50 protein-coding genes (2 of these 50 running past the window's edge) are annotated in these 57671 nt (G+C 51.3%); 32 read left to right on the top strand and 18 right to left on the bottom strand.

What is annotated here, in order from left to right; translation table 11 throughout:
* The 6 genes from M1D70_RS30890 to M1D70_RS30865 all read left to right on the top strand — a co-directional run.
* A protein-coding gene (locus M1D70_RS30890) for a carbohydrate ABC transporter permease (RefSeq protein WP_009590967.1) crosses the window boundary here: on the top strand, positions 1-382 show its end. 566 nt of this gene lie to the left of the window's left edge; the window shows 382 of its 948 coding nt (coding positions 567-948); its start codon lies off the left edge, out of view; it ends in the stop codon at positions 380-382.
* Positions 383-500: 118 nt separating this feature from the next.
* Positions 501-2024: an ABC transporter substrate-binding protein gene (locus M1D70_RS30885; protein WP_456288786.1), complete on the top strand. Its 1524-nt coding sequence runs from the start codon at positions 501-503 to the stop codon at positions 2022-2024.
* A 129-nt stretch (positions 2025-2153) separates the two neighbouring features.
* A complete protein-coding gene (locus tag M1D70_RS30880; RefSeq protein ID WP_456288785.1) occupies positions 2154-4934 on the top strand; it encodes an endo-beta-N-acetylglucosaminidase in 2781 nt (926 codons plus the stop codon).
* Positions 4935-5384: 450 nt separating this feature from the next.
* A complete protein-coding gene (locus M1D70_RS30875) occupies positions 5385-8435 on the top strand; it encodes an ATP-binding protein (protein WP_456288784.1) in 3051 nt (1016 codons plus the stop codon).
* 34 nt (positions 8436-8469) lie between these two features.
* On the top strand, positions 8470-8595 hold the full coding sequence (locus M1D70_RS30870) for a hypothetical protein (protein ID WP_009590970.1): 126 nt from the start codon (positions 8470-8472) through the stop codon (positions 8593-8595).
* On the top strand, positions 8592-9101 hold the full coding sequence (locus M1D70_RS30865) for a hypothetical protein (protein WP_009590979.1): 510 nt from the start codon (positions 8592-8594) through the stop codon (positions 9099-9101). Before M1D70_RS30870 ends, M1D70_RS30865 begins: the two co-directional genes overlap by 4 nt.
* 131 nt (positions 9102-9232) lie before the next feature.
* Here the strand turns inward: M1D70_RS30865 and M1D70_RS30860 are convergent, their stop codons facing one another.
* From M1D70_RS30860 to M1D70_RS30840, 5 genes are all read right to left on the bottom strand, one after another.
* The gene (locus tag M1D70_RS30860) at positions 9233-10741 is read right to left on the bottom strand and encodes an alpha/beta hydrolase family protein (RefSeq protein ID WP_009590966.1); all 1509 of its coding nucleotides are present in this window, start codon (positions 10739-10741) and stop codon (positions 9233-9235) included.
* A 173-nt stretch (positions 10742-10914) separates the two neighbouring features.
* A complete protein-coding gene (locus M1D70_RS30855; RefSeq protein WP_456288783.1) occupies positions 10915-11457 on the bottom strand; it encodes a hypothetical protein in 543 nt (180 codons plus the stop codon).
* Between the two features lie 34 nt (positions 11458-11491).
* A complete protein-coding gene (locus M1D70_RS30850) occupies positions 11492-12097 on the bottom strand; it encodes a response regulator (protein ID WP_456288782.1) in 606 nt (201 codons plus the stop codon).
* A complete protein-coding gene (locus M1D70_RS30845) occupies positions 12094-13215 on the bottom strand; it encodes a sensor histidine kinase (RefSeq protein WP_456288781.1) in 1122 nt (373 codons plus the stop codon). Before M1D70_RS30845 ends, M1D70_RS30850 begins: the two co-directional genes overlap by 4 nt.
* 18 nt (positions 13216-13233) lie before the next feature.
* Positions 13234-14370 (bottom strand): DUF418 domain-containing protein, encoded by a 1137-nt coding sequence (locus tag M1D70_RS30840; protein ID WP_456288780.1) that lies wholly within the window; start codon positions 14368-14370, stop codon positions 13234-13236.
* 198 nt (positions 14371-14568) lie between these two features.
* Between M1D70_RS30840 and M1D70_RS30835 the strand changes: the two genes are divergently transcribed.
* The 3 genes from M1D70_RS30835 to M1D70_RS30825 all read left to right on the top strand — a co-directional run bounded on the left by M1D70_RS30835 (position 14569) and on the right by M1D70_RS30825 (position 17135).
* Positions 14569-15306, top strand: coding sequence for a hypothetical protein (locus tag M1D70_RS30835; RefSeq protein ID WP_456288779.1), 738 nt, complete (start codon positions 14569-14571; stop codon positions 15304-15306).
* Between the two features lie 64 nt (positions 15307-15370).
* Positions 15371-15937 carry a hypothetical protein gene (locus M1D70_RS30830; protein ID WP_456288778.1) on the top strand — a complete coding sequence of 189 codons (567 nt, stop codon included), beginning with the start codon at positions 15371-15373 and terminating at the stop codon, positions 15935-15937.
* Positions 15938-16055: 118 nt separating this feature from the next.
* Positions 16056-17135 (top strand): ankyrin repeat domain-containing protein, encoded by a 1080-nt coding sequence (locus M1D70_RS30825; protein ID WP_456288777.1) that lies wholly within the window; start codon positions 16056-16058, stop codon positions 17133-17135.
* Positions 17136-17149: 14 nt separating this feature from the next.
* On the opposite strand, the gene M1D70_RS30820 is transcribed toward M1D70_RS30825, so the two are convergent.
* Positions 17150-17524 (bottom strand): hypothetical protein, encoded by a 375-nt coding sequence (locus tag M1D70_RS30820; RefSeq protein WP_456288776.1) that lies wholly within the window; start codon positions 17522-17524, stop codon positions 17150-17152.
* A 216-nt stretch (positions 17525-17740) separates the two neighbouring features.
* On the opposite strand from M1D70_RS30820, the gene M1D70_RS30815 reads away from it, so the two are divergent.
* Together M1D70_RS30815 and M1D70_RS30810 are read left to right on the top strand one after the other, a co-directional pair.
* On the top strand, positions 17741-18376 hold the full coding sequence (locus M1D70_RS30815; RefSeq protein WP_456288775.1) for a hypothetical protein: 636 nt from the start codon (positions 17741-17743) through the stop codon (positions 18374-18376).
* Positions 18377-18724: 348 nt separating this feature from the next.
* On the top strand, positions 18725-20824 hold the full coding sequence (locus M1D70_RS30810) for a cytoplasmic protein (protein ID WP_456288774.1): 2100 nt from the start codon (positions 18725-18727) through the stop codon (positions 20822-20824).
* Between the two features lie 84 nt (positions 20825-20908).
* On the opposite strand, the gene M1D70_RS30805 is transcribed toward M1D70_RS30810, so the two are convergent.
* Positions 20909-21343, bottom strand: a complete 435-nt coding sequence (locus M1D70_RS30805) for a VOC family protein (protein WP_036659610.1) — start codon at positions 21341-21343, stop codon at positions 20909-20911.
* A 345-nt stretch (positions 21344-21688) separates the two neighbouring features.
* Here M1D70_RS30805 and M1D70_RS30800 point away from each other — a divergent pair, with 345 nt between their 5' ends.
* The 5 genes from M1D70_RS30800 (at position 21689) to M1D70_RS30780 (ending at position 30016) form a co-directional block, all read left to right on the top strand.
* A complete protein-coding gene (locus M1D70_RS30800; RefSeq protein WP_456288773.1) occupies positions 21689-24991 on the top strand; it encodes an Ig-like domain-containing protein in 3303 nt (1100 codons plus the stop codon).
* Between the two features lie 184 nt (positions 24992-25175).
* A complete protein-coding gene (locus tag M1D70_RS30795) occupies positions 25176-26048 on the top strand; it encodes an SMI1/KNR4 family protein (RefSeq protein ID WP_456288772.1) in 873 nt (290 codons plus the stop codon).
* A 218-nt stretch (positions 26049-26266) separates the two neighbouring features.
* A complete protein-coding gene (locus M1D70_RS30790) occupies positions 26267-27007 on the top strand; it encodes a Bax inhibitor-1/YccA family protein (RefSeq protein WP_009591137.1) in 741 nt (246 codons plus the stop codon).
* A gap of 176 nt (positions 27008-27183) precedes the next feature.
* Positions 27184-28662 carry a protein adenylyltransferase SelO gene (locus M1D70_RS30785; protein WP_456288771.1) on the top strand — a complete coding sequence of 493 codons (1479 nt, stop codon included), beginning with the start codon at positions 27184-27186 and terminating at the stop codon, positions 28660-28662.
* A 364-nt stretch (positions 28663-29026) separates the two neighbouring features.
* Entirely contained in the window at positions 29027-30016 is a 990-nt protein-coding gene (locus M1D70_RS30780; RefSeq protein WP_456288770.1) for a phosphotransferase, read from the top strand.
* A 49-nt stretch (positions 30017-30065) separates the two neighbouring features.
* Here M1D70_RS30780 and M1D70_RS30775 read toward each other — a convergent pair whose 3' ends face one another.
* Together M1D70_RS30775 and M1D70_RS30770 are read right to left on the bottom strand one after the other, a co-directional pair.
* Positions 30066-30914 (bottom strand): SDR family NAD(P)-dependent oxidoreductase, encoded by an 849-nt coding sequence (locus tag M1D70_RS30775; protein WP_456288769.1) that lies wholly within the window; start codon positions 30912-30914, stop codon positions 30066-30068.
* Positions 30915-30925: 11 nt separating this feature from the next.
* Entirely contained in the window at positions 30926-31327 is a 402-nt protein-coding gene (locus tag M1D70_RS30770; RefSeq protein WP_456288768.1) for a MerR family transcriptional regulator, read from the bottom strand.
* Positions 31328-31579: 252 nt separating this feature from the next.
* On the opposite strand from M1D70_RS30770, the gene M1D70_RS30765 reads away from it, so the two are divergent.
* Together M1D70_RS30765 and M1D70_RS30760 are read left to right on the top strand one after the other, a co-directional pair.
* Positions 31580-32716 carry a VanZ family protein gene (locus M1D70_RS30765; RefSeq protein WP_456288767.1) on the top strand — a complete coding sequence of 379 codons (1137 nt, stop codon included), beginning with the start codon at positions 31580-31582 and terminating at the stop codon, positions 32714-32716.
* Between the two features lie 125 nt (positions 32717-32841).
* Positions 32842-33369, top strand: a complete 528-nt coding sequence (locus tag M1D70_RS30760) for a DinB family protein (RefSeq protein ID WP_304145063.1) — start codon at positions 32842-32844, stop codon at positions 33367-33369.
* Positions 33370-33564: 195 nt separating this feature from the next.
* Here M1D70_RS30760 and M1D70_RS30755 read toward each other — a convergent pair whose 3' ends face one another.
* The 3 genes from M1D70_RS30755 to M1D70_RS30745 are packed head-to-tail and all read right to left on the bottom strand — an operon-like array spanning position 33565 to position 37208.
* A complete protein-coding gene (locus M1D70_RS30755; RefSeq protein ID WP_009591188.1) occupies positions 33565-34728 on the bottom strand; it encodes a glycoside hydrolase family 18 protein in 1164 nt (387 codons plus the stop codon).
* Positions 34729-34734: 6 nt separating this feature from the next.
* Positions 34735-35826: an acyltransferase gene (locus tag M1D70_RS30750; protein ID WP_456288766.1), complete on the bottom strand. Its 1092-nt coding sequence runs from the start codon at positions 35824-35826 to the stop codon at positions 34735-34737.
* A 29-nt stretch (positions 35827-35855) separates the two neighbouring features.
* Positions 35856-37208 carry a glycosyltransferase family 2 protein gene (locus tag M1D70_RS30745; RefSeq protein ID WP_456288765.1) on the bottom strand — a complete coding sequence of 451 codons (1353 nt, stop codon included), beginning with the start codon at positions 37206-37208 and terminating at the stop codon, positions 35856-35858.
* Positions 37209-37681: 473 nt separating this feature from the next.
* On the opposite strand from M1D70_RS30745, the gene M1D70_RS30740 reads away from it, so the two are divergent.
* Positions 37682-38497, top strand: coding sequence for an alpha/beta fold hydrolase (locus M1D70_RS30740; protein ID WP_456288764.1), 816 nt, complete (start codon positions 37682-37684; stop codon positions 38495-38497).
* Between the two features lie 35 nt (positions 38498-38532).
* A complete protein-coding gene (locus M1D70_RS30735; RefSeq protein ID WP_456288763.1) occupies positions 38533-39528 on the top strand; it encodes a sensor domain-containing diguanylate cyclase in 996 nt (331 codons plus the stop codon).
* A gap of 116 nt (positions 39529-39644) precedes the next feature.
* Here M1D70_RS30735 and M1D70_RS30730 read toward each other — a convergent pair whose 3' ends face one another.
* A complete protein-coding gene (locus M1D70_RS30730; protein ID WP_456288762.1) occupies positions 39645-40559 on the bottom strand; it encodes a phosphatidate cytidylyltransferase in 915 nt (304 codons plus the stop codon).
* Positions 40560-40666: 107 nt separating this feature from the next.
* On the opposite strand from M1D70_RS30730, the gene M1D70_RS30725 reads away from it, so the two are divergent.
* From M1D70_RS30725 to M1D70_RS30690, 8 genes are all read left to right on the top strand, one after another.
* Positions 40667-41203, top strand: a complete 537-nt coding sequence (locus tag M1D70_RS30725; RefSeq protein WP_009591201.1) for a hypothetical protein — start codon at positions 40667-40669, stop codon at positions 41201-41203.
* A gap of 333 nt (positions 41204-41536) precedes the next feature.
* Positions 41537-42286 carry a class I SAM-dependent methyltransferase gene (locus M1D70_RS30720; protein ID WP_456288761.1) on the top strand — a complete coding sequence of 250 codons (750 nt, stop codon included), beginning with the start codon at positions 41537-41539 and terminating at the stop codon, positions 42284-42286.
* Between the two features lie 23 nt (positions 42287-42309).
* Positions 42310-43257 (top strand): helix-turn-helix transcriptional regulator, encoded by a 948-nt coding sequence (locus M1D70_RS30715; protein WP_456288760.1) that lies wholly within the window; start codon positions 42310-42312, stop codon positions 43255-43257.
* Between the two features lie 61 nt (positions 43258-43318).
* Positions 43319-43858 (top strand): DinB family protein, encoded by a 540-nt coding sequence (locus M1D70_RS30710; protein WP_456288759.1) that lies wholly within the window; start codon positions 43319-43321, stop codon positions 43856-43858.
* A gap of 105 nt (positions 43859-43963) precedes the next feature.
* Positions 43964-44464, top strand: coding sequence for a cupin domain-containing protein (locus M1D70_RS30705; RefSeq protein WP_009591225.1), 501 nt, complete (start codon positions 43964-43966; stop codon positions 44462-44464).
* Between the two features lie 273 nt (positions 44465-44737).
* Positions 44738-45754, top strand: coding sequence for an SDR family oxidoreductase (locus M1D70_RS30700; protein WP_009591229.1), 1017 nt, complete (start codon positions 44738-44740; stop codon positions 45752-45754).
* A gap of 196 nt (positions 45755-45950) precedes the next feature.
* Positions 45951-46292: a zinc ribbon domain-containing protein YjdM gene (locus M1D70_RS30695; protein ID WP_009591139.1), complete on the top strand. Its 342-nt coding sequence runs from the start codon at positions 45951-45953 to the stop codon at positions 46290-46292.
* 200 nt (positions 46293-46492) lie between these two features.
* Positions 46493-47206, top strand: coding sequence for a TSUP family transporter (locus M1D70_RS30690; protein ID WP_433941837.1), 714 nt, complete (start codon positions 46493-46495; stop codon positions 47204-47206).
* Between the two features lie 26 nt (positions 47207-47232).
* On the opposite strand, the gene M1D70_RS30685 is transcribed toward M1D70_RS30690, so the two are convergent.
* From M1D70_RS30685 to M1D70_RS30670, 4 genes are all read right to left on the bottom strand, one after another.
* Positions 47233-48339 carry a glycosyl hydrolase family 8 gene (locus tag M1D70_RS30685; protein WP_456288758.1) on the bottom strand — a complete coding sequence of 369 codons (1107 nt, stop codon included), beginning with the start codon at positions 48337-48339 and terminating at the stop codon, positions 47233-47235.
* A gap of 183 nt (positions 48340-48522) precedes the next feature.
* Entirely contained in the window at positions 48523-49803 is a 1281-nt protein-coding gene (locus tag M1D70_RS30680) for a polysaccharide deacetylase family protein (protein WP_456288757.1), read from the bottom strand.
* A gap of 41 nt (positions 49804-49844) precedes the next feature.
* Positions 49845-50585 (bottom strand): hypothetical protein, encoded by a 741-nt coding sequence (locus M1D70_RS30675; RefSeq protein WP_456288756.1) that lies wholly within the window; start codon positions 50583-50585, stop codon positions 49845-49847.
* Positions 50586-50810: 225 nt separating this feature from the next.
* Entirely contained in the window at positions 50811-51797 is a 987-nt protein-coding gene (locus tag M1D70_RS30670) for a glycerophosphodiester phosphodiesterase family protein (RefSeq protein WP_433941833.1), read from the bottom strand.
* A 200-nt stretch (positions 51798-51997) separates the two neighbouring features.
* On the opposite strand from M1D70_RS30670, the gene M1D70_RS30665 reads away from it, so the two are divergent.
* Positions 51998-52690, top strand: a complete 693-nt coding sequence (locus tag M1D70_RS30665; RefSeq protein WP_141397989.1) for an FHA domain-containing protein — start codon at positions 51998-52000, stop codon at positions 52688-52690.
* Positions 52691-52889: 199 nt separating this feature from the next.
* The gene (locus M1D70_RS30660) at positions 52890-54512 is read left to right on the top strand and encodes a glycoside hydrolase family 9 protein (protein ID WP_456288755.1); all 1623 of its coding nucleotides are present in this window, start codon (positions 52890-52892) and stop codon (positions 54510-54512) included.
* Positions 54513-54585: 73 nt separating this feature from the next.
* On the opposite strand, the gene M1D70_RS30655 is transcribed toward M1D70_RS30660, so the two are convergent.
* Complete coding sequence (locus tag M1D70_RS30655; protein WP_456288754.1) at positions 54586-55044, bottom strand: hypothetical protein; 459 nt, start codon at positions 55042-55044, stop codon at positions 54586-54588.
* Between the two features lie 368 nt (positions 55045-55412).
* Here M1D70_RS30655 and M1D70_RS30650 point away from each other — a divergent pair, with 368 nt between their 5' ends.
* Both M1D70_RS30650 and M1D70_RS30645 read left to right on the top strand, forming a co-directional pair.
* Positions 55413-56846, top strand: coding sequence for a PTS mannitol transporter subunit IICB (locus tag M1D70_RS30650; protein WP_009591133.1), 1434 nt, complete (start codon positions 55413-55415; stop codon positions 56844-56846).
* Between the two features lie 72 nt (positions 56847-56918).
* Positions 56919-57671, top strand: partial view of a BglG family transcription antiterminator gene (locus M1D70_RS30645; protein ID WP_456288753.1) — the 5' portion only. Its footprint extends 1317 nt past the window's final position; only the first 753 of its 2070 coding nucleotides appear in the window; its start codon is at positions 56919-56921; its stop codon lies beyond the right edge, outside the window.

The raw sequence follows: 57671 nt of genomic DNA, 5'->3' as shown, positions 1-57671 counted from the left end.
CGAGTCCGCCAAAATCGATGGCGCCGGCGAATTTCTGACCTTTATCCGTATCGTCCTGCCGGTCTCGCTGCCGGGGATCGCCACCATCGGCTTGTTCAGCTCATTGGGCTACTGGAACGACTGGTTTAACGCCTTGCTCTATTATAACAATCCGCAGGCAACGCCACCGCTGCAGTTCATGCTCATGCAGATCGAGAAGAACATGGACTTCCTGACGAAGAATGCGCAGAATATCGGCTCGTTCGATGTGGCCGCCGGCCTGCCGACGGAGACGGTAAGGATGGCGATGGTCGTATTGGCCACGCTGCCGATCGTCATGGCGTATCCGTTCTTCCAGCGGTATTTTGTCCAGGGTCTGACCGTAGGCTCGGTCAAAGGATAATTTCATAAGGTTGAACCCGCAAAAGCACACTGCCGGAGAAATCCGGCTTTCATGTCTCGGGTGTGTAAGCGGTATCAATATAGCAATAAACCATTAAGTGACACAGGGGGAAAAACTCATGTTTAAGAAGAAGATTTCTTTACTGTCCCTTGCTCTCGTGCTTCTGCTGACCGTTGTACTGTCGGCCTGCGGCAGCAAGGAAGGCGGCAGTAAGCCAAGTGAACCAGCGAAGGAAGAGGCGGCTGTTCAAAGCGACGGCACCATTGATGCCTCCAAACTGGATCCGGTCAAACTGAAAATGTACATGATCGGGCCAAATCAGAAAGACCTGCCTATGGTTCAAGAGGAAATCAATAAATATTTGACGGAAAAAATCAATGCAACGATCGAAATCAGCATGATCGACTGGGGCGATTACAGCCAGCGGATGCAGGTGATTACGAGCTCCGGCGAGAATTACGACATCGCCTTCACCAGCTCGTGGGCGTTCGATTACCTTCCAAATGCGGCAAAAGGCGCATTTAAGCCGCTGAACGACCTGCTCGATCAGTACGGAAAAGGCATTAAGGAAGTACTGGATCCCCGTTTCCTGGAAGGAACGAAGGTTAACGGCGTCAACTATGGCATCCCGGCCAACAAGGAACTGGCACAGCAGTTTGTATGGCGCTTCAACAAAAAGTATCTGGATAAGTACAACCTGGACATTTCCAAGGTGACCACGCTTGAAGATCTGGAACCGCTTCTCAAAACGATTAAAGAGAACGAGCCTGCGGAAATTACGCCGCTTGCCGTACCGAAAGGCTTTAAACCGTACATGCCGTTTGACTACCCGCTCGGCGATGAAATTCCGATCGGCATGTATCTGGACACCGAGGACTTTAAATTCGTGAATTTGCTGGATTCGCCTGAATTGAAATCGGCGCTTGAGACCATGCGCAAATACTATAAAGCGGGCTATGTGCGTGAGGACATTGCAACGCTGGACGGCATCGACAACATCAAAACCGGCAAATGGCTCGTGGACCGCGAAATTACGCAGCCATACGCAGAGCTTGGCTGGTCCAGAAACGCGGGCTATGACATCGTGACCAGACCGATGCATGATCCTGTCATTTACACCAGCTCCGCAGCAGGTTCGATGATGGCCATTTCTTCTTACTCCAAAAATTCGGAGCGGGCGATGATGTTCCTGAACCTGCTGAACACGGACGCGAAACTCCGGAACATGATTCAATACGGCTTGGAAGGAACGCACTACAAGAAGCTTGAAGAGCCGTATATCGAGGATATGCCTGCTATGCAGGAGAACTACGCGATGCCTGGTTTCGCGCTCGGCAACATGTTCCTGACGTACCTTCACGAAGGTGAACCGAAGGACAAATGGGAAGCATTCGAGAAATTTAATACCTCTGCTGTAGTAGCGCCTACGTTCGGCTTTAATTTCGACACGGCTCCGGTCAAAACGGAAGTCGCGGCCATCACGAACGTAGCCAAGGAATTTATTCCGGCGCTGTACACCGGCTCCGTCGATCCTGAAGAATATCTGCCAAAAGCTAAACAAAAGTTCCAGGATGCCGGCATCGACAAAGTGATCGCCGAAGCTCAAAAGCAATTCGATGAGTGGAAGGCTCAAAACAAGTAATCCGTAAAGGGTATGAAGGGTAGAAGCGGCTGTTCCTTACGGCCGCTTCTCTCTATCCTTTCTTTCTTCACCGACAAAGGCTCCAATGTGCGCAAGCGAAATGATCTTCGAATAATAGGAGGTTTTCCCATGAAACGAATCAAACCGGATTATTACGCAAGTACCCAGTGGAAGCGCAGAATGGCGGCCTGGATGAGCACGGCGTTGCTTGCCGCATCCCTGACGGGCTTTGCCGGAGAAGCCGAAGCGGCCCAGCCGCATTCGTCGTATTGGTATCCGAACACGCTGCTGGAATGGTCACCGACCAAGGACAAGGATGCCCGTTTTAACCGGGGAACGGTGAAGCTGGAGGATGAGCGCATCCAAGGAAGCAAAGTAAACGGCAATGCCAAGGAAGAAGTGAAGGTGCTATCGATCGCTTCCATGTATCCGAGCACAAGCGGAGCTCCTTCCCAAGGCTCGGAGAAGTTCCATACCTATACGTTCAGCAATTGGCAGTATATCGACAAGCTGGTCATGTGGGGCGGCTCCGCAGGCGAAGGATTAATCGTTCCGCCAAGCAGCGACGTCATCGATGCGGCTCACAAGAATGGGGTTCCTGTTTTTGGAACCGTTTTCTTGCCGCAAACCGAGCACGGAGGCAAAATCCAGTGGCTGCATGATCTGTTAAAGCAGCGGGAGGACGGTTCTTTCCCGGTTGCGGATAAGCTGATCGAGGTAGCGACGTACTACGGCTTCGACGGCTGGTTCATCAATCAGGAAACGCAGGGCGGAACGCCGGAAGATGCCGCGAAGATGGCTGAGTTTCTGACTTACCTGCAGCAGAACCAAGCGCCCGGCATGGAAGTGATCTGGTACGATTCCATGATCGAGGAGGGACCGGTGAAGTGGCAGGGGGCTTTGACGGATAAGAACGAAATGTTCTTCCAACAGGGAAATCAGAGGGTTTCCGACAATATGTTCATCGATTTCCGCTGGCAGTTCAAAGACGAGAAGAACGGCCAATACGATTACATTACGCCGTTCTTGAACTCCCCGGCCAAAGCGGCGGAGCTTGGGCGCAGTCCGTATGATCTATATGCCGGGATCGACGTGGAGGCGAAGGGCTACGAAGGCAGGTTCAATTGGCCGGTTCTGTTCCCGGACGGGAAGAAAGCCACGACCTCTCTGGGCATTTACCGCCCGGATTGGGCGTACAACAGCTCCGAAACCCATGAGGAGTACATGAATAAGGAGCAGATTTTCTGGGTGGGACCCGGAATGAATCCGGCGAACACGTCACAACCCGAAGGGACCGATCCGCTTGCGTGGAGAGGGATTGCCCATGATGTCGTTGCAAAAACCGTGCTGACCGACTCCGAATTCGTCACCCATTTCAATACGGGCAACGGCCATTTGTTTGCGGTGGACGGCAAAGTGATGCGAAGCCGCGATTGGAGCAACCGGAGCCTGCAGGATATTTTGCCGACCTGGCGATGGATCACGGAGACTAACGGCCAAGGCGAGGCCCTGAAACCGGAATTTGATTTCGGCAAGTCCTATTACGGCGGCAGCTCGCTTCAAGTGGCGGGTGCCGTAAGCAAAGGTTCCTCCACCCATCTCAAGCTGTACAAGGCGAATATCCCGGTGGAAGCGACCACGGAAGTATCGCTCGTGTATGCCGACAATGCCAAGGACGCCAAGGTGAAGATCGGCTTGGCATTCTCCGATGCGCCGGATCGGTACGAATTTTTCGAGCCTGGCAAGTGGACCGTCATGGGCGCGAATCAGGATTGGAAGCAGGGAAGCGTCAAGCTGAACAAGTATAAAGGCCGCACGATTGCCGGAATCTCGCTTCAATTCGAGTCCGCGGCGGATCAGGCGGATTATCGGGCCAACATCGGCCGCCTGGCGGTTACGCAGGTGAACGACAAGGCGAAGAAACCGCACGCGGTGACCGATTTGAAGATAATCGAGAATGATTTCCGCGATGGAATTTATGGTGATGCGCGCTTGTCGTGGGAAGCGCCGAAACAGAATGAAGACGTTCTGTACTATCAGGTTTACCGCGTCCATCCGGACGGCAAGTACGAACTGATGGGCATGACGGGAAATACCGTTTATTACGTACCGGAAATGAAGCGTTCGCTTAAGGAGGAGGCAACCAAAATGGTTGTGATTCCGGTAAACCGCCACTACCAGCAAGGAAAAGCGGCATCCGCCAGCTTCGACTGGCCGGAATATCCGAAGCCGACGGCAGCCTTCAAGGCGGATAAAACCCTGATTGCGCCGGGAGAAACGGTGCAATTCACGGATCTTTCCTCGGAAGTGACGGAGTCCTGGAGCTGGAGCTTCCCTGGCGGGCAGCCGGCGTCCAGCACGGACCAGCATCCTAAAGTGACCTATCCCGAGGAAGGAACGTACGAGGTCACGCTGACCGCTAAAAATAGCGTTGGCGAGGATCGGATCCAGAAGAAGCTCATTACGGTAACCCGGGAAGCCGAGAACGGCGTCGGCAACCTCGCTCTTGGCAAAAGCGCGTCCGCATCCAGCTTCGTGAACGAGAAGGAAGCGCCGCCATTTGCAGTGGACGGCAATGCCGCCACCAAATGGTGTGCCGTCGGAGACGGGCCGCACTGGCTGACGGTAGACTTGGGAGCCGAGCACAAGGTCAGCGAATTCGTGATCAAGCACGCGGAAGCCGGAGGCGAGCCTGCCGCGTTCAACACGCGGGCCTTCTCCATTCAAGTAAGCTCGGACGGCAAGGCGTGGAAGGATGCCGTCTCGGTCAAAGACAACACGCAAGGGATCAGCAGCCATGCCATCGAACTTACCTCCGCACGGTACATGCGTCTTCAGATCGAGAAGGCGACACAGGGCGGTGACACAGCTGCACGGATTTACGATGTTGAAGTGCTGGGCTTGAAATAGTACGGATGACTAGAAAGAGTGTTTCCCTTCATGGGGGAACACTCTTTTTTGGTTATTTATATCGTCCCGATCCGTCATAGAAGCGCCGTTTAGGCCCTTGAGCCAGCGTGTCGTGTATAGATTTTGTATAGATAGGGTTGTTAATCTGATGTAGGACACTATATGGATGCTGCGCAAATGACGCGTGCTGAGGACGGCATTGATGGCAAGAATGCTGAAAGTGACCGGTCTGACCGATAAATAATGAGTAGAACAAACAACCATTGATGGCATGGTAGTCATCAATGGTTGTTCTTTCATTTGGGTTTGCAATTGTAAATAATGGAGCTATGCTTACATTAAAGTGGATTAGGAGAGGAATATCTCTTGGCAAAGAGCCCACCAAGTCACCAAATAAAAAAGAGCCACATTTTATGGTTATTAGGATTACTCTTAGTGATTCTATCGAGTATGCGCATGCTGTGGGTGGAAGTGTTCCCTGATCAACAGCAGGTGACGATAAAGAAGGGGCATCTCGATTTGCGCGAATGGGATGCCGAAGAAGGCGGCATTCTGTTGCTTGACGGAGAGTGGGAGTTTTATCCCATGCAGTGGCTGCTGGATGGGAGCGGGCAGGATGCATCAGGCGGGCCGAAGCCGAAGCTGATTGCGGTTCCGGGGGGATGGAATCAAGCTCTGCATGGTAACGGCAAAGCGTCTCCATATGGATTTGCTTCCTATCGCCTGCGTATTCTAGTGAATCCCGAGGAGAAGCTGAATTATAGCATTCGCGTGCCTAGCGTACGTTCGTCGTCCGAATTATATGTCAATGGACGTTTGCTTGCCAAATCCGGGCAGGTGGCGGACACGAAGGAAGCCTATACGGCGAAGAACCTGCCGTATACTACAAGCTTTACGGCGGATGAGCACGGCGTCATCGAAATAGTGATTCAGGCGGCCAATTATGTGGATAGCCGAAGCAGCGGCATTGCCAGGTCCATTAAATTGGGTTCAGAGGAAGCCGTGGCCAAGGAAATGAAGCTCTCGGTTTCGATGCAAACGCTGGGAGCCGTTATCTTTCTTATGCATTCCGTTTATGCACTCATTTTATTTGTACTGGGGAATAGGGAAAAGAGGCTGCTGTATTTTTCCTTGCTGACCCTCTGCGTAACCCTTTCGAGCATATTGAGTACGGATGAGAAGCTGTTCCATCAATTTATATACATCAGCAGCGATTGGGATTTTCGGTTGTCCAATGCCGCCTTTATGATTGGATGCTATGCGTTGCTGGAATGCACGAATCATCGCGAACTCTCTTATTGGAACAGGATGTATCCCGTTTATGCCGTCATGATCTTAGGAACTGCCGGCATTACCTTGTTCTTGGCTCCGCCGCAGGTAATCATGCTTTTCCCGGTTTATTTTCTGCTGGGCTGCGTAACGGCCGTCATCACGATCATTGCAATCACCAAAACCGTAATCAAGGGCATCAAAGATCATTTGTTACTGCTTTTTTCGATGGTTGCGCTGGTCCATCATTTCCTGTGGGCGTTGTTCTTGCGGGAAAGCGCCTTAAGTGTTGCCCATTATCCGTTTGACCTGATCCTTTCGATGGGATGCTTGGCCGCTGTATGGTTTAAGGGTTATTTCAAGATGCATGCGAACACGAAAGAGATTGCCGCAACTTTGCAAAGAGTGAATGATCATAAGGATCAATTCCTGGCGAACACGTCCCATGAATTCAAAAATCCGCTGCACAGCATGCTTAACATGTCGCAATCCGTGTTGAACCGGGAACGGCCTTTGCTGCAGGATAGGAGTGTGAAAGAGCTTGAAACGATTCTGACCGTCGGACGTCGTCTAACACTAATATTAAACGATTTGATGGACGTCATGAGTCTGCGGGAGGGCAATCCGAGACTGCAGAAAAAAGCCGTATCGATCCAGCCCATTGTGACGGGGGTGATGGATATGCTGCAATTTAACGCGGAAGTGAAGTCGGTCAGCATCGTCAATCAGATCCCGGAGGATTTCCCTCCCGTCTTGGCGGACGAGAACCGGATGATTCAAGTCGTGTTCAATCTGCTGCATAATGCCGTAAAATATACGAATGAAGGGTACATTTCGATTCAAGCTTTTACAGAGGACGACAGAGCCTATATCGCGATTGCCGACACGGGGATCGGAATGGATGAAGCCATGCTGAAGCGCTTATTCCTTCCGTATGAGCAGGCGAGCGCCAGCGAGACCATGATCGAAGGCGGCTTTGGGTTAGGTCTAAGCATAAGCAAGCAACTCATTGAGCTTCATCGGGGTACGCTTGAGGCGGCCTCCGTTCCAGGGGAGGGCTCGAGATTTACGTTTTCGTTAAAGCTGGCAGGGCTCGAAACAGAGGAAGAGCAGCATGAATCTAACTCTAACGGACCGCCAACATTGCCGTCCATGCCGATGCAGGATACCATTGGGGCCGGACTGCAAAAAGAGGAGGTCTTCCCGCCAGCCGCGATACAAGGAGCTCTACCCGAAAGGAGAAGCAACCGGCCGCTCTTGCTCATCGTTGACGACGATCCCGTCAACCTTCAGGTGCTTGAAGCCATACTGCCGCCTGACGAATACGAGGTGACGATGGTAACAAGCGGTAAGGAAGCGCTGGCTGTACTGGATGCGAAGGCGTGGGATTTGGTCATCTCCGATATTATGATGCCGCAGATGTCCGGTTATGAGCTGACGCGGAGGATTCGCGAGCGGTTTACGCTCACGGAGCTCCCTGTGCTGCTGCTTACCGCGAGAAGCCAACCGAAAGACATCCAAAGCGGGTTTTTGGCGGGGGCCAACGATTATGTGACCAAGCCGGTGGAGGCCTTGGAAATCAGGTCGAGGATCGAGGCCTTAACAACGATTAAACGAACGGTCCGTGAGCAGCTTCGACTAGAAGCGGCATGGCTGCAAGCGCAAATCCAGCCACATTTTTTATTCAATGCATTAAATGCGGTGACGGCCCTAAGCGACGTTGATTTGGACAAGATGCGGAATCTGCTTGATGAGTTCAGCAACTTTCTGAGATATAAATTCAGATTCCAAGACACGGCTGGACTCGTTCCGATCGAGGAGGAGCTGAGCCTGGTGCGTTCGTATCTTTATATCGAGCAGGTTCGGTTTGCAGAGCGGCTGCAGGTGGTTTGGGAGGTAGATGACTGCGGAGCTTTGCAAATTCCGTTCCTTTCGATTCAGCCCTTGGTCGAAAATGCGATAAGACATGGCGTCATGAAGCGCACTTATGGGGGAACCCTACATATTCGAATTTCCGTCCATGCCGCGCATGCCGAGATAACCGTTGAGGACGATGGGATCGGAATGGATGAAGCTCAATTGCAGCGAATCCTGGAGAGATCAGCAAATCATCAGTCCGGGGTCGGATTGATCAATACGGACCAGCGATTAAAACGGCACTTCGGAACAGGACTTCATATTCAGAGCAGGTTAGGCGAAGGAACCCGGGTAACTTTCCATGCACGCATCTAAACCTCGGGTAAAACGATATCAGGCGGTGAGATGAATGGAGAGATTGGAAAACAGCGGATTTTATAAACTGAAATTTTTAATAACGCCGGAAGAATTCAACCAAATGTTGGCGCGCTTTGAGCAAAAGCAAGCCGAATTTCATCGTACGAACCATGCATGACCCAGCATGATCTGGATCAGGTGCTTGAGGCGTATCGTACCTATTATCAGTATTTTACGGTGCAGGAACGGCCCGATTACCACCCTTTCTTTGTCTATTCTATTTCGATTGCTGAGGGCGATGAAAGCTCGGGATTCTTTGTCAGAAATGAAGGTGTCTCATTCCCCTACCGCGGACAGTGGGCAGAAGATGAATTACCCTATATCTTGCTCTCCCTTCCAAAGGGAATTCGAATCGATGCAGAGGATGAACGAGGAAAGCATTATCTATATGAGGATATTCGGGCACACCGGCCGTTAACGTATGTTTTTTTCGAAGAAATGGCAGCATCCATGAAAAAAATAACGAAGCCGCTTCGTTTCTCGATACAAGCCGCAGACGCTATGCAAGAGCAGAAGCCGGCTGTTCGCATAAGTCAACAAGCGGTGAATGATCTGATTGACTCGTGGATCGTTAAGAAATATGGGCTGGTTATGAACAACAAGAAGGACATATCAGGCACCTAAGCGGATTCCTCGGTAATCCCCATTCATATGAGCCGGAAACCACCTCGCTTCCACGATGTATTGTACAGAAAAATTTGCATTATCCTTGAAAAGCCCGCCAACCGTGGTCTTCATAAATGGGGAAAGCGGGCCTATCGAGGGCGGGACACCCGGTCCGGATACTTCACTTCCGGATATTCCTCCGAGGGACCGGTTAGAAGCTTACTCTCCTCCATTCCGCGCAAATGCTGATTAAAGAATTCCAGCACGTAGGCGTTGACGATCTCGGCTCCCCTTGATCCATTCATGCTTCCGGTCATGCCGGTCAGGCGGGTAAGCGGAGAATACAGCTGAAGATCGGTGAAATTATAGTGCCCTGCGCCTTCGATATAAAGGGTCCGTCCTAGGCCCTGTTGAATTAAGCGATCCATCAGCTTCAGCTCTAATTCCCGATTCGCCAGAATCATGCCGAATTGTTCTCGGGTTAATCCCAGTGCTTGGAGCTCGGCTTCCGTAGCAGGGGTTTGGCGATACTTCGCCTGCTGTTCGTTCACCTTCATAAAATCCTCCGATTCCATGAACATAAACGGTTTCTCCATGTCATCCCGGTCCTTCGTTACGAATAGCGTCCCGTCCATGTTCACGCCGGCTTTGATCCGCGGGTTGGAATAAACGGCTTCAAAGGCTGCGGCCCCGCCGAAGGAATGGCCCATCATGCCGATGTTGTCCAAATCCAAGGCTCCTTTAAACTTGCTGGCGATGGCGCCTGATTGAAGCTTCTCCAACTGATTCGTGACGAAGGAGATATCCTCATTCCACACCTTCAAAATAGCGCGGCTGTCCTCGAATAACCGCTCCTGGGACTGTTCCGTAAGAAAACCGGTTACGCGCCCGTCGGGAAATGCGGTGGCGGCCGTGCTGTACGTATGATCGATGGCAAATACTATATAGCCGTGGCTGGCAAGATGTTCAGCCTGCGACGAATGCAAAATTCTGCCGACCCCCATGCCGTGCGACAACAGCACCACCGGATACGGATTCTCCGACAGCCGCAAATCGGCATGGCCGTATGCGTTGGCCCGACTGTATTTCCAGTAGTCTAGCGCCGCCGCGGGAAGGCCCAGATATTCGGAATATGCTTGCATATAGGTGTGAAACAGTCTCTTATCCTTAGGAAACACCGTAGCTTTTTCCGCGCCTTGGTCAGACTCCGCGGCCGGATACCATACCTGAACGATAAGCTCCCGTTTGTCGCTTGTTTGTTCGGTAAACGTTTCTTCACGGTCCGCATCAACGAAATGGAACGTATCCGTCCCCACCCTAAACTCCCCGGAAGGCTTCGGTAAATGAAAAACCGGCAGCAGTGCCGATAAGGCAACCGATACGCCCAGCAAAACGGCCGAAAGGCCCCATATCATGTACCGCAGCGGTTTCTTGACCGTTCGGCGTCTGAACAGAACCAACATAAAGAGCAAAGCGGTGACGATGTAGGCCGGAATCATCTGCCACCTGTATCCCTCAACGAGCAGCTGTACGGCGAACAGCGAACCGCCAGCGATGCCGACGATCACGCCAGCCTTCCTGTTTATTGTGTTACGGCTCAACAGTATCATCAGCATCGCAACGCAGGCTGCAACCCACAACATTTCCAGAACTCTCATACGCACGCTCGCTCCTTGTTATCGCAATTACTTGTATGATAAGGGATCAAGGTTAAAACGAGCGGATGGTTTCGTTTAAAAAAGGTTTAAATCCGGGTTGTTCTATGTAAGACTCGCCGGTGTCGGTACCGGACGCTCACGCTTTTCGAGCTTTTAGCTGAACATGCATAACGCTACTCAGCTGCATCTACCGGCTCGAGCAGTGCCAGCAGCTCCGAAATAATGTCGGCATGCTGACCGTTACCGTTCATAATCGCTTTGAATAAAGGAGCCGCTTCCTGCAGCAGCATATAACTGAAGTAATAATAACTGATGAAGATTTCCGCTTCATAACCGGGGGGCTCCTCTTCTTCCCATCGCCAATCATCTTCTTCGTCGTCTTCCGGCCATAAGTATCTTTCGTCCAGCATTTTATCCATCGTTCCAATCGTTTGTGGCGAATCCATATATTCCACGGTTATGGCTGAAGCTACGGATAAGTATAACTCCATTTCCTCCGAAGAGACCTGCTCCGGTTTCTGTTTGGCAAGCTCCCGCAGGAGCATAAGCAGGGCCCATGGCGTCGTCTGCCACAGGGTGCCTTGGTGCTCGATCAGGCTGGCCAATTCTTTATATTGTCGTGTTTCCAATAGCCGAGGAATATCTGTGCCTCTTCCATAGGCTGTCGTCAATCGCTGCCACGGCACGCTGGCTGTCGTATGGGTCAAAGCGTTCATCTCCTTCACCTCCTACATATGTATCCCGGGGAGCTTACAGCCACCCTTTATCTTCCGCGATCGTGACGGCCTGCTGCCGGGAATCCGCCTCCAGCTTCTGGATGGCGGAGGACAGGTAGTTGCGCACGGTTCCCCTTGTCAGAAACAAGGCTTTGCTGATGTCGCCGGTAGTCATGCCTCGCTTGGTTAACCGGAGCATTTCGATTTCCCGTTCGCTGAGGGGATTCTCCTCCTTCATGAAGAGCGCGGCCGCCAGGTCGGTGCTCACGACCCGCTCGCCCTTCATGACCCGCCGGATGGCCTCAATCAAGAAATCGATGGGCTCGTCCTTTAACAGATAGCCCTCCACCTGCGCATCCATCGCTTTTTGCAAATAACCGGGACGTGCGAAGGTCGTGACGATCATGATTTTGCAGGATTGGCCTGCTTGGCGTATGGTCTCGGCCAATTCCAGGCCGTTAATATGAGGCATCTCGATGTCGAGCAGGCACACATCCGGCTGATGCTGCCGAATTGCGTCCCAGGCGCGCTGCCCGTCCGGCACCTCGGCCACCACCTCGATGTCGTCTTCGAAATTGAGCAGTGAGGCGAATGCGCCGCGAAGCATTTGCTGATCTTCCGCAATGACGATTCGAATCATGAAGCGTCCTCCTTTTCATGCCGGCGAAGCGGGAGTTTCAGGTACACCTTAGTGCCCCCCTGAGGCAACGGGTCGATGGCGGAGGACCCGCCCAGCGTCTTCATCCGCTCCATGATCGATGGGAGGCCGTTTCCGCCGCCGTGCCCCGCAAGCCCCACGCCGTCATCCGCGATATGGATCCCGAAGGCATGATCCTTCGTTTCCAGTTTGACGGCGCACCGCTTGGCCCGGCTATGCTTGATAATATTGGTCATGGCTTCCCGGACGCAGAGCGCCAGCATCGTTTCTTCCACGCTGGATAACAGCGGGGGCTTCTCCGGATTCTCGATGCTCAGCGCAATTCCTGCCGTATGCAGCAGCTTGGCCGAATGCTCCAGCTCGCTTGCCAACGAGATGAACTTCATATCGGATACCAGCTCCCTCACCTGCTTGAGGGCGGTTCTGGAGGTATCCAGAATCTCGCCTAACTCCCGTTTGGCCTGGCTCGGATCCTTATCCACCCATTTCGTTGCCAGCTCGCTCTTCATTTTGATCATCATGAGGGTCTGCCCCAAGGTATCGTGGAGATCCCTGGCGATTCGCTGCCGCTCCTCCTGCTGGATATACTTTGCGATCTGCTCGTTGGCTTCATCCAGCTCCCCCTGCAGGCTTTTTGCTTTCTCCTTGATGTAGATGACGATCGGATATACCGACTGAATGATCATGACCGGAAGGTAAATGGCGTTGGACGTTTCGAGCAGCGGTTCCTGACGGATGACAAATACGAGCAGGAACGACAGGGCAATGGCCGCGCTGCCGATGGCGATATGCGCCTTGGACTTGGATCGACCGAGCAAGTCGGCGAAAATGATCCCGAACAGCATGGTGCTCGGCCCGGCATACACCCCGAACACCGCAATGGCCGACAGGCCGGACAGCGAAGCCGCCAGCAGCCAGCCGCCCCGACGCCACAGCGCAACATAAAACGATGCGAGGAACAACAGAAGCACCAGAAGGGTACCCCACAATCCCAGCGCCGTATCCGAGTTGAAGACCCGATAGCACAAGAATACGGTCAGTATGATATCGATCAGCAAATAGTTTTTGATTTGGTCCCTCGGGTACAACTTATAGAACATATCTAGCCTCCAATCCGGCTATTTGGATTCGAACAAACCTACCGCCTGTTTGCGGACGGTCTCCATCGGCCCCAGCTTGAAGCCTCGAAGCCACAGGGACGCCATGCCGAGCTGAAGTGCGGAGATTAGCAGCCAAACGGCGATAATCGCGGCCGAATTCAGCCTGCCGGCAAGCCCTAGGCCCCAGCCGTAGAAAACAGCGGATGCCATGATGTTTTGGAACACGTAGCAGCTCAGCGACATTTTTCCGACATTCTCCAGAAGGCGCCAGAGCCATTCCCACTTCGTATATTGTATCATTCTCGCTAAAATTGCTATATACCCCATGGACATCAGCGGGGCGAACAGATAGCGCACGGGAAGATCGAAAGCGCCGCCGGGAATGAATATGAGCAGGTTGAGCGGCACGCCGACATATACGCCCAGCTGGAATAGCCTTTTCCGCAGCCTTTTGCCGTTCTCGTCCGGTGCGAATACGCCCGAGCGCATGAAGCGAACCCCTAGCAGGAACAGAAACACGTTTGTCGGGATGACGAGGATGGCCTCCGCACGCAACGGGAGGAAATTCGCCAGCCGGTACCGGACCTGCTCGATCCAAGTGCCTTCCTGATAGAGAGCAGCGACATCGTCAAAGCTGCCCAGCGATACGCTGGCCCCGCTTGCCAGCATGAGTCCCGCAAGGGCCAGGATCGCGATGGCAAAGATACTGCCGATCACGTTCATCGTACGGGCGATGAGCCGGTCGCCGCCCTTTACGATAAAGGCTGCAATGATGGCGGTAATCCCGTAACTCATCAAGATGTCATACTCCATGACCAATATAAAATGCAGCAGGCCTTCGAGGATCAAAAACAGAACGGCCCATAAATAAACGCCAGGCCACGGCTTTCCTTTGCGCTTGGCCTGCCGGTACTTCATTTCCAGGCCGACCCCGAACATGATCGTCAGCAGTCCAAGCAGCTTCCCGTTTACCAGGAACAAAACGATCAACCGGAGAAGGTCGTCCGCTGCCCACCAGCCGGAGTGATCAAAGGTGGTAATGTAGCGTAGATCCCCCGCATGCGCGAAGATCCAAATATTCGTCCCGAGCGTTCCCAGGATCGCGAAGCCCCGCAAAATATCCAGCAGGCGAATTCTGCCCGTTCGTTGTTCCATTCTTCCATTCCTTCTTTCTTCTAGGTTCTCTTGTCTTTTTATTGTAGGTACGATCTCCCTGGCGCAACATTCACACCTGTAAAGAGATCCGTATGACACGTGTCATAAATGCAGGGAGAACGAACGGAAGAAGTCGGATGGAGTTCTCGTCATGACTTGAAAATTGTGGAATAATAGAAGAAAACAGGAGGAGTGATCATGTACATCGTATCGGGACCGAGGCCGCTGCCGAATGGCCGCAATCATATGTTTGGAAGAGAGGACGAGGAGGGTTATCCGCCGGGCTATGTCCGGTTCATGCAGCGCTTCGGTGAAGGGACATACCGCGGGTGGATGAATGTCCAGCTGCCGGATAGGGAGGTGCTGCAGCCTTTTGCCGAGTACGGGTTATGGGAGCATGACGATGACAGTCCCATTACCGAGCCGCAGATTGCAGAGTGTATCGCTATAGGCACAACGGTGGACGGTGATTTTCTGGCGGTGCATCCCCAGACGGCTCAGTTGCTCTGGCTGCCTCGGCATGCAGAGCATATACAGGCAATCTTGCTGCAGGTACAGGAGCAAAACGATGAAGGCCTGTACGCCGCGGTGCTGGATGAAATATACCGTCAGGTGTATGGAAGCAGCCAAGAGTTAGCCGTTTATTACGAACCGTGGACGGGTACGCGGAGCCATCTCTTTTTGCGTTTGCCGCCAGGAGAGGATCGGCCTTCGCTGCCCGAGCTGGCCGGTAGGTGTCAAGCGTCCTTTCCGCCGGATCTGTCCGTGGAAAACGAATACACGTGCAGCTTGTTCTACCGGGAACTGGGCGGATATGTACGATTCAATTATGCTTATCAGCAAGAGTTAGCCGTCTTCTATGAACAGGATGCAGGGCAGGCATTTGCCGTTATAGAGGCATGGCTTCTGTCGAAAGGGTGCGAAAGGATATCATAACACTTAGATCCATATCGGTACCCCTCAAGCGGGGAACTGTGTTTAAGTTAAAGGGGGACATGGGATGAAGCTGGCTTTTTCGCTGGATACACACGGAACGTGCGTAGGTCAATTAAGGGACGAGCTGCTGCCGTTAGAGGAAATGGCTGCCGCCTGGAAGTTTCCGTTCGATATCTTTGTTGTATTTCGCGTTTTGCCGGAAAGTTATGGCCGAATAACATCCAGACGTTTGGATAGCAGGGATCATACCCTCGACTTGGATATCAGTTTAAGTTATGAGCAGTACCAACGAATGTCCAAACATGAGCAGCGCGAGGCACTGGGGATGTATCTCTATGATTATTTGTCAGAGTCCGTTGCTAAACATAAAAAGCAAGCAGATGCGGAAACCCAAAAACAGCTGCTGGACCGGGTGAAAGAATGGATGCTCGAACACGGTTGGCTGCATGGAAAAATCCATCAGGCACGGGAGCTTCTGGCGCAGGACATCGACCTCTATGAAATCAGCCGAACGCTGCAAATGCCGCTGGAAGAAGTGGAATATACGTATCTCCGCATGAATGGCCATGAGCCTGCAGACGTTCATCCCGATAATATTGCAGCAGGAGAAGCCCCGCTTTATCCCTTGTAAGCGCCTAAGGAGCGGAGCTGTTCGTGTGATAGGAGCGTATCAAACGGCGGGGCTAGAGCTGTCCCAAATCTCGAACTGCCGTCATACATACACAGGTTTTACGCAGGGAGGAATATCGATGATCGTTCTGAAAGATATCGGCAAATTCGAGGAACTGCCAGAGATCGCGATGCACATCTACCAAGGGAACATTCCGGCTTTGCAGGAGGCAATAACCGCAGGCTGGGATATCGAGGAGGGCATCGTACTAAGCAGATATACGACGGTAAGCCCGCTCGATCTGGCGTTGATCTCGCAGCGAGCGGATGTGGTGAAGCTGCTGGTCGAGCACGGCGTTAACCTGAATGTTCATCATAATTCGGCTTTTTTGCGAGCGGTGCGGTACGGCAAGGAAGATATCGTTCGTTATATCGCAGCGCAGGGCGCCGAGCTGGACAAACTCAATCAAACCGGGTCAGGCGCATATGAACAGGCCTATTACGGCAACAAAAAAAACATCCCGCTCATCCGGGAGCTGGGATTGGATCTCAAGCTGCATGGCAGCGCGGTGCTGCGCCAAGCCGTGTCGGACCATGATTATAAGACACTCGATTATCTGCTCGATCATGGGGCGGACATCAATTATAACCAGCCCGACATGGTCTATCCTTATCAAGCGACTCCGCTAACCGTGGCCACGCGGATGGGGAATCAACGCATGGTCAAGCATCTGATCGAGCGCGGCGCTGACGTGACATTGGCGGAAAAGGACGGCGAGCGGCCGTATACGATTGCGGTCGGCAATAAGGATACCATCCTGGCCGACTACTTGAAATCGCTGGAGCCGGCCGAGTTTCATAGCTTAGAGAATAAGAAGTATGCACTGAAAAAGTATAAATTGACCGATGAATTGGTCCGTTTTCTGACAGGAGACCAGCTGCGGCTTGAGCTGCCGGAGAATGAATATGAAATCAGGTATATCGACTTCTTTGCATTGACCGACACGATCGAGATGAAGGTCGGGCGCCAGAAGCTTCTGCGCCTGTCAGCCGACATTGACAATTACTCCGATCTGCAGCTTGTATGGAATCCGAAGAAAAAGGGCCTGATTGGTTGTTATGATGTGGAGCATCAGACGCACGCCGATCTATGCAGCTTTACCGAGTTCCTCGCGCAGCCTGAATCGTACCTCATCCGTTTTCTAGAGGGAGAGCTGTAATCGAGAATTCAGGGTCAAAGTATATAGGCGCCTACGACCTCGAATTTCAACTCATTGTCTATGGTCATATGCCTTACTTCGATGATATTGCCTCGTTGGAACGTGGGGATGCTTATGATCGGGATAACGGTCTTTACGACGGTATGGATCGTCCCGCCATCCGGTTTGGTGACGCTTAGGTCCAGCAACACTTCAGGTTGATCGTCAACCTGCACATTCGTTTGCCGGATCGAGTTGATCTGTGCTTGAGCGGGCGTACCGCTCGCGAGAATCGTCTTGCGCTGCACGTTTCGGTTGTTGTTCGCCCGTAATTCCTTGGTGAATTTCGCGATGAAGAAGGACGGCGTGATCAGTGAGAAAATGACGATGATCACAATAAGGGTCGTCAATGGCTGCACCTCGCTTTCCAATCATGATCGGGAATTCGAAAATCGTACGGCTTCCATTTTAAGTTTATTTTAGCAAAAAAGATAAGTCTAGGGGTTTCGCTTTTTTATGTTCTAGTCCATTTCTGCAGGACTGGCGATTAAGCCGAAATCACTTGGCATTGCATGAACTAAATCAGCAGGAGGAAAGGGTCCTTTAACCGGATTCATATCATATGTATGGAGAATTACGGTAATATTTTAGCTGAGCGCAAGGACTGTATACTGTATGAGGCCGGTCGAGGTCTATCTACAGGACAAAGTACGGGCTGGATCGGCGGCAATGCCCCGGCCTATTTCGACGACAAAGCGGATGCCATCCAAGAAGGTGACCTGGGCTATTACTTCTATTTAAGTCTTATTCATCCTTTCAAGCCCGCATCTATGATCTCTATTTTCATCCCTAATGACTATGAGAAATACATGGAGCACAATCAATATCCTGATTGCTCTATCAAGGTGATGGAACACCCAATGACCGACGAGAGCTTGAGCGATCGTTTTGCGCATCCGGGCCTGATCAAGCATCTTCTTTCGCATCGAGAGACATGCAGCGACCTCCATTCGATGGGTCAGTCTTTCCTAATCAAATTGGGCGGGAGCCCAAGATTGGTCCAAGATGAAGCTTATTATTCGGCCAAGCTGAGGGAGGAAGGATTCTCCTTTTTGTTTCAGGTGGACGAAGATGGGTATCCCGAGACACTGCTCCGAGAGGACAGCAGTTATCCTTTTGGCTTTGGAGCTCTGTACATTTACGCTAAAATCACCACGGATGACGTTCAGGACCCGGTAGCGGGCTTCTGGCAGTTCTCATGAAAATGAATAACACTTACCAAAGAAGCGATTGCCGGACCTGCGGCGGTCGCTTTTTCATCATGATGAAGAGTGAAATCATTCCTCATTTTCCAAAGTCGTAATACTTTCGCCCTGTTGGCCGGCTGCAAGGTATGGGATGATGGGTTCATCAAAGATTTGAGGTCATGGACTTTGAACCTTTGACCCTCAGGCTATTGCGATCCTTCCTTCTATTTCAATTGGCGAACCTAGGGTCGCAGCTTTCCTGAGGGAGTTTGATTTAAGAGAGGAGGCGTTCAGGCTATCATATTCCTTCCTTCAATTATTCTTTCAATGACATTAGGGATATGGCTTTCCTGGACTCTTGATATGATGAACTCGATTTATTTACGAAGAGCGAGAAAATGGATGGTTGATGCAGAGAATGAATCGGATCGTCTCCCGAAAGCTTATCTAGCGACGGCCGCGAAGAATATCGAGCACCTTGGGTATACGTTCACCTATCCATTGCTGCACGCCGTGCGAACTTTATCCACAGAGCAGTTCGAAGCCCTCTATCAACCGCTGATTGACGATTTAAGGGTGATGGTAGGCGCGCATGTAAAATATGAGCCGATGTATCCCGCGTTCCCGATGCAGGTGATGGAGGAGAACGATGCGGAGCTGTACCTGAATGCCATCTATCATGATCTGACTTGGGATTTGCCTGCATATGAGCATGAGGAGAGACCTCCGCTGCAGGATGAAGTCAACCTGAAAACCATTGATCTGGGAAGCAAGGCGGATTTCTATGCCATAATACGCCAGCTGATCCAAGCTAAAGGCTCCATCTCCCCAACGGATAAAGAGGATATTGAGGCCGTTATTGAGCTTGTCGACCCCGAGGAACTGGATGTCATTCTCCCTCCCGAGATTCCATTCAAGGAGAATGCGGGATTCGTGGCAGCTGCGTTAATGAAGCATGACAAGGGGAACGTCGAGCGGATCGGGCGTTATTTCAAAACCGCAACCGATGTCCTTCGTCTGACGGTGGCTTGGTCAGGCGGAGATGTCAGTCTGGCTGAAGCCACCCGGTTTCGCAAATTTAAGCGGCGCGAAAGACGGCTGCTGCTGGGGTTGCTGGAACGCTGCCATCCGATAACGGAGGATATGCTCAGATTTAAGGACCGCTGGATTCGATTGGGCGAAATCCTCCATCCTTCCGAATATAAGCACCGGTATAAACGCTGCGAGGAAGCCTTTGATATTTTGCGGAATCACAAGCCCTTTACCACGTATAACGGGAGCGTCGAGCTTGCATTTCAGTACGACCAGGTCTGGAATTTGATCGATTTGTTAATGCAGCGTCCGGGCGAGTTTGCCCGCAGATTGGATCAGCTGCTGCGATCCACCGAACATACAGAGTATGTCGTTTTGGCGTTTGGCGAGGTGGCGAATCAAGTATCGACGCCGGTCTTGCTGCAAGTGAAGAATCATTTTGCCCGCCGACACGAACCTCAAGAGCTGCGCGTCTTTTTCCCGAAAGGAAATGTGGCTAAAGCCTTTGCCGTACCCCACACGCTTCCGGAGATCGATGAAGCGGCATGCCGAGACATCGTGCAGGTATGCGAGCAGGCGCTGGTCCAGCGGTTCGCCTCGCTGCCGCCCTTGGGGAAGGCCTATGTCGATAAGCGATTGAAGGATTATCATGTGCCGTTCTCGCAGAGATCGGCAAGCAAAGCCCTGCATACGTTGGTTCGGGGAAGCCGCGTGCCGATGGCGGAAGGGGATACCATCCGTTTCTTCAGCTGGTGGAAGGAAGGACGCGTGAACGGGGAGTCTACGGGCCGCGTGGATATTGACCTGTCCGCCGTCATGTATGATCACGACTGGCAGTACGTCGAGCATATTTCTTATACGAATCTGCGGTCCTCCCATTACAGGGCCGTGCACAGCGGGGATATCGTGTCAGCTCCTCAAGGGGCATGCGAATTCATTGATCTGCATATTCCAACCATCGTCCAATACGGCGGACGTTATATTGTGGCGACTCTTCATTCGTATACAAATCAACCGTACTGCAACCTGCCGGAGTGCTTCGTGGGCTGGATGATGCGGAAGAAACCCGGTTCCGGTGAAATATTCGAGCCCTCGACGGTGGCTAATAAAATCGATGTCGCCGCCGATACGCAGATCGCTATTCCCGTTATCCTGGATTTGGTGGAGCGTACGGTCATCTGGACCGATCTGTCCCTAACCAGACATCCACACTACTACAACAATGTAGAGGGGAATCAGAAGGGGATGGTCTTGATGGGCAAAGCCATGACAGCCCTGCGGAAGCCCGATCTGTACGATCTGTTCATGCTGCATGCCAAGGCAAGAGGAGAGTCCGTAGACCATGCGGAACAGGCGGAAACGATCTTCTCGGTGGAACATGGGGTGACCCCGTTCGATATCGAGCATATTATGGCGGATTATGTTGTGTAAGTTCATGCGGATGCCGTTATGATTAGGAGCAGCTTAGGCTGCTCCTTTTTTGCTGGATCGAAGAGTGAAGAAGCATGTTTTTGGTTACCCCTGCATTCCGGAATTCAGTATCTCTAGGTAATGAGCATTGTACATGATGCCAAGTATGTTGCCGAATGGATCGGTGACGGATGCCGTGATGAACCCTTCCCCACGGTGGGTGAGCGGTTCATATTCTTTGGCTCCCATGGATTTCAATCGGCCGAGGGTGGCCTCTATATCATCGACATGCCAGTACATGATCGCTCCGCCGGGGCCGGACATTGGCTGTTCAGGGGCAAAACGGCGATCGATGAGACCCAGCTCGTGCTGGTAGTCTCCAATCCGAAATTCGGCGTAAGCCAGTTTCCCGTCGGGACCTGACCTTTCGAAGTATGGCCCCATACCCAGCAGATCGGAATACCAAGCCTTTGCCGCTTCCATATCATCTGCCCAGTAACTGATGGTCGCAAATCCCCGCAATGTTTGGTTTCTGTTCATCATTTATTTACCTCCTAAGACGTTTAAGATTGGTTTTATGGCTATTATGAGTGGTGATGACTGACGCCTTTATGTCAGTGTTTTGTTTTTTTCTAAGCGCCGGAGTATTTGGTTAACACGATAGGAGCTATCATTTTTATGATATGGGGATGTAAAATGACGATTTTCATGACAGCAGTCACTATTTTGAAAGAAATGGACGATATACAATAGAAGGCGGTTGGAATTTGTCGATAAAAGTAATTCACATCATATGGAATATGGCGTAAACTGCGATAATTCCGACGGTACGTACATAATTGGATAGGTTAAGGAATTTGACACCACTCATTAGGGGAGGCACATATGCATATTGTCAAGAAAATAGGGCTGTTATCTCTAATCGTATCTATTGTAGCTGGGCTGTTGTTTCTTAAGCCGACCGGTGTAGTCTATGCATCGTCTCCGACGGCCACGATCGTGGTTGCCGATACGACGCTATCGATTGGTGAAACTTCATTGGTAACGATCACGTTCTCGGAAGCGGTAACAGGCTTTACGCTAGCAGACCTGACGGTAGCGAATGGCACATTAAGCGGTTTGAGCTCGTCCGATGGTGGGGTCACATGGACGGCAACGTTAACACCAACTACTGGCATCACAGATGCATCCAACATCATCACGCTTGATAATACGGGCGTGGCCGATTTGGCGGGCAATGCGGGTACTGGTATCACCAGTTCCAACAATTACGCAATCGATACACGGAGGCCAATAGCTACTATTGTAGTTGCCGACACGGCGTTATCCATCGGCGAAACTTCAACGGTGACCATTACATTCTCGGAAGCGGTAATAGGCTTCACGAATGCAGATCTGACGGTGGCAAACGGTACGCTGAGTGCCGTGAGCTCGTCCGATGGTGGGATCACATGGACGGCGACGTTGACGCCAACTTCTGGCATCATAGATGCAACCAACATCATCACGCTTGATAATACGGGCGTGGCCGATTTGGCGGGCAATGCGGGTACTGGTACCACCAGTTCCAACAATTATGCGATTGATACGACACGGCTGACAGCCACGATCGTGGTTGCCGATACGACGCTATCGATTGGTGAAACTTCATTGGTAACGATCACGTTCTCGGAAGCAGTAACAGGCTTTACGCTAGCAGACCTGACAGTAGCGAATGGCACATTAAGCGGTTTGAGTACGTCCGACAATATCACCTATACGGCGACGTTAACGCCAGACACCGGCATCACAGATGCAACCAATATCATTACGCTCGACAATACGGGCGTACAGAATGCAGCAGGTAAAGCGGGTAAGGGTACCTCCGATTCGAACAATTACGCGATCGATACACAGCGGCCGACCGCTACCATTGTAGTTGCGGACACGGCGTTATCTATTGGCGAAACTTCAACGGTGACCATTACATTCTCGGAAGCGGTAATAGGCTTCACGAATGCAGATTTGACGGTGGCAAACGGTACGCTGAGTGCCGTGAGCTCGTCCGATGGTGGGATCACATGGACGGCGACGTTGACGCCAACTTCTGGCATCATAGATGCAACCAACATCATCACGCTTGATAATACGGGCGTGGCCGATTTGGCGGGCAATGCGGGTACTGGTATCACCAGTTCCAACAATTATGCGATTGATACGACACAGCAGCTGACAGCCACGATCGTGGTTGCCGATACGGCGCTATCGATTGGTGAAACTTCATTGGTAACGATCATGTTCTCGGAAGCGGTAACAGGCTTTACGCTAGCAGATCTGACAGTAGCGAATGGCACATTAAGCGGTTTGAGTACGTCCGATGGCGGGATCACATGGGCGGCGACGTTGACGCCAGTCCCTGGCATCACAGATGCAACCAATATCATTACGCTCGACAATACGGGCGTACAGAATGCAGCAGGTAAAGCGGGTAAGGGTACCTCCGATTCGAACAATTACGCGATCGATACACAGCGGCCGACCGCTACCATTGTAGTTGCGGACACGGCGTTATCTATTGGCGAAACTTCATTGGTGACCATTACATTCTCGGAAGCGGTTAGTGGCTTCGCCAACGGTGACCTGACGGTGGCAAACGGTGCGTTAAGCAGCGTAAGTTCAACTGACAACATGACATGGACAGCAACGCTCACGCCGAATTCCAATGTAGACTCGGCGACGAATACCATCACGCTTGATAACTCGGGGGTGACCGATTACGCAGGTAATGCGGGAGCAGGCTTGACGGAATCCAATTCGTACTCAGTGTTCACGGTGCCGGCATCTGCGGATTTAAGCAGTGTGACGTTATCGAACGGGACACTAAGCCCTGTCTTTGCTTCTGGAACAGAAGTGTACACGTCAAGCGTGCCTAATTCCGTTTCCTCGCTGACCGTAACCGCGACTGCACTCGATAGTCATGCCACGATGACGGTTAACGGTAATTTAGTAATAAGCGGGCAAACAAGTTCCAATATACTGCTGAACGTAGGATCCAATACGATTGTGATTGTTGTAACGGCAAGCGATCAATCGACGAGAACCTATACGATCACTGTGACCCGTGAGAATAGTTCCTCTACCGGTGGTGGTTCTTCTAATGGGGGAGGTTCATCCACTGACAGCGGTTCGTCTACGCCACCGGCTCTCATAGACAATACAGTTACATCATCCGATGGAAAAATCACGCTGCCAACAGGAAGACCTGGGTTGGTTAGCCTGGGGAAAGAAATCATCATTTCCATTCCGGCAGGCGCCACATCTCAGGAGCTGAAATTATCAATTGAGAAAATTCGAAATACCGAAGCTCTCTTAAAGAACAACGAGGTTTTGGCAAGCCCGGTGTTTGATGTTCTAACAAACGTCTCAGGGAACTTTAGCAAACCGGTGAAACTGACTCTAGCTTACGACGCTGCAAGCTTAAAGAGCGATCAAACGGCGGCCGTCTTTTATTTTGATGAAGTGAAAAAGGCATGGGTGAAAGTCGAGGGCGGCATGAAACAGGAGAATGATATATCCGTAGAGGTCAATCACTTTTCGAAGTATGCAGTACTCGTAGTAAATAAAGCCAACGGAATGCCCGTAGTCGACAAAACAACAGACCCGACAACGGAAATTTCCTTTACCGATATTTCCGGGCATTGGGCTGAAGTCAGCATTAAGGAAGCGGTACGTGAGGGTATCGTTGCGGGATATCCGGATGAAACGTTCAAGCCAGGCAACACCGTGACGCGTGCAGAGTTTTCCGTCATGCTGATGAAAGCGCTGAAGTCGACAGATGCTGGAGCGGAGTTGATATTCACAGATACAGCATGGATCGGGGATTGGGCTAAGAAGGCAGTTTCGCAGGCGGTCCAGGCTGGCATTATTCGAGGCTATCAGGATGGCTCTTTCCGTCCAAATGCAAAAATGACTCGCGCTGAGATGGCAGCAATGATTGCGAATGCGCTCGAGCTAACCAACAAGGACATCCCCACAACCTCTTTTTCAGATGACAAGGCAATTCCTGATTGGGCGAAAAGCTCTGTTGAAGCGCTGAAGGAACTTGGTATTGTTAAGGGAATAGGCGCAGGCGAGTTTAATCCAAGCGCTCAAACCACGAGAGCAGAGGCCGTAATCGTTCTGATGAACATGTTAGGTCTATCCAAATAAAGTTTAGCGACAAATACAGAGGACACCGATCAAGTGTCCTCTGTATTTGCATTGAACGTAATAAACCGCAGATACGCTTGCTTGTTGTCGTATACTCGATCAGTTCTGTAGCTTCCATGCTGGAGAGGGCCATGCTGGAATGGTATAATTTCAGAAAGGATGAATAGAGTGGGAGGCATGAACGATGAATGAGGAGCTTTTGGAACAGCTGGAAGAGTGGCATGAAGAGGACGAATTTGAAGAAATCGTAGATGCGATTACGGAGATCCCGGAACAAGAGCGGGATTATGCGCTGATCAGCCATTTGGGCCGGGCGCTGAACAATCTCGAACGTTACGAAGAGGCGGTTGAGCAATTTCTGTCCATTCAGGAAGAGGGCAAGGACGATCCGCTGTGGCATTACCGCATTGGGCTCGCGTATTACTATTTGGACCGTTACGAAGATGCTCGGAGAGCGTTTGAAGTGGCCGATCATTTAGAACCTGGAGATGAGGATACGCTGGAGTTTCTGGAATGGATCCGGAACAAAACGGCTCCGAAGCCAGCAGAGAAGTCCAGTTCCGCCGTGTCTTATACGGATCCTGATGTACTGAATTTCTGGGATGACGACGCCCCGGAAGCTGACAAATACGTCTCGGCTCCGCCTACGGACGAGCTGATCGAATCCGTGGAGGAAACGCTGGTCTTCAAGCTGCCGGCATCTTATATTCAAGCCATGAAAATACATAACGGGGGTATTCCCCGAAACCGGAAATTCCCTATAGAGGGTGGAGCACAGGATTTTATTGAAATATCAGGTATTCTGGGAATCGGACGAGACAAGAAAAAATCCCTGTGCGGAAGCCTGGGCAGCCGCTTTATGATCGAGAACGGCGGGTATCCTGAGATTGGCGTGGTGATCTGCGATTGTCCGTCCCCGTCCGAGGTCGTGATGCTGGATTACCGTTCATCGGGGAACGATGGGGAGCCGGAGGTTATTCATGTGGACAAGGCCAGCGATTACAAGATCACCCGTCTTGCTGCGAACTTCGAGGCCTTCATTAGTGGATTGGAGTAAAAAGATAGGCAAGGCGAATTCACGATCCATGATCTCGCTTCTAAACAAAGAAAGCATCCCCTGCAGGAGATGCTTTTTCTTTTTGCATACAGTTATCGTCATCATAGCTGGTTTCTAGTTCGGTTGGATTCGTCCTTAATGCAATATTTTGCGTATCCTAAAATATTCCAACCTATGTTAAAATGGATATAAAACAGACAGTTAGGGAGGCAATTTATTTGATAGGGCGCAGTGGAAATCCGACACTCAACGAAGATACCTTCGAGAAGAGTGGGTATTACAACAATCAAGAAACGATGACGATTGGCGGAACGGTGAACAAATCGTTCATGCTGCTCGCGCTGCTGATCGGGGCAGCGGTCATTTCTTGGGTTATGTTTTTTAACGGGTATGAGGTATTCCCGTTCATGATCGGCGGAGCGATCGGCGGTTTTGTCCTGGCGCTGATCATCAGCTTCGTGCCGAAGGCAGCACCGTATCTGGCGCCGATCTATGCGATCCTGGAAGGCTTCTTCCTGGGTGCACTATCCGCGCATTACGAATATCTGTACTATGGCATTACTTTGCAAGCGGCTTTACTGACGATGTGCATATTCCTGGGCATGCTGCTCGCATATAAGACAGGTTTGATCCGGGCCACGCCAGGCTTCAAAAAGGGGATTATCGCGGCAACGATCGGCATTGCGCTTGTCTACCTGTTTAGCATGGTTCTCGGCCTGTTCGGCGTAGCCGTTCCTTACCTGCATGACAGCACCCCGATCGGTATCGGAATTTCCGTTGTGATCATCATCATCGCCGCACTGAATTTCGTGCTGGATTTTAACTTTATCGAAGAGGGCGCTCAGCATGGAGCACCTAAGTATATGGAGTGGTACGGCTCGTTTGGTTTGCTGGTAACACTCGTCTGGCTGTACATCGAAATTATCCGGTTGCTGGCGAAGCTGGCGAATCGGGACTAAAGATGCGTTTGAACCAAACATCGCTGTCGAGGGATTCTCGATGGCGATTTTTTTATGAATGCAGCAATTAACCAGCAGAATAATAAATTTCCTTCAGTAAACCCTACAAAGAGCGACTTGTGTTTAAATAATAGGTAGATACCGTCATCATCAAACTGCATGAAGAAGGAGATCCCATGACCAACCGGAAAGCTTTGAACGATATAGGATGGAATTTTGACAATAGTTACGCGAAATTGCCGGAATCTTTTTTTACCAAGCAAGATCCTACGCCTGTGCGCTCGCCGGAGCTGATTGTTCTAAACGAACCGCTGGCAGCATCGTTGGGATTGGACGCCGATGCCCTGCAAAGCGCGGAAGGAGCGGCAATGCTTGCTGGCAACGAGATACCCGAGGGGGCCGAGCCGCTCGCCCAGGCATATGCCGGGCACCAATTCGGATATTTTACGATGCTGGGCGACGGCCGTGCGATTCTGTTGGGTGAACAAATCACGCCGCAGAAGGATCGCATGGATATTCAGCTCAAGGGCTCGGGCCGGACGCCGTATTCCCGGGGAGGCGATGGCCGGGCTGCCCTGGGTCCGATGCTGCGCGAGTATATTATCAGCGAAGCCATGCACGCGCTGGGCATTCCGACTACCCGCAGCCTGGCGGTTGTGGCGACCGGCCAGCCTGTCACCCGTGAAAGAGATTTGCCGGGCGCCATCCTGACCCGCGTGGCTGCAAGTCACGTGAGGGTGGGGACGTTTCAATACGTTAGGGGAGCGGGGACAACCGAGGATTTACGGGCTCTGGCCGATTACACTCTAAAGCGGCATTACCCGAAGGCAGACCTTGGAGACGGTGCCAACCGTTATCTGGTGTTGCTTCGGGAGGTCATCCAGCGTCAGGCGGTCCTGATCGCCAAATGGCAGCTTGTCGGTTTTATCCACGGGGTGATGAATACCGATAATATGACCCTCAGCGGCGAAACGATAGATTATGGGCCTTGCGCCTTCATGGATACCTTTGACCCGAATACGGTATTCAGCTCCATCGACTCTCAAGGCCGCTATGCCTATGTGAACCAACCGTATATTGCCGCTTGGAATCTCGCAAGATTGGCGGAAGCCTTGCTTCCGCTGCTGCATGAAGAGGAAGAGCAGGCAATCAAGCTGGCCGAGGGTGCGATTGGGTCCTTCACCGATCTGTATCACGAGCAGTGGCTTGCAGGCATGAGAGCCAAGCTGGGGATCTTCCATGAAGAGGAGGAGGACGAATCCCTGATCGAAGACCTGCTCAAGATGATGAAAAATCATCAGGCAGACTATACCAATACCTTCCGTGCGTTAACGTTTGACAAGCTGGAGGACACGCCTCTAAACGGCACGCCGGAATTAGCTTCCTGGTACGAGCGCTGGCAAGCAAGGCTTGGCCGCCAGCAGGAATCCAGGGACCAATCCCATCAGCTGATGCGCAGCAGCAATCCTGCGGTCATTCCACGGAACCACCGGGTGGAGGAAGCGCTGGAAGCCGCGGAGAACGAAGGGGACTACAGCGTGATGAAAGAGCTGCTGAACGTTCTGTCTAATCCATACGCGCATTCCCCGGAACAGGCGGAATATGCGATCGTGCCCGAGCGTTCCCGTCCTTACCGAACCTTCTGCGGCACGTAAGGGAGGATAGCATCCTTAGCATGTCCGAATGATGATATATAGATGGATTGGATAGGGCTCCCTTGGTCGCCCGATTATAACGCTCTTCCATCTGTGATCATCGTGTACCACGGGAAACGAATGCGAGATCCGAGATCCCTCAAGAAGACCGAGCAAGAAAGACTTTGCTTGGTCTTTTTTTATATATAAACACATCAAAAAAGCCCCTGGACCAAGCATCCAAGGGCTATAAATCGTATGGCTGTTTTATTCGAGACCTAATTCAACATCATAGCAGAGCCGAAAGAAATAGTCTATATTTTTGCCCGGAAATGCCATAGAGTGGGGGAGCCGGCAAAAACAATGGAATGGGGCGTGGTTTCTCGTGAGTTGGACTTGTCACCTCGATGAAACAGATGTACAGGAGTATGTCGGGAAGGTTCTAGGTACCGGATATACTGTGGCGGATGTAACGAAGATGCATGGCGGAGCGCAAAAGGTGGTCTATAAAATTCACTGTCGCAATGGATTTGCCTGCGTTCTGTATGTGTGGGATTTGACGAAGAATTATTTTCAGGAAGAAATAACGAACGAGCGTGTGCATGAACGATCCTTTGGCGGTCATTCGTTCGAAACCAATAACCGATGGTTAAGGAATCATGGTATTTCTACGCCTGCTCTATATGATCTTCACACGAGACAGGACCGTTACCCGTTTGACTATGCTCTTGTTGAATGTATTGAAGGACAGAAGGCAGAAGCTTACTTCCAAGATCCGGATCAACGGGCCCGGGATGAGGTCCTGGAACGGATAGGCAGCATGATCGAACGCATGCATGCAAACCACAGGCAGAGTTACGGAAAGCCCGATCAAAGCGGGAACCAACGGGAGCGATGCCATCTTGTACAGCTGGAAAATGCCAAGGAACAGCTGTCCTACATCGTCCTGCATAACGAGAGTATCCGGAAGAATCACAACAGACTGCTCACTGTGCTGCATGAACTGGAATCCAGGATAGATTCACGCAAGCGATATGGCTTTATCCACGGCGAGTTGGGACCCGACCATGTCCTGGTCACAGACCGTTTAGAGCCCTATCTCATTGATATTGAAGGTGCGCAATTCTTCGACATCGAGCATGAGCATACATTTCTGGAGCTGCGATTCGGGAAGCATTATCGGTATTTCCAACAAAACGGGCTTGATCCGAATCGGATGCTATTTTACCGTCTGCATCACTATATCTCATTAACCTCGGGCGGCTTGAAGCTTCTTCACCGAGGATTTCCGGATCAGGTCTTTGCTTCAAATTTGGCTGAATATCATGCGCGGAACACCCTGCGATTCATGGAGGAATGGCAGCTCGATAACTAGCCTTCTTGGGATCGACTGAAAACATCACGGACTCTCCGCTGCATAGGTTCTAAGATATGGCTGCAAACTCCTGCTTATAGATTAGCTCGATCGTGCTAAGCAGCTCTGCACCTTGGCTTGAGAATTTCAAAGGCGTTGCTTTACCCTTGTTGAGAAATGCCCCCGTCGATTGTCGGGATTGACCTAGCGCTGCTTCATACAGACGTGAAGCTCCTTCACTGGGATGGGAGAAGAACAGGTTACGGATCGGGATCATGAATTTTGGCATCCCGGCGTTTTTGGTCATGGTTGTTTTATTCCCTCCCGGACAGACGCTTCGGATCGTAATGCCATCTGCCTGCATCGAAGTGGCGATCTCCTGAGTCCACAACGATAAGGCTAATTTGCTCGCAGCATAAGGCCCAATCAGCTTCTTGAACCCGACAGGGGACGCCAAGGTACGGTGATCGAACTGTTTGAGATACAACAACGCATTCGAAGACGTATTGATTACCGTCTTGAAGCTGCCCTTCCCAAGAAGGTCCTTCAGTTCCATCAAGATGATATAGGGGACGATAGAGTTTACTTCAAAATGCATCTCGCGCCCTTGTTGAGAGTAGGACAATTCGCCGAAGGAGACGCCTGCGTTATTAAACAGCAAGTCAATATGACTCTCGTGTTTCTTGATCTGATCCAATGAGGCATGGAGATCCGTGAAATCCGACAAATCAGCCTTGTACGTTCTGAGCTGCCGCAATCGCAGTGCATCTTGAATCCGTGCATCGTCCGTTGGAAAGACAGAACGGATCAGAGCGAGGACTTGCCAGCCTTCGGATAACAATCGCTTGGTTAGCTCCAAGCCAATGCCGGAGCTTGCGCCCGTGATCAAGGCGACGTTATTCATTCTTTTCTCTGTCATGTGTAAATCTCCTATGCTTCAGATTCTTTGCTGGCCGCCTTGTCGGGATTAAGCAGGGACTGATTTTGGCTCAACTTGTCATCGATGAACCGCAGAATGCGCTGCAGGTCCGAAATCTGACCGGTAATTTTTTGACGGTAATTCTGGAGCATGGCATTCAGCTCCGGAACGGATTGAATATTTTCCTTAAAGGGAAGATGCACATAGGCTTTCATATCCTCCAGCGACATTCCTGTCTTCTTCAGGCATGTGATCAACTCCATAATTTCGGCATCCTCTATGTGATAGACACGATGGCCGTTATCCTTTCTTTTGGGAGAGGGGAGGAGTCCGATTTTTTCGTAATGGCGAATGGCATCCTCGGTCAATCCGGTTCGTTCAGACACTTGTTTGATGGAGAATGTTTCTCCCATAGGGTCACCTCTTTTCTGCAGCTCGTAACGGGTTGCAACGTTATCGTACAACTTGGTGTTAACACCAAGTCAATATCTATTTTTTATTTATGGAGCGGCCCTATCCGCCTTTACAGATCATTTACGTCTCTGTGCCCTTTGATGAAATGGATCATAACGTATTGCCAGATTAATCTTTTGGAAATGCTTATATAAAGACTATTATCTTTTCAGTTGTTATTTCTCTAGCTGTTTCTAGAAAGGGAGAATGAAATGCAAGCTTATGCATTGCCTATTTTCATTGCGATCTCCGTATGTTTTTTATTAGCGTCCTTTCTGACGCTTCCTTGGGCCGTTTATCAGTATCGTAAACATGGGTACTTTAGCTTTTGGAGAACATTACTTATCTTAAGTTTTATCTTTTATGGATTAAGTGCTTTCTTTTTAGTGATTTTTCCACTCCCCAGTGCTCGGAATAATTGTGCTTCAATGGATCCCGGTACGATTCTCATTCAATATCGACCTTTTCAATTTATACGGGATATTCAGCGTGAAAGCGGATTTCATTGGACGAACCCTTCAAGTTATCTCCATTTGTTAACAACGCGGGCCTTTTATCAAATGTTTTTTAATGTTTTGCTTTTGTTTCCTTTAGGTGTGTTTCTGAGGTATTTTTTAAAGGTTAAAGCAAAATGGTTTCATGCTGCTCTTATTGGCTTTGGTGTTTCGCTTTTCTTTGAAATAACCCAACGAACCGCTTTGTTTGGCTTTTTTGAATGCCCCTATCGTATATTTGATGTAGATGATTTGTTGACGAATACGGTTGGGACTGTACTTGGCTTTATACTCGCTCCCATGTTTTTGGTGTTAATACCATCGCGGGAAACCCTTAGTGAGCAAAGCCACTTCTTTCACAACCAGAGAAAAGCAACCTTTGGTGCCCAAATCATGGAGGTTCTTCTAAATATTATGATTGCCAGAGTGATAACCAGCTTTATATTCGGGTTGCTGAAGAGTCGAGGATTATTTGTTGACGAGATCATCTTTGCCATTGTTTTCTTTGTGTTGATGGTCGTTATCCCTGTGATTTGGAAGGGAAATACGGTGGGCTCTAAGATCGTTCGCATGAGATTACTTCCGGAAAAGGGGAATTGGATAGGAAGCTTGAGCCGACGTTACGCCATTGTCTATTTGCCTTTATTTTGCTCAGCCTTATCGGAGATATTTTCTAATCATATGGGAGTGGATCTTCTAGCCAACCTTTTTGCAATTGGGGTGGTTTTCCTTACAGGTCTGTTATGGTTCTTTATCTTCTGCCATATCGTGATTAGATGGATCAAAAAGGACAAAGTTCTCTACTTTAATCGATACAGTCACATAGAGGCGGTTAGAATCACGGGTGAAAAGTGATCAATGTAAAAATTACGGATGCATGTGGAACCAAGAATAAGTCGATTGCGTTATTAAATCGAGACGATTCCGGTTTCCATAGGAAGTGGCATGGTGAATACGGAACAGATGGGAGCTGAGGGAGCATGAATTTTGATATCAAGGAAGCCGTTGAGATTCTGGAACGAACCCCCGTCACCTTGGAGCACATGTTATCCGGTTTATCGGATGGATGGCTTAGGAGCCATGAAGGGGAAGGCACCTGGAATGCGATGGAGGTGATCGAGCACCTTATCGAAGCTGAGCGGACCAACTGGATACCGCGGCTGGAGTTTTTGCTGCAGGAAGGGGAGGGTAAGCCGTTCCCGCCCTTTGACCGTTACGCCCACTTGAACGAGGCGGCGGAGCAATCCATCGATCAAAAACTGCAGGCGTTCAAGGCTATCCGTGCTCAAAATCTGGCTAAACTGAAGGTTCTGATGGATTCGGCGCCGGATTTCGAACGGACGGGTCTGCACCCGGCATTCGGCGTGGTGAAATTAAGAGAGCTGCTGTCGACGTGGGTGGTTCATGATTTAACGCATACGTCTCAAATTGTGCGGGTTTTGGCCGAGCGATACCGGCATGACGTGGGGCCATGGATCGAGTACTTGGGAATTCTAAAGAGACGATAATGATGTCAATCGGCAGGCCCTACCCTCTATACAGCCGGGGGAAAGCACCGCAGGAGTCTTGCCTACATAATAAAAAGCCGATGATCCGCATTCGACTGCGAGGATCACCGGCTTTTTTCACGTATAGAGTTGGTTGCTACCAGAACTTCGCTCCCCAAGACGGGGGTGCAGCTCCACTTAAGGCAGGTACCGCTGTTACCGTTTGGCGGCTTGCTGACGCTCGTTCAAATGCTCACTCAAATAGTTCACGATGCCGTCCTCCGCATCCTGCGAATACTGCCAGACCATCGCGCCCGCGAGATTCTTGCTTTGGATGTAGCTCACCTTCTCCTTCAAGGCCTCCTGATCCTCGTAACTGATGAAGGTATGGCCGTCATAGAGGTAGGCAGCCTTGGCTTTGTTGTCATAGTAGCGCTTGAAGCCATTTTTATTCAGGTACGCTTTCTCGATCTGCTTATAATGGAGATTTACCTTGTCGATGTCGATGGGCGTTCCGGGAGCGAACAGGCCGTTCTTGGCACCCTTGTTTTCCTTCACGTTCTTCCAGCCGTATGAGTAGGCTGGGATGCCGAGCAGCAGCTTCCTGCCGTCGATGTCGTGGTCCAGGTACATGGAGATGATGCCGTCAACGGAGTGTTTGGATTTGCCCTGGCTGTCCGCGTACAGATTGGAGTTAAAGCCCGTGGTATCCGACCACTTGCCTGTCAGGTCGTAGGTCATGACGTTGATGAAATCCACGTATTTCTCCACTTTTTTGACCTCGACGTTCTGGAAGTACCAGTCCTGCGTTCCGGAAGCGAAGGTCAGCAGATACTTCTTGTTCTTGTGAGGCAGCCTGTACAGCTTCTCCCGCAGCTCCTTCATCAGACTGGTAAAATTCTTCGTATCCTCCGGCCGTGCCTTCTGCGTGTTCCAGGCATGGAACGCCGGATACTCCCAGTCGATATCCACGCCATCTAGGTCCAGCTCCTTGACCAGGTTGATGATGTTCTCGGTGAAGAGGTACCGGTTGCCGTCCAACGAAGCGTCGGAGAAGCCGTCTGCCCCGTAGCCGCCTATGGCCAGCACCATTTGGGTCTTCGGATTCGCCGCCTTCAACTGCTTGATGTTTTCTTTGATCTGGTTGTTGGTCGTGCTGTCTTCATGGAAGTAGAGCTCCGTTCCCTTGATCTTCGCAAAAGCGATAAACGCAATGTCCACGCCTTTCTCCGATAGCTTGATATTTCGGTAATCCTGCCAAGCCTCCACGTAGACCGCCGTGATTTTCCGTTCCTCCGCCGCGGAGATCTGATAGAAGTAAAGACCCATGCCTGCAAGCAGCACCACAATGAATATTTTCGTATATATCGTTATTCTCATCGTCCTTTAACCTCGCCCGCCGAATAGAATGTAGGTTGCCGTTTTGCTTAGGTTCAGCACCTTGACGGTGATGTAGCTGATGGCGAAGATGATGGTGATATTCACGATCAGACTAAGGGAGGCTTCCAGGAACGTGGCTTCAACCTCCGTTCGGCCGGATAGCATCATTTCAACCAGCAGGTGAATCAGGTAGATGCTGAAGCTGGCCCGGGAGAGCGAGCTCATCAATTTCTGGACTTTATGGTTCATTTTATCGCTGATTTGGCCTTCCTTCTCCTTGAAGAAGATAAACAACCCGACAGCCATGAAGAACGTGGTGATGGAGTAATTGCCATAGAACATCTCATCCAGTACGCCGCTGCGCAGCGATACGAAGTAGGTGGCAACCGGCGTGATAAAAAACGAGACGATGCCTAGATTGTACAGGATGTTTTTGGCTTTAAGCGGCAGCTCGAAATGGAAGAGATAGTACCCCAGAATGAAATAACCCAGAAATCCCATGAAGAACGGGATGTTCATGATCGGAATGTTGATGTATTGATCCGTTGCGCGGAAGACGGCATCCGAGATGAAACGATAGGCGATGCTGACGATGAACCAGAGCAGCAGATAATACCGCAGATCCTTCTCGCTGCACGATTTGATGAATTTGCTGATCAGCGGCACCGTCATATAGATGGCAATAATAGCGTATAGGAACCAGAGATGGACGTAATTTCGGTCGGTCAGCAGCCGGTAGCCGAAGTCGATAATGAACTCGTACGCACTCAGCTTGCTTCGCATCAGATAGTATTGATTGTACAAGCCGTAGATTAGCGACCAGGTCAGGAGGGGGATGAGCAGCGGCACGACGCGCTTCGTATAGAACTCACGGTAGGAGGTTATCTTCGTCCGCAGAATCATCGCTCCGCTGATCATGAAGAAGACCGGGACGGCAAAGCGGGAGATGGAGTTGAATCCATTGCTGATCCACCATGAGGAGGAGTGGAAATCATTCGTGCTGGTCAGCACCTCCGCCGTGTAGTGCAGGATAATGACGGCTACGATAGATAGAATTCTTAGAATATCGACATAGACAATTCGTTTGTTGGGAACCATGCGGTTTCGGCAGTCTCCTTCACTATAATTTAGTTCGATCCAGCGGCAATGTTCTGGCTGATGGCGGCCACGCCTTTGCGCTCCACGAATCCCCAGCCCTCATCATTGTCAAAATATTTGAACGTGCCCGCAATGTTGATGTACAGCAGCAAATTCCGATAGGTTAGCAGCTCCGCTTGGCTGAACAGGAACATCCTCACGTAATCGCTAAACGCATAGGTGCTGCCATATTTACGGCATAAGTACAGAGAGATGACGACCTGCGCGGCATTCAGCACCACGCTCATCAGCAAAAAGATAATGGCATGCCATAGGTTCCCGCCCACAACCAGCGTCTGTCCCAGATAAAATATCGTGGTAAACGCCGAGAGCGTCCCCAGCATAAATCCGTCAATCGCAAAGAACAGACTCACGTTGACGCTGAACTTTCGGGACAGCCTGGACCAATAGATCAGGATGCAGTCAATGAAGGCCTTCTGCCAGCGAATGCGCTGTTTGTAGAAGTTCGGGAGATTCTCCGGGCATTCGGTATAGCATACCGCTTCCGGGGCGTAGACGAGTTTTTTCTTCAGCCGATGGGCCTTGATGTATTCATGGATTTTCAGGGTAATGTCGATATCCTCCCCCACCGTGCTGCGGAAGCCGTCGACATGAACGAGAACCTCTTTATAGAAGGCGCCAAAGGCACCTGAAATTACCACGATCGAATTAAAATACGATTGCGTGAGCTTGCGGACGTAGAAGCCGTGCGTATAATTGATGATCTGGCTTTTGATGAGCCCTTTTCCGCGAAACTTCTCGACGATGGCACCATTCTTGTCCCGGACGGCCCCCTGCACGATTTTGACCGTACCGCCCAGCGCAATGATATCGTCATCGTGAAAATATTGATTCACATACTTGAGCGAGTCGGCTTCCAGCATGCTGTCCGCATCCAGGGTGATGACGATGTCGGAGACGGCATAATCGATGCCGGCATTCAGCGAGTCGGCTTTTCCGCCATTCATCTTATCGATAACGTAAATATGGCGGTATCGATTGGAACGATAGCATCCTTTTATTGGCTTATAGGTCAGCATGCTGTCGGCCGTCCTGGCACTCGGCTCCAAATCCAAGAGCTCGTCTAGGGCGGATAAGGTTCCGTCCTTGGAGCCGTCGTTGATGATCATGATCTCATAGTTGCTGTAGCGCAAGCCCGCCATGGCATCGATGCAATTCCGGATCGTCAGTTCTTCGTTGTAAGCGGGGACGAGCACCGTGATTGATTTTTCGGCGAGATCGGAATTCAGTTTCTTCACCTTGCTGCACATCAGCGGTATGAATGTGTAGAGGGCCTGAAACACGAGAAACGCGCCGGCTAATCCATAAAAAAAGTACTGCAAACTCCTCACTCCTCTCTTTCTCTGTCTTTTTGTGATGAAGACCAGTATGATGCGCCTTGGGCCTGCTCTATGGGGTAGCGGATTAGAGCGCTTTTTCTGTCCATTCGATGTCAAGGGATAAAATCGGGCATAGAGGGATAAATTAATACATTTATAACCTCTAATTCCATATAAATACAAATAACATCTTATGTAATAAACTATCGCAATCGTGCTAGAAATGTAAACCCGCTCCATGGATCAAGAAAACGAATACATAGATGCTTTTCGAGAACAGTCTCTGTATAGGTTCGTCTTTCTATATTTTAGGCGGCTAAAGCGATTAAGCATCTATGTACATGGAGCCCGTTCATCTTTCGCCTAACTTCGATTCAACTCGTCTTAAATCGACAAACATTCGGAAAAATGACTTGAAATTTACATAGGGTCCCTTAGAATGGAGAAAGAAGGAAGAGCATAGAGGAGTTTATGTCATGAATGAGGTTATTGCACGGAATCACGTGAAGGTGCTGGGGACAGGGGAGCGTACGCTCATGCTGGCGCACGGCTTCGGCTGCGACCAGAGCATGTGGAGATACATCCTGCCTGCCTTCGAACCGTTTTATCGTATCGTGCTGTTCGATTACGTGGGCTCGGGCGGTTCTAATTTGTCGGCGTATACATCGGAGAGGTACGGCAGCCTTCGCGGTTATGTGCAGGATGTGCTGGACATTGTGGAGGCGCTGGAGCTTCGGGACGTGATTTTTATAGGCCATTCGGTCAGCTCCATGATCGGGATGCTGGCATCGATCGAACGTCCGGAGTATTTCGCTCAATTAATCATGATCGGGCCATCTCCGCGATATCTGAATGATGACGGGTACGTCGGAGGATTTGATAAAAGCGATGTGACGGAGCTGCTGGATATGATGGAGATGAACTTTGCCGGATGGGCAAGCTTCCTCGCGCCGATCGCGATGAAGAACCCGGAGATGCCGAAGCTGACCCAAGAGCTGGAGCGCAGCTTTATTTCGGCGGATCCGGCGATTACGATGGAGTTCGCCGAGGTCACCTTTTTCTCGGACTGCAGGCAGGCGTTATCCCAAGCTACGGTTCCCTCGCTGATCCTGCAGTGTTCGGATGACAGCATCGTCCCTATTGCGGCAGGCGAGTATTTGCACAGTCATCTGGATAACAGCACGTTCCGCTTGATGGAGGCGAAGGGGCATTATCCGCATATCAGCCATCCCGAAGAGACGATTGCGTTGATACTTGACTATCTGAAATCTGAAGCAACATATACAGGCTAACGGGAATGTACTTGGAAAGGATCGATCGATTAGCAATGGATGAACGATTGAATTATGCGCCATGCGGCTATGTCTCCATCACCCACGAAGGCATGGTGGCGGATGTCAACCAGACCTTCCTCGACATGATGGGGTATCGGCTGGAGGACGTGGTGCTTAAGCATTTTGAAGCTATGATGTCGACGGCGAACAAGCTTATATTCCACTCTTACTTCTATCCGCATATCAATCTGGACGGGCATGTGGAGGAGCTGTTTATCCGGCTGAAGAACAGCCGGGGGGAATCGGTACCGTTTATATTGAATGGACGCAAATTTGAGCGTGAAGGCCAGGAACGGCTGGACTGCGTATTGGTGCAGATGGGCAAACGCATTGATTATGAAATGGAGCTTCGGACGGCCAACAAGCAGATCGAGAAGGCTTATTGGGAGAAAGACCAGGCATTGGCCGAGCTGCAGCAGATCCATGCCGAGATTGAACGGAAGCAGACGGAGCTCATGGAGATTAACGAGGTTCTGTTGGAACTGTCGAATACCGACAAGCTGACCGGATTGAAGAACCGAAGATTCTTTCAGGAGAAGCTGGAAGAGCAGCTGATGCAGTATAACCATAACCGGATTCCGCTCTCGTTGTTCATCATCGACATTGATCATTTTAAGCGCGTGAACGATACTTGGGGACATGGGTATGGGGATGAGGTTCTGTTTAATGTAGCAACCATTCTGAAGACCCACGCCATCGAAGGGGAGACGGTGGCCCGCTATGGCGGAGAGGAGTTTGTCATGATCCTGCCGGAAACGGATGCGGAGAAGGCAAAGGCCGGCGCGGAGCGGTTACGGCGGGCAGTCCAGGATTTCAGCTGGAAAACGGGCAGCATGACGATCAGTATCGGCATTATCACGGCCACTCCGGACGCCAATGAAGCGACGCTCCTGCAAAAAGCGGATGAAGCCCTCTATGCCTCCAAGCAAAACGGACGAAACCGGGTTACCCATTATGAGGATTTGAGGCTCCAGGGATATTCGCCTTAATACATTCTATTCATCAAAAAGCCATAACCAAGTTGAGCCTAAGCTCGCATGGTTATGGCTTATAGAGGTTCAGGCCCCCGAGCCTTGTTAACCTATTTTTTGCGTGAGAGGCGAAACTACATAAAATCGTAAAAGTAACGGATGAAATGAAAAAAGATCGGCGAGGTATACGTCAGGCTGTCGACGCGGCTCAGGTAACTTTTCTTCAAAGCATCGAATCGTCCGTCATCCCCGATTAATAAATCGCGCTTCAGCACGGAAACCGTCAAGCTGCCGAAGAAGCCGGCGAGGCTGATCAGCATGCCGGACAAGAGACTAAAGGTCGGGCTGAGCGGCGTCAGATAGGGATAGATGAGATAGGAGCATCCGGTGGTAACGAGAAACGCGCACGCAAAGCCTTCCCAAGTGAGATTCGGGTTCGATGTCGGCACGATTCTCCGTTTGCCGAAATAGAGGGAAGCGATCGTGTGCACCACATCGTTCAGCTGCGTTAAGACGACGAGAAACAGCACGAGCCCAGCTCCATACTGGGGCGTGGCAAACTGAAAATAGGCCAGGTGGCTGAGACCGAATACCATGAGCATCAGTCCCCACTGGGTCGAGCTGACGCTGCGCATAAATCCGACGGTGCCCTTGTTGATCAACCGCGGAAGCGGCAGCACCAAGAATACATAGATTGGAATGAACACGATGAACATCCCGTACCATTCGATATAGATCCAATAGAATTGGACGGGTATGGTTAGATAAGCCCACAGAAATAAACGGCGGTCGGCCTTCCGGGTTTTGATCATCGAGAAATATTCTTTGAGCGTAAAGAAGGTCAGCACCATAAGGGATAGCAGGGATACAACGGGATTCAAAAGGGTCGCCAAACAGAAGATGACGAGCATGCCCCACCAGGTTTTGATGCGGAATCCTACTTCGGTATAGTCGATATTCGGCTGCGTCTTGCTCATCACGTAATACAGGAGCTGGATGACCGATAAGACGGAGAATATAAGGATCAAGGTTAAAAGCGAGCTTTCCATATGCCTGTCATCACCAACTTGTCACGGGGTACGATTCTTGTTCTACTAAAAGAATCATATGTTATTATGAAGGAATAATTCAATACGGATAAGGGGAAATTTCGTAAATGGTAGACGATCAATCGGTCTTTATATTGCTTACCAATACCGGAACGCTCTTTACGAAAGTCATTCAGGGCTATACGAGAGCGCCTTATAATCATGCCTCGATCTCCTTTAACCGGGAGCTGTCGGAGTTATATAGTTTTGGGAGGAAGAATCCGAACAATCCCCTGAACGGCGGGTTCGTGAAGGAGGATTTGAAGACGGGAACGTTCAGCAAGTACCCCAACACGACCTGCGTGATCTATGAGCTTCAGGTATCCGAACGCGACATCGCGAAAATGAAGCGGGTCCTGCAGGCTTTTATCCGAAAGGATAAAAAGTATTTCTATAACATATTGGGCGTCCTGGGCATCGCCCTGAAGGAACCGATCGAATTCAGCAATTCCTATTTCTGTTCGCAATTCGTGGCCGAGATTCTCCAGCGTTCCGGAGTAAGGTTATGGGATAAGCTGCCTGCCTTGGTGACGCCGGACGATTTTCGCCAAAGCGAGCGCCTGCAGTTGATATATGAAGGGAAGCTGAGCGAGTATGAGCCTTGAACTTCACAAGGCATTGCCGGCGTCCGGCGGACATGGCCAAGCTGTATGGGGACGGTAGCCAAGACATTTTCATGCGTCGGCAGCGTCAGCTTGTTCCATTCGAATGACCACGAGATAAGGAAAAGCCCGCTTAGTCTGTAACCAGATGAGGCTGGGCTTTTTGTAGTTCGTGGATGATGAAGGTCGGAAGCCCCTTCCAGCAGCAAGTACTGGAGATTAAACAGCGTTTGCTATAAAATGGAGTTATGAAAATGAAATGAAGTTTCATCTAATGAAACGATAAGTCGTTGGTGTCAGGATTCGCTTATATCTTGGATGGGAGCGTGGTTTAGGATGAACAGCAAGGAACGGTTTTCGAATCGCGTGGATTCGTACACGAAGTATCGCCCGAGTTATCCGCAGGAGGTCATGGATTATCTGTATGGCACGGTGGGACTGGATGGCGAGATCGCCGATATAGGCGCAGGGACGGGGATATTCACGAAGCTGCTGCTGAAACGGGGGAGTCATGTGACCGCCGTGGAGCCCAATCAGGCGATGCGGGAAGCCGCCGAGTCGGACCTTGGCGGCGAGCCCGGCTTCCGCATGGTTTCCGGTTCGGCCGAAATGACGGGACTGCCCGATCAATCGGTGGATCATATCGTGAGCGCCCAGGCTTTTCACTGGTTTGACCGTCATGCGGCCCAGGCGGAGTTTCGGCGGATTCTGAGGCCGGGCGGGAAGGTTGCCCTGATATGGAATTCCAGGCTCACGGAGGGAACGCCGTTCCTGGAGGCGTATGAGCAGTTGCTCCTTACCTATGGCACCGACTATAAAGAAGTGGACCAGAAGAATATTGGGCATGAAACGCTGGCGGCCTTTTTCCGATCAGGAGATATGAAGGAGGCGAAATTCTTCAATCGGCAGACATTCGATTATGAAGGCTTATGCGGCCGCCTTCACTCGTCATCTTATGCTCCCCTGCCCGGGCATCCGAACTACGAGCCGATGATGAAGGAGCTCCAAACCATCTATGAACGGAATGAGCAGGATGGCTGCGTGTTTTTTGACTACGAGACGAAGGTGTACTGGGGAGAGGTTTAAGTCCTTCCGGAGGTAAATATAGAATGAACAAGACCGATCGATTACTGGCCATCCTGCTTGAGCTGCAGCAGCGCAAGGTTATGCGGGCCGAAGATTTGGCATCCCTATTCGAAACGAGCGTCCGGACCATCTACCGGGATATTCAGGCTCTTAGCGAAGCAGGCGTACCCGTGATCGGAGCCCCCGGGCAAGGATACTCGTTAATGGAGGGGTACTTCCTGCCGCCCATCATGTTCACGGCGGAGGAAGCCGTGGCGCTGCTCATAGGAACGGATTTCGTCGAGCAGCGCTTTGACGCAGAATATGGCGAGAAGGCTAGGGCTTCCCGCAAGAAGATAGAGTCCATTCTGCCGGACCGTGTCCGCGCAGACGCTGCCCGGGTTCGAAAGACCATGCGGCTCCTTGCTCCCGGCAGCAAGGCAGCTTTAGGAGAAGAGGGGGATTATCTGGAATCGGTTCGTAGGGCCATACTTGAGGAACGGAAGCTAGAATTCCATTACGTGAAGAACATGCCGGATTCCAAAGGCAACCGAAAGAGCTTTCGCTCGGCGGCCCCTTATGGCTTGGCCTTTCTTCAAGGCTCATGGACATTGATTGCCTGGTGCGACCTCCGGCAAGGCATTCGCCATTTTCGGTTGTCCCGCATGAAGGATCTGACGATCCTTGAGGAGCGCTTTGAGATGCCGCCGGATTTTCATTTGGAGAATTATCGGCCACGGGATGACCGCAACCTGCTGGTACGGGTTCTGGCAAGTCATGGCATCGCGGATCGAGTAAAGGAAGCCGGCAACTATTATATGGAGACTTTAGAGGAATGCGAGGAAGGACTGCTTGTGAGCTTTCGCGTCCGCCGTCCGGAGGAGATCCTGCATTGGGTGCTGAGCTGGGGATCGGATGTCGTTGTGCTTGAACCCCAATCCTTCCGAGACCGAATCCGCGACGAAGCGGAGAAGATGTTTAAACGCTACTGACATGACGTTGTCAGTAGCGTTTTTGTATATTCGGTACAAAGATGATGAAGGAGTTGTTGATATGAATACAAAGGAAGCATTGCAGCGCTTGGAAGAGACGGTGAAGGTTTATGTGCAGGAGCTGGATGGATTCAGTGAGGAGCAATTAAGATATAAGCCGGCAGAGGACGAGTGGTCGATCGGGCAAATGTACCAGCACTTGATTCAATCCGCACAGTATATGCATCTGCGTAACATCGACCAGTGCTTGAAGATGAATGGAGATGCGGCAGCTTCCCCGGCCGGAAAAACGGAGCAGGGAGCGGCAATATTCGAACAGGGCAGTTTCCCGCCCATCCGCATTCAGGTTCCACCGTCTCCACAGTATACGCCGGAACAGCCTGAAAGCAAAGAGCAGCTGGTTCAAGGCATGAACACCGTCCTCCATCGGATGAAAGAAACCGAACCGATGCTTGGAGAAGCATCCCTGAAGCATACCGTTTCCCACCCGCGGTTCGGAGGATTGCATGCCCAAGAGTGGTTTTTGCTTATCGAGATGCATTATCGTCATCATATTCGACAGCTGAATCGGTTGAAACAGGCGTTAGCGCAGCGGGTATGATGACATATCAAGAATATCGTTTTTCTTGCAAGAAGATTGTTTGAGACACGCTCGGTCCGGGTACTGGTACACGAGTGAACAATGAGTCGAAAGGAGCGGATGACCGTGGAAGTACATGTCAGATCATTTTTCGTGAATGATGATGGAGAGGTTCCCAACAATCCCGACCTGCCTGTCATTGTGTACAATGGGGTATTCGCGGATGACCCGAGCGGGTTGGAGGCAGCCTTTAAACGGCATCACTGGAGCGGCAGCTGGTCAGGCGGCGTATACGATTACCATCATTATCACAGCAATACGCACGAAGTCTTGGGCGTGCGGTCCGGAAGCGCGACCGTCCTTGTGGGCGGGGATGCAGGGGAGCGGTTGGAGCTTGCTACAGGTGACGTGATCGTCTTACCGGCGGGTACTGCACATATGAAGCTTACCAGTACGCCCGACTTCGAAGTGATTGGTGCCTATCCCGAAGGGAATACGCCGAACATGAGGGAGCGGAACCCGACGGATCGGACCCAGGCGATCAACGAAATCCAAAGCGTGCCTGTTCCGGATACGGATCCTGTCTTTGGAGAGGAAGGGCCCCTGCTGCATAAATGGGTGAAATAACCTAAGCATGCGACATTATTAGAAACGAAAAGACTCCCGCTTGCCGCAAGCAGACGGGAGTCTTTCTGCGCGTTACAAAACAGCACGTTAGCCTCATGCCGGTTCACGCACGACCTCCACCTCTGTAATGCTTCCTGCTCTACCCTCTGCTCAAAGTCCGGTGCGGTTCAACCCTTTTTGGAAATTGTAATGCACCCGTGCCCATGCTATCGTAAAGGATAGAAGGTCAAGTTGCAGTCAGTCTTCTCATTATTGCTACCGGAGGTGCAGTTTATGAAAGCGTTGTTTATTGGAGGAACCGGAACGATCAGCACGGCGATTACGAAGCAGCTGCTGGAACAAGGTTGCGAGTTATACTTGCTCAATCGAGGGAACCGAAACGACACGTTGCCCGAGGGCGCACATATTTTGCAAGCCGATATTCATGACGAAGACCAAGTAGCGAAACTGATTGAGCATCTCGATTTTGATGCTGTAGCCGACTTTATTGCATTCGAGCCGGCCCATTTGGAGAGGGATTACCGCCTATTTGCAGGAAAAACCAAACAGTTCATCTTTATCAGCTCGGCTTCAGCCTATCAAACACCCCTATCCGATTATCGCATTACGGAAGGGACGCCTTTATCCAATCCATACTGGGCGTATTCCCGAAACAAAATAGCCTGCGAGGATTATCTGATGAAGCAGTATCGGGAGCATGGCTTCCCGGTGACCATTGTAAGGCCAAGCCATACGTACGATGAGCGGTCCATTCCGCTCGGCGTGCACGGCAGCCAGGGAAGCTGGCAGGTCGTGAAGCGCATGCTGGAGAATAAACCGGTCCTTATTCATGGAGACGGGACATCGCTGTGGACCCTGACGCATAACCGCGATTTTGCAAAAGGCTTCATCGGCCTGATGGGCAATATCCATGCCATCGGGGAGTCGGTGCATATTACCTCTGACGAGTCGCTCACCTGGAATCAAATTTATGAAATCATTGCGGATGCCCTTGGCGTACAGCTGAATGCGGTGCATGTCTCTTCCGAGTTCCTGGATGCTACCAGCACGCAGGATTTCCGCGGGTCGTTACTGGGAGACAAAGCGAATACGGTGGTGTTCGATAACAGCAAGCTGAAGCGGCTGGTCCCTGAATTCGTGGCAACCATCCGTGCCGATCAAGGGATCAAGCAGACCGTGGACTATATTTTAGCCCACCCGGAACATCAGCGGGAGGACGCAGAGTTTGATGCGTGGTGCGATAAGGTCATCTCCGCGCTGGAGAAGGCCAAGTCGATCATTACGGGGTAAGGCTTAGGATAGGATAGGTATGGACGGGATACATAAAAGGAGGACACCCAGTTCTGGGTGCCCACCGTTTTGATATCAATGCTCTCTTCTATTGAGAGCGGAAAGGCTTAATCTTTCAAAGGCGGAAGTATATAGCGGACATCTGTTTCGGATATAGGGTATAGTTATTGTAAAAAAAGAATGGAGAAACGAAACGATGTCTACTTTGCCGAATTGCCCTAAATGTAATTCAGAATATACATATGAGGATGGGAACCTCCTGATTTGCCCCGAATGCGCTCATGAATGGACCCCGGGGTCCCAAGCGGAGCATGATGAAGATGCTAGGGTCATTAAAGACGCGAACGGAAATGTATTGGCCGACGGCGATTCCGTAACGGTAATCAAAGATCTTAAAGTAAAAGGCAGCTCATCCGTATTAAAAATAGGCACGAAAGTGAAAAATATACGTTTGGTTGACGGCGACCACGATATCGATTGCAAGATCGAAGGATTCGGGGCCATGAAATTGAAATCGGAATTCGTTAAAAAGAGTTAAGATGTGTTAGCACGGTTCCATCATGAATAGCAGCAGCAAAAACCCTCCATCAAGGAGGGTTTTTCTCGTCTAACCAGGGCTTTTGCAGCCTATTGCGGCAACAAATGAGGAGCAGTCTCGTGATGGCCTTATGGTACAATGACAGGATGGGCTTGCTTCGTATAGAAGCTCCCCGAATAGGTGAAGAAAGCAGGTACAGCGTGGATATCATACTGTTTGCGGTTATTATATTCGTGGCGTCGATTCTCCAGACCAGTACCGGTTTTGGGTTCTCCATCCTGGCTACGCCGTTTCTCCTGTTGTTGTTCCGGCCCGCCGAGGCCATTCAGATTAATCTGATTCTATCGCTTGTCATATCGGCTGCCCTGATTGCCAAAATCCGCAAGGACATCGATTACGGCATCCTTAAACGATTGGTGATCGGAAGCGCGGCAGGTCTCCCTCTGGGCATCGTTGTTTTTTCGCTCATCGATATCGTCTATCTGAAGCTGGGCGTCAGTCTGATCATATTGGCACTGACCGTCATGCTGATGCTGAAGTTTAGAATAAACCAAAGTCGCGGCAGGGATTTGGCGGTGGGAGGACTCTCAGGTTCTCTAACGACGAGCATCGGCATGCCGGGTCCGCCCCTGCTGTTATATTTTTCGGGCACCGATACGCAGAAGGCCAAACTGAGAGGGACGACCCTGGCCTTCTATTTGTTCATCTACTCCCTGAGTTTGATCATTCAGGTGATCGTGGCGGGAACGTCCAAGACGGTCTGGGTATCAAGCGGAATGGCGCTGCCGCTGGTATTCATCGGGCTGTTTATCGGACAGCGTTTATTCAACGTCATCAACCAGCGCGTGTTTCAGATCTTTACCTATATCATTTTGATCTTTACCGGTGTGTATATGCTGATCGACAGCTTGTAACCATACCAAAGAAGATGGCAGAATCATCATTTGGATTGCTCGAACAGCGTCTCGGCCAGCAAGGGAAACAGGTTATCAAAAGCATGCGTATTCCCGTCAAACACGTATCCCCCCGGGTAAGCGGGATCCTGGTCCCGGAGTTGGAGCATGCGTTCATGCAGCTGCTGCGCCCATGGGAGGTCTTTGGTTTGCAGCGCCAGAATGATGGCCAGGCCGTAAACGGCAGGCGACTCGTAATCCGCGTCCGGTTTGCGGCTTTTACGGGTGTAGCGGCCTGCCAGCCGCTGATGCTGGCGGAATTCTCCCTTCAGGAACGCTATAAGATCTGTTGACGGATGATTCATCTCGGCGAGATGGATGCCAACGATCAATTGGTCGATCAGATTGACCGATGCGTCGTATTCATATTGGCCGGTACCGATGTGAAAGGTTTTGGGATAGAAAACGCCGTCCGAAGGCATATGAGCGAGCAGGTTTCGATATCGTTCATAATCCTGGGAGGATAGGATTCCGTTATTATGCATTTCGCGCAGTGCCGATAAGTCAACGTAGACCAGGCTTAACGCGGCGGCGGATTCATCCCGTGCAAAATCATGATAATCGACGAGGTAACCTTCGGTTTGAACCGCAAGGAGTGCAGACCCGATCTTTTTTGCCAATTGAAGGTATTCTTCCTCGCCCCAGCGATTGAACGCCTTCAGCAGGGCATCGAGGATTCGCAGATCATCGCCCAGCGCATTGGTTGTGACCTCGGATTGACCGTCCGGCCTGAGCTTCCATTGGATATAAGGCTCTTGCTCCTGATTAAGAAAATAGGTGGTAAGAAGCTGGACGCTGTCGTCGAACCGGGCTCGATTGCCGGATACCGCGGCAGTCTGCATCCAAAGCCCGAGCGACTCGGATAACGCTTCCCGACCGGCAACGATATCCGGATTCTCGGAAGCAGCGGGTTTAAGGTAGGTGGCAATGGTACCGTTATCGTTTGTCATATGCTCTTCAATGAACGCTGCGGTCAAATCAGGACTCTCCTTGTTCTGGATGATCCAGCAGGCTAAGAGGACGATGCCGGCAAGGGCAAGAACGACGATGATTGCAAGAATGGCTTTCTTGCGCGTTGGAATCCGGTTTGTCATAGGTTCACCTCGACCATACTATTTCGATATTCAACAGGTTAAAGCCTTCAAGAAAGACTGGGCGGCGGTGAACATAGCCCCCTGGCTGTAGGAACGGTTATACTTCACTAAAAAAGGCTGTACCTGATGTTGGAGGCTCCAAATCATCAAAGGTACAGCCTTTCTTGTATAAGCGTATAGCGATTATTGCAGACTGACGATGGTAAGTCCTTGATCCTGCAGGCTCTTAATGATCTTCGGTAACGCATCCACGACCGCCTGGGATTCATGCAGGAGAATAATGGAGCCGGAAGCTTCGATGTGCTGGACATAGTCCAGGATTTTATCCTCGTCGCGGGTCAGCCAATCCTCGGGATCCCGGTTCCAGAGCACCACTTTATTGCCCTGCTGGAGGCTTAACGCCTCGGTCCGGTCATCAAAGGCACCGTAAGGCGGACGGAAGAGCACCAGCTTCTCGCCCGTAATATGCTCGATGAGATTGGCCGCCCGGGTCAATTCCGCCTTTTGTTCTTCATAAGTAAGGCTTGGCATCTGGCTATGGGTCATCGAATGGCTGCCGACGGAGTACCCGTTGGCATGGATGGCCTTGACGTAGTCCGGATGTTTTTTCACATTGGTGCCGACAAAGAAGAACGTCCCGCCAACCTCGTGTTTCTTCAAGACGTTCATGATATCTATGGAATGCTTGGATGGCCCGTCATCGAACGTAAGGGCGACATACCCTTTGGGGATGCTGTAGGAGATGAAATCCTTAAGCTCCAGCTGCGGAACGGCAGCCGAAGTCTTGATCTCCTTCCTCGGTTTGCTATCAGCTTCCTTCTCCACGGAGGCGGATACAGGTTTGGCGATCATCGCATTCCGGTTCTCGGCAAGCAATTGGATGACCGTTTCAACCTCCGCTGCGGCGGTTATCGCAGCTTCATGCCGGATGTCACTCGGGTACGAGTAATTAAATGAACTTAGCAATACTACAAAAATCAAGCTCATCAAGGTTGCGCTTGCCAGCTTAAGCGGAAGCCGATGCCGCTTCCTTGCAGAGCGCGTGGCGTTTCGATTTCCATCGGTCTGCACCTCTTCGGACTGATCCGGTTCGGATGGAGGCGCAGACAGGAAGGACAGGGTAGATACATCGTCCAAATGCCGGATAGCTTTAATCGCCTCTAATTCGTTCCTGAAGTGAACGGAGCAAGCAAATGAAAATCGCTCGCCATGGTCACGATATGTACGCGTAATGGAGCCTATGTATTGCTGTTGGATGGCATCCCATGTTGTATGTAAAGATAATCGGTATTTGTGAACCCCGTTAAATTCCGACACGGTCGCTATATTCGCTATGGTTTCATGATCGGTTAACCACAACAGCTCCGCCGATTCCGAGAAGGATAGCTTGATTCGCAGAGCGAAAGCCTCGGTATCCCCCTCGATCGCCAGCAGCTCAATGACTTTTCCATAGGAGTCAGACATGACGGCCCTCCTTTCTCTAGATGTTCATGCAGTGATTATGCTTATTCCGATGGTGTGTTGGGAGCCGATGCTTTTGGCGAGAAGGAGAAGGACATCTTCTCGGTAAAATCATTGATGGTCTGCATCAACTTGGCTTTATCGTCCAGAATGTTCTGGTACTGCTCCGCATACTTCTGGTTTGCAATCTCCAGCTCGCGCACCTTCTCTTCAAGAGCGTTGATCTTGAGCATGCTCTGATATTGGGTGTTGTTAGACTCTTCGTAGAGCTTGTTGTACTTGGCGGTTTCGGTCTCCAGCTGGTTGGAGAGCTTCTCGTACGCCAGGTTCGATGTCAGCTGGTATTCCTTGTAATCCTCCAATAGCTGGTCGTAACTCATCTGTTTGTTGGTCAGCACGTTCTCGAGCTCGCGGATTTCCTTGTTCTTCTCCTGGACCAGCTGATCGCGCTTGATCTGTTCGTGCTTATACCGGTTGATCGTCTCGTTGGCGGTAAATAGCTGATCCTCCAGGCCCTTGTTCTTATAGGACAGCAATTGACGCTCCTTCAGCATGTTCTCGATCGAAACGATGACGTCGAGGCCGATTTTGTCCTGGTTGTCCTTGGAGAAAAGATGCTTGCTGCTCTCCGCGGCGGGCAGTTCAGGCTCCGCGGAATATGCCGGCTCTTCTTCGATGGTTACGGCAATTTCCTGGTGTTCGGCGCTGTTCTTCTCGGGTTGGTTCTGGTTCGAGCGGGCATTCTTAAACCAGGCCATTCCCTTTTTTTCTGTTTCCCTGGCCAAAATATCAACTCCTATATATTTCAATGAATGCAGCATGAATTTAGGATAAAAGACCCTATTAATAGTCATCGGTAAAAACACCCTAAAAACTTTGCCCTTTGACCCTATGAAAATAAAAAAAAGCCCCGCAAGCGAGAGGGGGCTTTTTAGAGGGCGGATCTTCCGGTTTATGCGGCCTTTCGACCCGCCTATATTCATGAATTGAAACGAAAGCGATGCTTCGACTTATTCCGTCTTCTTTATGGTCAGCTCCGGGGCGATAACGTCGACCCGGTTCGTCCAAATCCCGCCGCTGTAGTCGTCCGGCAGCCTTTCCAAATCCGCTACGGAGTCGAAGCCCTCCGACCAGCCGCCGTCCCCGGCCACGAGGATGACCCGCGTATTGATGCTGTCCATCCGGTTTAGGAATTTATCCGGCCATCCCCATAAATAACGGGCATATTTCTCTGGTATATGCAGCTGGGTGTTACGGCAAACCGAAGGAAGGTAGCCGCTCCAGCCGGCCCCGGCGTAGGATACGAGACAGCTCTTGAGCGTATCCATGGACATGACGCGCAGCGAGGGGAGCTGCGATTTTAACGTGCGGATCGGCTGGTCGTCCCCGTAAACGGTCAGCTGGCTAAGACGCTTCACCGGCAGACCGGACAGATAATCGGCCAATTGTTTTCCCTCTTCAGGGTCCGTGCTTTTGATATGGATCAGAAACGCGCCGTCCGGGAATGCCTCCAACACCTCGTCTAACGACGGAATCAGCCCGACTCCCTTTCCCCGAAAAGGATAAGTCGCTCCCTGGTCGGCCGTGTAGCCGTACCCGATGTCTATGTTTTTCAGCTCGTCCATGGTATAATCCTTGACCGAGCCCTCCACGTTGGTGCGGCATTCCAGCGTCCAGTCATGGAACACGGCGAACTGGCCGTCTTTGGTCGGTTTGATATCCAGCTCCACAATATCGGCGCCTGCCTCGAAGGCGGCTCTCATGGACGGAATGGTGTTCTCCAGGTAAGCGTGCTCCGGCACATAGATGCGGGAGGCGGTACACGTGTCGGCTTTAATGCCTTCCATCGTGAAGGTCTGCCCAAGCCCGCGATGCGCCAGCAGAAGCGGCTCGCCGTCACGGTCTTTGGTGAACAGAGATGAATTGTTAACGAACAGAAATACAAACAGCACAACAAAAAACAGCATGATTTTCTTCCATCTTTTTAGTTTTCGCATGATCCAATCCCCCAAAATCGTATACAATATGCAATAGTAGATTTATATTTTTCTCTGTCTCTAAACGAAGTTCTCTATTTATATCCTTCTACATTAAATCTTAGTGATTTTGGGCGCATACTCAATGGCTGGAACATAACAATTGCATAATAACGAACTAACAAATACGAATGAGCGAGTATATGGGAACAGGAGGGAGCATGATGGACAAATCCTCCTTTTTGATGGTGGAGCGGGGAAATCCCTACGAGCGCGGAGACGTTATAGCTTTGACCAAACCGATCACGGTGCTTGGCCGCAAGGGCCAGCATTTTGATCCGGATATCGCGTTTGACAATATTTTTGTGTCCCGGCGGCATGCGGCGCTGCTGCATCGAAACGGGAAGTTCAGCATCAAGGATCTGAACAGCAAGCATGGCACCTTCGTAAATCAGGCACGGCTGGCCCCCCATGATGAAATACCCCTTCAGCATGGAGATACCATCGTGCTTGCGGGAGATCTGATCGTGCTGTCCTTCTCCATCCTCAGCATGGATGAGACGATGGACATTACCCCGCTGATCAAGCAGCTGGCGGCGGTTGAGGGCTCCGGCGGGCTTAAGCTGAATCCTTTCAAGCAGGAGCTGGTATACGGCGAGGACGTGTACGTTTTTTCGGAAAAAGAGTACAAGTGCATGGAGCTGCTCGTCAATCACCAAGGACAGTTCGTGTCCAAGGAGCAGCTCAAGGCATACGTCTGGCCCGAGCGAAGCTACGGGACGGACGAAGTGCCGGATGTGAGCTCGGAGGAGCTGAATGCGCTGATCTACCGGGTCCGCAAGAAGACAAGAGATATTTTGGCCATTGAGAGCATCCGCGGAAAAGGCTATATTTTGCAGTCGACGGCTGAATGACCATCGCAAAAACAAAGACGCAATGAAATCTAAGGAACCATGCAACGGCAAGCCCTTCCTCCATGCAGGAAGGGCTTGCTTGCATGAACAGGACAAATTCGATGGCGGTGAGAGGGAAATGGCAGGCCCCAGCGAACTGTTATAGCATGGAAGTTTCGAATGAAACGATAATCGAAAGGGATGTGCAGAGGGGATGAACATGGAGCACGTACAGCAAAAGGGTATTGCCGTTAACCAGTTAGGTTATCGGGGCCGGGACGCCAAGATTGCCGTCATTGCCGGTCAGGGCGGACGGTTTCGCATCGTCAATGCGCGAAATGGCGAGGTCGTTTGGCAGGGGCAGACGGCGCCTGCCATAGAGGATGCGTCCAGCGGGCAGACGGTAAGCAGAGGGGATTTTACGGTATGGGAAGCACCCGGTACCTATCGAATCGAGATGGAGGATGGGCAGTCGTCGGAAGCTTTTGTCATTGCCGACGATGTATATGAGGATGCCCACCGAGCAATTCTGAAAGCGTTTTATTATTTCCGGTGCGGGACAGCTTTGGATGAGCCGCATGCGGGGCCTTGGAAGCATGAAGCCTGCCATCTCACGCCGGCCATCGTTCATGGACATGAATCGCGGCGGGTGGATGCTTGGGGAGGATGGCATGATGCCGGGGATTATGGCAAGTACGTCGTGCCTGGCGCCAAAGCCGCCGCCGACTTGCTGCTGGCCTTCGAGCTGTACCCCGAAGCGTTTGCCCAGCCGCTGCCGCTGCCGGAAAGCGACGGCCGCATGCCGGATGTGCTGCATGAATGCCGGTATGAGCTGGATTGGCTGCAGCGCATGCAGGATGAGGAATCGGGGGGCGTGTTCCATAAGCTCACGACGCTGCAGTTTCCAGCGGGAGACGTCATGCCGGAGGACGATACGCTCCCGCTGTACTTGTCGCCGATCTCCGCAACGGCAACCGGCTGTTTTGCCGGTATCATGGCCATGTCGGCACGGATCTATTCTCCCTATGATGAGGCCTTCGCCGCGGGCTGCCTGAAGTCAGCGGTGCGGGCTTGGGCGTGGCTGGAGGAGCATCCCGACGAGCCGGGCTTCCGCAATCCGGCTGATATCGCTACGGGCGAATATGGCGATGGCCAGGATGCGGACGAACGGTACTGGGCAGCTGCAGAGTTATACCGTACAACGGGAGAAACGCTATATCATGAGGCGTTCCAAGCTTTAGCCAAGCAGGACTCCTTCGGAAAATACGAGCTGGGATGGGCGGACATGGGGGGGTACGGGACGTTTGCCTATCTGATGTCGGAGCAGGAAGAAGAGCCCGAGCTGGCGCAAGAATTGATGGCGGGCTTGCTGCGGCGTGCGAATAAGCTTGCTGCTGTCAGCGATCGGGACGGCTATGGCCTCTCGCTTCTGCCGGATCAATATATCTGGGGCAGCAATATGCTGGTCATGAACCACGCGATGCTCCTGCTGGTGGCGGGAAGACTGTCGGGTTCCGAAGACTATGAGCGGCATGTGCACGAGCATGTGCACTATGTATTCGGTGCGAACGTGATGGGGACAAGTTATGTTACCGGATATGGGGCGAGACCGATCCGACATCCCCATCACCGTCCTTCCGAAGGCGACGGCGTGGAGGAGCCGGTTCCGGGCCTCGTCTCCGGCGGTCCGAACAAGGGACTTCACGACGATTATGCGCGTGAGCACTTGGCCGGCAGGGCGCCCGCAGCCTCTTTTGCCGATGTGATGGAGAGCTATTCCACCAATGAGGTGGCTATTTATTGGAACTCGCCGGCCGTGTTCGTGCTGTCTCATTTTGTATAGAAAGAAAGCTTGCTGAAGAAAAAGAAACGCCGAGAGATTCTCGACGTTTCTTTTTGATATCAGCCTGTTATGGTTAACCTCTCGATCTTCCCTTCACCAGCGGATGAAGCGCCGTGGCAGCAATGCCGCAGACGATGCCGACGACGGTACCGGTCACGATGCTGCTGATGAAGGCGAAAGCTCGGGTCAAAAGGCCGCTGGCTGCTGCAGGGAGGTCGGCCAGGTTGCCCCCTAAAGCCGGCGGCGTTTCGAAGGCCATATTCCATAACAGCTGATGCGTGATGCCAAGAAAGAGCCCATAGACGGCTCCGATGGCCATTAAGGGCAGAAAAGGATGTTGAACGTGATGCCGTTTGCGGAGTACATAGAGTATCCAGACGATCGGGGGAATGAAGACAAGCAGCCGGTTGATGATCCCGTGGGGATCGACCCATTGCAAATCGTGGGCAATGACGCGGGGAACGCCGAGCAAAGCCAGCAGTATGATAGAGAGCATTGGCAGGCCCATGTTATTTCTTCTTCGTATGTTCATGTCGCAAGATACCTCCAGAACGTTGGATTTTCGATTCACGATGTTAGCCGAGATGGCTTTAGTTTACCGAAGGCATGTTGTGAACTTATGACGAGGGTATACGCAATCCGTGAAATTACGTCCCTTCGCTAGAAACTTGGAATATACAGGATCAAGGAGCGGGCTTGTTCTACGAATGAAACCGCGTCAGGACTGCATTTTCATAAGGATGACATGATCCATTTAAAATTTGTCAACAATATTCTTGACGAAACCCGCTTTTCCTTTCGTTGAGCCTTTTGCCGGGCTGACTTAACATAGAGGTGTCAGATGAAAGCAACACTACAACATTCAGCTTTATTTTCAAATATGACTAGGAGGTCAGTACGATGTCCAACGAGACAAATACAAACGCTTCCAAAGGCATTCGCGTAAGGGTTCAGCAGCTCGGCCGGCTCCTTAGCGGCATGGTGATGCCGAATATCGGTGCGTTTATCGCTTGGGGCCTGATTACGGCTCTGTTCATCCCAACCGGCTGGTTCCCGAACGAGAAGCTGGGAGCTCTGGTTGGTCCGATGATCACTTACCTGCTCCCGCTCTTGATCGGTTATACGGGCGGACAAATGATCCACGGCAAACGGGGCGCGGTTATCGGTGCGGTTGCCACGATCGGCGTTATCGTCGGAGCAGAGATTCCGATGTTCCTCGGTGCCATGATTGTCGGTCCTCTGGCAGCTTGGGTCTTGAAGCAGTTTGATAAGCTGATTGACGGCAAAATCAGATCGGGCTTTGAAATGCTGGTGAACAACTTCTCGCTGGGTATTATCGGCGGTGCGCTGACGCTGCTGGCCTACACCGGTATTGGTCCCCTTGTACAGGGCATTACCAAGGTGCTTTCAGCAGGCGTTGACGTGTTGGTCGATGCCAACCTGCTGCCGCTGGTTAATATTATCATTGAACCGGCGAAGGTCTTGTTCCTCAATAATGCGATCAACCACGGGATTTTCAGTCCACTCGCTACGGAGGAATCGGCGCGGATCGGCCAATCCGTTCTGTATATGCTGGAATCGAATCCGGGACCTGGATTGGGCATTCTCCTCGCCTTTTGGTTCTTCGGACGCGGTTCTGCCAGATCCTCCGCGCCAGGGGCGGTTGTGATTCACTTCCTGGGCGGTATCCATGAGATCTATTTCCCGTATATTTTGATGAAGCCGGTTCTCATTCTGGCCGCTATTGCGGGCGGCGTTGCCGGAACGTTCACCTTCCAGATTCTTGGGGCAGGACTCGTGGGACCTGCATCGCCGGGAAGTATCCTTGCTTATTTCGCCATGGCGCCTAAGGGCGGCCTGGTTCCGGTACTGGCCGGTGTCCTTGTTGCAACGATTGTCTCCTTTATCGTAGCAGTATTGCTGCTGAAAACGGGTAAACAAACAGAAGAAGAACCGAATTTGGAAGAAGCATCCGCCAAGATGAAAGAAATGAAAACCGGCGGCATGAACGACCAGGTGGCTCCGGCTTCCGCGGCTGTGGCCAATCTGGACAAAGAGAACGTGAATAAAATCGTGTTCGCTTGCGATGCCGGCATGGGCTCCAGCGCGATGGGCGCCTCGGTACTAAGAAAGAAACTGCAGCAAGCGGGCGTCAATATTACCGTTGTGAATTCGGCGGTAAGCGAAATCCCGGATGACGCGGATATCGTCATTACCCAGAAGACCCTCACCGAGCGTGCCATCGCGAAGAATCCGAATGCCGAGCATATCTCGATCGACAACTTCCTGAAGAGTCCGAGATATGACGAGCTGGTGGAACGACTCAAAGACTAACATAAGTTTGAACCATATGACACGCTGGCGTATTTACGCCGGCGTTGTCTCCATTTCATGAAGAAGGGAGCCATGGATCTGGGACACATTACTGCCCGCCAGCGACAAATCCTTCTGCTCCTCATGAGCAGGACCGATGGCATGACGGCTGCAGAAATAGCCGCTGACGTTGGGGTCAGCGTCAGGACGGTTCACCGGGAAATGGAGGAGATCGAGAAAGACCTGCAAGGTACGGGCGTTGTGCTTCTCAAAAAGTCGGGAACGGGCATCCGGCTGGAAGAAGAGAAGCCCGAAGGGTTGTCCCTGCTGCGACGATCCCTGCTTGCGGGGAAGCCGGCCGATTATTCCGTGGAAGAACGCAAAATCCTCATGCTGTGCGCTTTGCTTGAGGCGGATGAGCCCATCAAATTGTTTGCTTTGGCCCATAGTTTGAAGGTAACCGTTCCGACTGTGAGCAATGATCTGGATGAGCTGGAGCCGTGGATGAAGCGGTTTAACCTGAAACTCATACGGCGCCGGGGCTACGGCATCGAAATCGACGGCGCGGAAGGCGTAAGGCGAAGGGCGATTGGCAGGCTCGCCGAGGAATATCTGGATTATTCCGATCTTGTCGGTGACGGATACAGCGACACGCGGGAACCGGTGACGGCCCGGCTGCTGTCCATGATCGATAAACCGGCTTTGCTGGATGTAGAGAAAACCTTGTGGGATATGAATTGGGATTGGACGGAGGATCTTAGCGAGAGTGCCTACACTTCGACGCTGATCGCGTTATCGGTTTCCGTAAACAGGATCAAGCGGGGACGGGGCATGGAAGCTGCCGAT

The sequence above is a fragment of the Paenibacillus sp. AK002 genome (genome assembly GCF_053903045.1).
The sequence above is the reverse complement of the archived record's forward strand: the minus strand, read 5'-3'. Positions and strand labels throughout refer to the sequence as shown.

Coding starts and splice junctions, on each gene's coding strand:
- M1D70_RS30885 (WP_456288786.1), top strand. CDS start 501: ATGTTTAAGAAGAAGATTTCTTTACTGTCCCTTGCTCTCGTGCTTCTG.
- M1D70_RS30880 (WP_456288785.1), top strand. CDS start 2,154: ATGAAACGAATCAAACCGGATTATTACGCAAGTACCCAGTGGAAGCGC.
- M1D70_RS30875 (WP_456288784.1), top strand. CDS start 5,385: ATGCGCATGCTGTGGGTGGAAGTGTTCCCTGATCAACAGCAGGTGACG.
- M1D70_RS30870 (WP_009590970.1), top strand. CDS start 8,470: ATGGAGAGATTGGAAAACAGCGGATTTTATAAACTGAAATTTTTAATA.
- M1D70_RS30865 (WP_009590979.1), top strand. CDS start 8,592: ATGACCCAGCATGATCTGGATCAGGTGCTTGAGGCGTATCGTACCTAT.
- M1D70_RS30860 (WP_009590966.1), bottom strand. CDS start 10,741: ATGAGAGTTCTGGAAATGTTGTGGGTTGCAGCCTGCGTTGCGATGCTG.
- M1D70_RS30855 (WP_456288783.1), bottom strand. CDS start 11,457: ATGAACGCTTTGACCCATACGACAGCCAGCGTGCCGTGGCAGCGATTG.
- M1D70_RS30850 (WP_456288782.1), bottom strand. CDS start 12,097: ATGATTCGAATCGTCATTGCGGAAGATCAGCAAATGCTTCGCGGCGCA.
- M1D70_RS30845 (WP_456288781.1), bottom strand. CDS start 13,215: ATGTTCTATAAGTTGTACCCGAGGGACCAAATCAAAAACTATTTGCTG.
- M1D70_RS30840 (WP_456288780.1), bottom strand. CDS start 14,370: ATGGAACAACGAACGGGCAGAATTCGCCTGCTGGATATTTTGCGGGGC.
- M1D70_RS30835 (WP_456288779.1), top strand. CDS start 14,569: ATGTACATCGTATCGGGACCGAGGCCGCTGCCGAATGGCCGCAATCAT.
- M1D70_RS30830 (WP_456288778.1), top strand. CDS start 15,371: ATGAAGCTGGCTTTTTCGCTGGATACACACGGAACGTGCGTAGGTCAA.
- M1D70_RS30825 (WP_456288777.1), top strand. CDS start 16,056: ATGATCGTTCTGAAAGATATCGGCAAATTCGAGGAACTGCCAGAGATC.
- M1D70_RS30815 (WP_456288775.1), top strand. CDS start 17,741: ATGGAGAATTACGGTAATATTTTAGCTGAGCGCAAGGACTGTATACTG.
- M1D70_RS30810 (WP_456288774.1), top strand. CDS start 18,725: ATGATGAACTCGATTTATTTACGAAGAGCGAGAAAATGGATGGTTGAT.
- M1D70_RS30805 (WP_036659610.1), bottom strand. CDS start 21,343: ATGAACAGAAACCAAACATTGCGGGGATTTGCGACCATCAGTTACTGG.
- M1D70_RS30800 (WP_456288773.1), top strand. CDS start 21,689: ATGCATATTGTCAAGAAAATAGGGCTGTTATCTCTAATCGTATCTATT.
- M1D70_RS30795 (WP_456288772.1), top strand. CDS start 25,176: ATGAATGAGGAGCTTTTGGAACAGCTGGAAGAGTGGCATGAAGAGGAC.
- M1D70_RS30785 (WP_456288771.1), top strand. CDS start 27,184: ATGACCAACCGGAAAGCTTTGAACGATATAGGATGGAATTTTGACAAT.
- M1D70_RS30775 (WP_456288769.1), bottom strand. CDS start 30,914: ATGACAGAGAAAAGAATGAATAACGTCGCCTTGATCACGGGCGCAAGC.
- M1D70_RS30770 (WP_456288768.1), bottom strand. CDS start 31,327: ATGGGAGAAACATTCTCCATCAAACAAGTGTCTGAACGAACCGGATTG.
- M1D70_RS30765 (WP_456288767.1), top strand. CDS start 31,580: ATGCAAGCTTATGCATTGCCTATTTTCATTGCGATCTCCGTATGTTTT.
- M1D70_RS30760 (WP_304145063.1), top strand. CDS start 32,842: ATGAATTTTGATATCAAGGAAGCCGTTGAGATTCTGGAACGAACCCCC.
- M1D70_RS30755 (WP_009591188.1), bottom strand. CDS start 34,728: ATGAGAATAACGATATATACGAAAATATTCATTGTGGTGCTGCTTGCA.
- M1D70_RS30750 (WP_456288766.1), bottom strand. CDS start 35,826: ATGGTTCCCAACAAACGAATTGTCTATGTCGATATTCTAAGAATTCTA.
- M1D70_RS30740 (WP_456288764.1), top strand. CDS start 37,682: ATGAATGAGGTTATTGCACGGAATCACGTGAAGGTGCTGGGGACAGGG.
- M1D70_RS30735 (WP_456288763.1), top strand. CDS start 38,533: ATGGATGAACGATTGAATTATGCGCCATGCGGCTATGTCTCCATCACC.
- M1D70_RS30730 (WP_456288762.1), bottom strand. CDS start 40,559: ATGGAAAGCTCGCTTTTAACCTTGATCCTTATATTCTCCGTCTTATCG.
- M1D70_RS30725 (WP_009591201.1), top strand. CDS start 40,667: ATGGTAGACGATCAATCGGTCTTTATATTGCTTACCAATACCGGAACG.
- M1D70_RS30720 (WP_456288761.1), top strand. CDS start 41,537: ATGAACAGCAAGGAACGGTTTTCGAATCGCGTGGATTCGTACACGAAG.
- M1D70_RS30715 (WP_456288760.1), top strand. CDS start 42,310: ATGAACAAGACCGATCGATTACTGGCCATCCTGCTTGAGCTGCAGCAG.
- M1D70_RS30710 (WP_456288759.1), top strand. CDS start 43,319: ATGAATACAAAGGAAGCATTGCAGCGCTTGGAAGAGACGGTGAAGGTT.
- M1D70_RS30700 (WP_009591229.1), top strand. CDS start 44,738: ATGAAAGCGTTGTTTATTGGAGGAACCGGAACGATCAGCACGGCGATT.
- M1D70_RS30695 (WP_009591139.1), top strand. CDS start 45,951: ATGTCTACTTTGCCGAATTGCCCTAAATGTAATTCAGAATATACATAT.
- M1D70_RS30685 (WP_456288758.1), bottom strand. CDS start 48,339: ATGACAAACCGGATTCCAACGCGCAAGAAAGCCATTCTTGCAATCATC.
- M1D70_RS30680 (WP_456288757.1), bottom strand. CDS start 49,803: ATGTCTGACTCCTATGGAAAAGTCATTGAGCTGCTGGCGATCGAGGGG.
- M1D70_RS30670 (WP_433941833.1), bottom strand. CDS start 51,797: ATGCGAAAACTAAAAAGATGGAAGAAAATCATGCTGTTTTTTGTTGTG.
- M1D70_RS30665 (WP_141397989.1), top strand. CDS start 51,998: ATGATGGACAAATCCTCCTTTTTGATGGTGGAGCGGGGAAATCCCTAC.
- M1D70_RS30660 (WP_456288755.1), top strand. CDS start 52,890: ATGGAGCACGTACAGCAAAAGGGTATTGCCGTTAACCAGTTAGGTTAT.
- M1D70_RS30655 (WP_456288754.1), bottom strand. CDS start 55,044: ATGAACATACGAAGAAGAAATAACATGGGCCTGCCAATGCTCTCTATC.
- M1D70_RS30650 (WP_009591133.1), top strand. CDS start 55,413: ATGTCCAACGAGACAAATACAAACGCTTCCAAAGGCATTCGCGTAAGG.